This window comes from Gordonibacter sp. An230 (genome assembly GCF_002159915.1).
GTDB lineage: Bacteria > Actinomycetota > Coriobacteriia > Coriobacteriales > Eggerthellaceae > Rubneribacter.
Genome location: NZ_NFJP01000030.1, coordinates 1 through 43,357, shown reverse-complemented (window position 1 = coordinate 43,357; position 43,357 = coordinate 1). Strand labels below are relative to the sequence as shown.

The window sequence follows — 43,357 nt, the reverse complement described above, 5'->3', positions numbered from 1 at the left end:
CCACCTCGGCGGCGAGCGCCGTCATGTCCTCGCGGCGGCGCCGATACACCACCGACACCTCTTCCGCCCCCGCGCGCCCCGCCGTGCGGGCGCAGTCCCTGGCCACGTTGCCGCCGCCCCCCACAGCCCCGCGACAGCCCCCTCACGGTTCGGAGCGCAGTGCTCGCGCCGCACGAAGGTGCGCTACCATTGCAATTCCCTGCGAAGCCTCTGCGAGAAAGGATCGTCCATGCGCGACCAAAGCGTTGAAGCCCTTGCCGGTTCCCCGTTCGATGAGGCCCCGGCCACCGGATTCGCACCGACCGACGCCTCGCCGGAAGAGCCCAAACCTTCCAATGCGGACGACTTGCACACGATTTACCTGGCCGGAGGCTGCTTCTGGGGACTCGAGGCGTTCCTCAAGCGCCTGCCGGGCGTTCGCGCCACGACAGCCGGCTACGCGAACGGCTCCACCGACCGCCCCAGCTACGAGGACGTATGCCGAAGAGGCACAGGGCATGCCGAAACGGTGGCCGTCGCTTACGACCGCCGCGTGCTGCCCACGCGCACGCTGCTCGAGGCTTTCTTCGAGGCCATCGACCCAACGAGCGAAAACCGCCAGGGAAACGACGTAGGTACGCAGTACCGCACGGGCATCTACTGGACCGACGATGCCGACCGTCCCGTCGCGCAGGCAGCGCTCTTTCGCGAGCAGGCGCGACACGACAAGCCGATCGCCGTAGAAGCGGGACCCCTCGAGGGCTTTTGGCCCGCCGAGGACTACCACCAGGACTACCTGGCGAAGAACCCAGGCGGGTACTGCCATGTCAACCTGCGCAAGGCTGACGAATTCGTCCGCAGCAAGGGTCTTTCGGAGGATCGCGCGCACGATGGCGAGGACGGTCCGCGCGCGCCGACCTCGCCGTCGTGCGGACCCCGCGCCAAAACCCTCGCACCCGGCAACACGCGCGAAGAGGCCGCCGCGCGCATTCGCGCAGTCGGCTACTCCGCGCCCTCCGACGAGGCCCTGCGCCGCGCGCTCACCGACGAGCAGTACTGCGTTGTGCGTGAAAACGCCACCGAAGCCCCTTTCCGCAACGCCTACGACAAAATGTTCGAACCGGGCGTGTACGTGGACGTGACGAGCGGCGAGCCTTTGTTCGCAAGCACCGACAAGTTCGACTCGGGCTGCGGATGGCCGGCGTTCTCGCGCCCCATCGTCCCCGACGTCGTTACCTGGCGTCCCGACCGCAGCCACGGCATGCGCCGCACCGAGGTGCGCAGCCGCGCGGGCGACGCCCATCTCGGCCACGTGTTCGACGACGGCCCTGCCGAGGCGGGCGGGATGCGCTACTGCATCAACAGCGCGGCGTTGCGCTTCGTCCCGCTCGAGCGCATGGAAGAGGAGGGCTACGGCTACCTCACGCCGCTCGTACGGGCGTGAAAGGCAAGCGCCGAGGGCCTCAAGGGGTCGAAGAATCCAGGGAGGTCGGAAGGCATGCGGCCCCGTCGCCCCCTGCGCGCCCCGTGCATCATGGCGGCCCCGCGCACCTCGTCCGCTAACCCGCCGAGCCTGCGCGCTTCGACAGCTTGGCCGATCCTGCGTTCGCCGCCAGCACCGCTCCGCGCGAAACCCGGACTCGCTAGCAGACCCCGTCTCCCACCGCCGCCCGCGCAGGCCCTTCCGCGCGCCTGGCGCGGCGACGACGGCGCAAAAGCGCCCCTGCGCACACGGAGAGGATAGCCTGCACCACGGTCACCGACAGCCAGATGCCGTCGACTCCGGCAAGGCGCGCGGCCCCGAACACCACGGCCACCACGAGCAACGCCTCCCCGTACACGATGGCACTCGAGGCCCGCGCGTCGTCCACCGCGTAAAAGTACGAGGTGGACGCATGGGTGAACCCGTAGAACACGTAGGCCGTGGAGAACAACGGCAAAGCCCACGCGATCACTCCCGCCGTCTCCTCGGACGCGCCGAACAGAAGTGGTATCCGATCGCGCAAAAGAAGCATCGCGACAAGGCCAAGCGCGCCCAAGCTGATGGTGATGAGATAGTTCGTGTTGCGTATGCGGCGCACGCCGTCGACGTCGCCCGCCCCGTAGCGCTTCGAGACGAGCGGCTGCGATCCGTCGCCGACCCCCTGGATGAGCATCTGGATGACGCAGGCCGTGTAGGACACCACGGCGTACGCCGCAAGCGCTGTCTCGCCACCGCACGCCGCCAGGTTCACGTTGATGGCCACCACCGTGGCCTCGGGCAGAAGCGTCAGACCAAACGGCGCCATGCCCAGTTTGAGCGCATGGAGCGCGATATGGCCGTCAATGCGCAGATCGCCGCGCGCGATGCGGTTGTCCTTGCGCAGGAAGAACGCACCCACGAGCAGGAACGAGGATGCCTGCGCCGTCGCCGTGGCCAAAGCCGCGCCCGCCGTTCCCCACCCCATGAGGATGACGAACACGAAGTCGAGCGCAACGTTCATAAGGCCTGCGAGCACCTGCACGCCCATGGCGTAAGCCACCTTGCCCTGGTTGCGGATGAGCGGCATGGAGCCGGTGACGAGGATCTGGAACGGCACGCCCCACGCGATGACCGACAGGTACGCCGCCGCCTGCGAGAGTGTCTCACCGCGGCCGCCGAGCAGCTGGCAGATGGGTTCGGCGAACAGCAGCAACGTCACCATGATGGGCGCGGACGCCAACACGAGCATGAGAAACGTCGTGCCCACGGCACGATGCGCCTTCGCCTCGTCGCCCGCCCCCTTCGCGATGGACGAGATGACGCCGCCACCCATGCCGATGCCCGTGCCCACCGCCATGATGAGGGCCACGAGCGGAAAGGCCACGTTGATGCCGGCCAGCCCCGCATCGCCCACGGCATGCCCCACGAACACGCCGTCAACGATGCTGTAGACGCTCGCGAGCGTGAACGTGATCATGGTGGGAACGATGTACTTGAGGTATTCGCGCACCATGTCCTTCGTGATCATAGCTACTCCACCTTGCCTTGCTTGCTTTGTCGTTTTCCAGATGGTATTCTCAACCTTAAAGCGGCTTTAAGGTAAAGGAAAACGCCAAAGGTTTCGCGGAATCTTCAAATCCCCCGGCAGTTCAGCGGGGCGAATGGGTGCGCAACATCGAAAGCGACACGACACGGACGGCATTGACGAGCCTGAAGCGCTGCCCGAAGAGGTCGAATGAAGACGGCGAGTCCGCCCGTGCCGCCCGGCGGCGCTCAAGGCTCTCGTGGAACGGCACAAGCCGCTCAACAGCGTGCGCGCTCCCGACGCGGACAGCGCGCGCAAGACCGGAGGCGAGGAGCCGTCGCGCGACGCGAGTAGCCGATGCCGCCCGCCAGCAGCGCCGCGACGGCTCCCCGACCGCGCGCCAAAGCGCGCGAACGACGCCCCCCCAACGCAGACGGCTGCCAAGAGAGGAACCAACCATGGACGAACCGAGGCTCTACGACATCAAAGACGCTGCACGCTATCTGGAAGTGGCTCCGTCCACGCTTCGCTACTGGGAGAGCCAAGGGCTCGTGCGCGCGCGGCGCAACCGCGGCAACGACTACCGGCAGTACTCGCTGCACGACCTCATCGAAGCGAGCGAGATCGCCTTCTATCGAAAGCTCGGCGTGCCGGTTAAGGAGCTCGAGGGCTACCGCGCGCTCTCGGCCCGCGGTTTGGACGAGGCGCTCGCACGAACCGAAAGCGACATCGAGCACCGCATCGCCCAGCTCGAAGGCACCCGCGCCCGTCTCTCTCGTCAGCGGGCCCTCAACGCCGAGGCGGCGCGCCTCGCCCGCCAGGGAATGCGCGCCAAAGCGCCCGCCATCGTCCGGCTCGAGGCCATCGACTACAACGACGCAGGCCCGTGGCGACTGCTGGTGGAGGAGCCTTGGCGCTACGGGGTGCTTGTGGACGCCGCGCATCCGGACGAGGTGCTCGAAGCAGTGGCCGACGAGGAGAACGGAGATCGAGCCGGGACGCGCGCAAGGGACGGCGAGGCGGAAGCGCTATGGCTCCGCTCTCCCGCCCATACGGCGCGCACCTGTCGCGAATGCCTGCTCAAAGTAGCTCCCGCCTCGGGAGAGAGCAACGTGCGCGAGCTGCTCTCCGAAGCACGCGAAGAGGGCATCGACCCCGTCCTCGTCGTGGGCAGCTATCTGCTCACCGCCACGGACGACGCAGGCCGCTGGGACCTCCACCGCGCCTGGGTCGTTGGAGACCCTTCGGCATGAAGCGGACAGCGCGGCGGAGGGGACCGTCGGCAGATCGCCGACGAAAGGATGCCCGTCGGCCGGATGCGCGGGGAGCTGCGCCATCCAAGCCCTCGCCGCCCTGGCCGACGGCTCGCCAAGGCCGCTCGCGCCTGAGCGCGCAGCCTCGCAAAAGACGCCTCAGCCCGCAACTCCAACCAGCCGCCTCGCCATCTCGCGTCGCCCACTCGAACGCACCGCGCCCTCTTCAGGCGCAGGGGTTTGACGCTGCCAGAGGAAGCTCCGTCGAACCGGCCTCGACGACGTCGTCGAGACGGCGCTCGAGCGCCCGGGAGTCGCCAAACCGCGACCGGAAGCTTCCAAACCCCGAAGGCACTCAAGTCGTCGCCCATTCCACCGGCCTGGACCCCTGTGCGATAACCCGAGCCCTAAGGGACCGAACTTCGCCCCAGAGCTCGGTCTCGAAACGGCAGTTCAACACGCACGACGGCCGTTCGAGGCCCGGCCTCGTCGGCAAGAGCCCCGCGGCGCCATCCGACAAGACGCGAGGAGGGCGACTCGACGGAAACGCCGCCGATACGCGAAAGGCCCCCGACCGGATCGGTCAGGGGCCTTGGCGCGGCGCGATGCGACAAGCGAACGCGCTTCTCTCGCAATGGCTAGTCGAGCATCGAGAGGATGGCGTGCTTGGGCTGCACGCCCACGGCCTGATTCTTAACCTGGCCGTTCTCGAACACCATGAGCGTAGGCACGCTCATGACCCCGTAGCGTTGGGCGATGTCGGGGCTTTGGTCGATGTCGAGCTTGCATACGACGGCCTTGCCGGCCGTTTCTTCCGCCACTTCGTCGAGCGTCGGCGCGAGCATCTTGCACGGCCCGCACCATGTGGCGAAAAAGTCCACGAGCACAGGGCCCTGCGCATCGAGCACCTTGGACTGGAAATCGGAAGACGATACGATCTCGCTCATAAGAGCCTCCTTTTTTTCTCGGTTCGCGACCGCATGCGCGGCCGATCCGCGGCGGCCTGACGGCCGCCGCCCTCCGCCGCGCAGCCGACGCGCGGCATTTCCGGGTTCCTCTGCATTGTACACGCAGAGCACGCATCGCGCACTCAAATGTCACCATACGGGATATGATTGTTGAGCCTCGCGGCGTTTTCGACCGGCGAACGGCCCGAAGGATGGTCATCCTCCACCGACGCTCCACAAACCCCGCCACGCGCGCTGAGCTATAATGGCCGGGAACCATCGAAAGGAAGCTCAATGAGCACATCGTCCGACCGCCAGCGAATCTTCCGCACCTCTCCCGCGTCCCTTCACGAGCCCGCATGGCGTGGGCACGCCGCCACGGATGCAAACCTCGTTCTGGAAGGCGGCGCGATGCGCGGGCAGTTCACCGCCGGCGTGCTCGACTTCTTCATGGATCAGAAGCTGTTCTGCAAGCGCGTCATCGGCGTGAGCGCGGGGGCGCTTTGCGGCTACAACTACGTGGCAGGCGAGGACGGCCGCACATGCTACCTCAACACGAAATACTGCACCGACTGGCGCTACTTGTCCCTTAAAAGCTTCGTGCGCACGGGCAACGCCTGCGGTCGCGAGTTCGCTTTCGACGAGATTCCCAATCGCCTCGAGCCGTTCAACTACGCGGCGTTCGACGAGTCGCCCATGAGGCTGATCACCGTGTCGAGCAACCTCATCACCGGAGAAGCCGACTACCACGAGCTCTCCGACGCGCGGGCCGACCTGCCCTACCTCATCGCATCGTCATCCATGCCGCTCGTCAGCCAGATCGTCGACGTGGACGGCAAGCTTCTGCTCGACGGCGGCACCTGCGACAGCGTGCCCATCGTGCACTCGCTGCTCACAGGCGCGAAAAAGCACGTTGTCGTGCTCACCCAGGCAGCCGACTATGTAAAGGGCCCTGACAAGATGCTCGCGCTCGAACGGCAGCGCTACGGACTCTACCCGTACTATCTCGAAAGGCTCCAACACCGTCACTACGAATACAACCGCACCTACCGCATGCTCGCGCGGATGCACGAAGCAGGCGAGGCATTCGTCATCCGCCCGCCCGAACCCGTCACCGTCTCGAGCATGGAGCGCGACTCCGAGAAGCTGTTCGCGCTCTACGAGCAGGGGTATGCCGAAGCCGCGCGCACCTGGTCAGCCCTCTGCTCCTACCTCGAGCGTTAGGCAGCACAGTAGGGGATGCTTGCGCCCGCGTTGGCTCGACGCAACGCAGGCGCAAGGCGCATGCGCGCTTGCCCGCGATGACGGGACAGAGCGCGACCGTCCGACTCCTTACGCCTGCTCGAGCGCAACGGCGGTTCCGGAGGCGGTGACCATGAGCATATTGCCCTGACCGAGCACTTCGTAGTCCAAGTCCACGCCCACCACGGCGTGCGCGCCCATGGCGGCGGCGCGCTGCTCGAGCTCGGCGAGCGCCTCGGTGCGCGCCTGCATGAGCTCCTCCTCGTACCCCTGACTGCGGCCGCCCACGATGTTGCGGATGCCCGCGCCGAAATCGCGCAGGAAATTGATGCCGGTGATCACTTCGCCGAACACGATGCCGTAATAGCCGCTTATGCGGTAGCCGTCGACGAAGTTCGTGGTGGTGACAATCATAGAACCGCTCCTTCCCAAGAAAATGCCCTCCCAAAAGCATACCATGGCCGCCCGCCGAACCACGCCGTCCAAGGGAAATCACCTCACAGAAGCCCCATTCCAGACGAAGCCCTCCGCAGCGCGATTCGCGGCTGCGCGACCCGTCGGCCACCCCCCCTGCGAAACGTCGATGCCCCTCCGTCTGGATCGCGCAGCAGCGCAAAACCCCTCCGAATAGCACGTTTTTTCGCTTTTGGGAACAATGAGCGAAGCAAGGGTGTCGCCATCTGGGGCTCTCTCGTTAAAGCATCGGAGAAGACCGGGGATGGTGGGGAATCGCGCGCAAAATCGAAAAAAGATGCGCGTCCGGCGCGCGTCCCCACGCTCGAAAGGAACGGTCGGGCGCGAGGGCATGATCCCAGACGGGATGGCCATCCGACCCGAACCCGCGCGGTCGGAAGGACGGAGCAGCGACCCCCCCCCCCAAGAACGCCCGAGGCGACACCGTGCCATCGCCTCCTGCGAAGCAGCGCAGGCAGGATCGTCCTCGGCAGGCTTTCGAGCACCAGGCGCAGGAAGCGCAATTCCGAGGAACGCGGACCGCCCGGGCAGAAGGGCGCCCGGACGCACAGCAGCCCGGACGGTCCCCGCCATTCCCGACGAAGCCCTCTCGGCACCACAGCCTCGCAGCCCCCTCGTTCACGCCTTTCCCGAAGCCCTTCCCTCGCAACCCACATCGGCTCCGCAAGCTCGTCGCCTCCCGCATGCGGGAACGCATCCCTTTCCCCACGTGCGAAAACTGTGGGACGCGCTTTGCGCAAACGACGAAGGTGTAGAATAGGGCACCGCCCATCAGCACGAACGTACAAACAGCATCGAAAGGCGCAGACTTCCATGACCGTCGACCTCGTCTCGCTCGCCATCATCGCGCTCATCGCGGCGGCAAGCCCCATCGTCGCGAAGATCGTCCCCAACAAGCTCGTTCCCGAGACGGTGTTCCTGCTCATCGCCGGCGCGCTGCTCGGCCCGAACGTGCTCGGCCTCATCGAGGTCACCGATGCGGTGGCTCTTCTGTCCGATCTGGGTCTGGGATTCTTGTTCCTGCTGGCCGGTTACGAGATCAACCCGAAAAGCCTCACAGGCGGCCAAGGCAAGCGCGGTCTTGTTACCTGGATCGCGTCCATCGCGCTGGCCTTCGGCGTCGTCATCGCAGCCGGACTCATGAAGACAAACGAGCTGGAGGCCATGGCCGTGGCCATCGCGCTCACCACAACGGCTCTCGGCACGCTCATGCCCATCATGAAGGAGCGGGGGCTCATGGGAACCCGCGTGGGCGAGTCCATCCTCGCATACGGCACCTGGGGAGAGCTGTGCCCGGTGCTCGCCATGGCGCTTCTGCTGTCGACGCGCGCCGAGTGGCAGACCGCGCTCATCCTTTTGGCGTTCGTCGCCATCGCCGTGATCGCCGCCGTCGTGCCTGCCAAGGCGAAGAAGGCGGGGCACCGGCTGTTTCGCTTTCTCTCGGAGAACGCCGACGGCACATCGCAGACCATGATGCGCATGGTGGTGCTTTTGCTCGTGGGCCTCGTTGCCGTGTCGGCCGTCTTCGACCTCGACATCGTGCTGGGCGCCTTCGCCGCGGGCTTCGTGCTGCGCTACATCATCCCCGAAGGCGACCGCTCTCTCGAGCACAAGCTTGAAGGAACGGCCTACGGATTTCTCATTCCCGTGTTCTTCGCAGTCTCCGGAGCGAAGATCGACCTTTCGGCCGTGTTCGCCCAACCGGCGCTGCTTGTCGGGTTCATCGTGCTTCTGCTAATCATCCGCGCAGCTCCCATCTTCGTCGCTCTGTCCACCGCGAAGGGTACGCGCGACATATCCACGCACAATCGTCTGACCGTGGCGCTGTACTGCACGACGGCGCTGCCCATCATCGTGGCAGTGACCTCGGTTGCCGTGGGAGCGGACGCCATGCTGCAGGAGACGGCGAGCGTGCTCGTGGCGGCGGGCGCAATCACCGTGTTCCTCATGCCGCTTCTGGGCATGCTCACCTACCGCGTTGCCGACGCGAAGCCCATCGAGGCGGTGCGCGAGATCGCGCACAACCCGCGCGACATCGGCGACATCCTGCGCGAGCACTGGGAGCTGGAGCGCATGCTCGCGCGCGAAGAGGAGCTCGAACGACGCTTGCGGAAAGGCGCTGGATGCGACCACCCGGATGCGGAAGGGGGCGTCGGCGGTTCAAGCTGGCAAGACCGCGCCGCGCTGCTGCAGCGCCGCGGCGCCCGCAGGCGCGCCATCGACGAAGCGCTCGACTTGGCCGCGCAGGAGATGGCCCGCCACGATCTCGCCGTTGATGCCGATCCGGACGGCGACGGCCCGCGACATGCGGTCGGCTCCCCATCGCTCGATGAGCGCCGGCGGCGCATCGCGCGGCTTGTCGCGCACGAGCATCGGCGACGCCTGATCGAGCGAGGACGCCTCATCGAGCAGGCGCTCCTGGTGCAAAGGGACGAAGACGCCCGCGATGGTGAAAAGACCGACGAACGCGACTGAGGCGGACGAAGCTTCGACCTGGTCGATCCTCATGCGCCACCACCGCACTTGCGAAGGGGGCGAAAACCGACGAGCTTCGGAAGGGACGACCGCCCATAACTCGTCGACAGCCGCAACGATTTCGCAAGCGTTCACGCGCCGGAAGGCCCGAACCCCTTTTCGACCGCGCAAAGGCAGCCCGGAACGGCGCAGATCGCGTCCTGTGCGTAGGTTTGTCCGCATTTTCTGCTCGCGAGACCGAGCAACGAAGCGTAATCCCAGGTCTTGCTCGTTCTCCTGCGCTTTGCGCTGCGAAAATCCATACATAAAACGAGATCTGCGCCACTTTAGCCTCCCGCTCGCGTCAAATCGCCGTCGCACGGTCAGCTCATCTTCGCAAGGCCCTGATCGCCCTCCCGCATGACCCTGCCCTTGCTTCGAAGGGACAGGGTCATCTCCCCGCCCCTTCAAGCTAAACGGAGAAAGCTCCTTCCTGAACGATACGGAAATGGGATGGCCGCGCGACCTTTCCTCGATGCGAACGAGGACCTCTCTTTTTCGAACCGAGCTGGCACAGACCGGCTCGCCGACGCCACAACGGACCTCCTCGCCTTCCCCAAGTCCGCTCAGGAGAGCACCTTGTCGAGAAGATCCTGCTTGCCACGAACGCCCATCTTGGCGTAGATGCGACGCACGTGGCTCTTCACCGTGTTGAGGGACACTGTCAACTCGTCGGCGGCCTCGGCGAACGTGCGGCCCTCCATGAGCAGGCGCAGCACGTCCTCCTCGCGGCGCGTCAGGTCGTAGGCGCGCGCGAGGCGGGCGCACGTGGCATCGGGGCCGGTGCCCCACTCCTGCGCGGCAGGGGGCTCGACGGGACGGGCGGCCGGGCGGTGAAGCTGCAGGTAGGCCACCGCGGCGGCCATGTCGCGGTTGCGCCAGCGGCGTTCGAGCAGCGCGCACAGCGGGAACGTGAGAAGGCACGCCGCTGCCGCGAACGCCGCTGCCGCCCACGTGCCCTGGGCATCGCGCGCCGCGAGCGACCCGACGACGGTGACGCCGAAGGAGGCCGCCCATACGCCCGCGGCCCGGTACGCCGCCCGGTCGGCCCGCACGCGAAAGAACGCGCGGACGATCGCCGCGCAGAACGCAGCGAACTCGACGCAGACCAGCGCCAGCACCGCAACCGTCGACCAGGACACCATCGCGCTCCCCCTTCCCGCATCGCTGCGCCTCGCTTTCGCGTACAGCATAGCGCAACCCGCCCGCCGAGCCGCAGCAGAACCGGTGATGAAAAACTTCATCATTGCCGACGAACGGCAGGTCATGCTAGGTTGGACGCGGAAAGTCACGGCGAAGGAGCACCCCCATGAGCGCAGCACGCAGCAGAATCGCACGGACCCTCGTCGGCGTCGCCTGCATCGCGGCGGCGGCCTGCGCCCTCGTCTGGTTCGGCTTCCAGTTCGCCCCCGGCGAGCCCCGCGTGCGGACGGCGAAACCGGACTCGCTGCACTCGTCGATCAGCGCCGCCGGCAACCCCGCCTACGAAGCCGAGCGCATCGTGGACGTCCCGTTCGGGCAAGCCTATCGAACCGAAAGCCTGACCCGAGGGAAATGGTTCAGCACGAGCGAGGAGGAACGCGCGACGTGGAGCGACGAGGAGCGCGAGCGCCGTTTGAGCGAATTCAACTACATCGAAGATTCGGACGGGGTCGAGGTCGTCCCCGTCGGCATGAAGGCCGTGACCTTGGACGCGTTCGCCGAATGGTATCCGCACTACGCTCTGACGACCGGGTACGCGCAGGCTCGCGAGCACGAATGCAAGATCGTGCTCGTCGACGTCACCGTGACGAACACCATGGACTACGCGCAGAACCTTCCCGTGATGCTGCTGTGGAGCGAAGACTTCAACGGGGCGAACGACATGCTCGACAACGGCGGAGGCGGCGATTCGGGCGGTTACCTGCTGGGAGAGCTGTACGGCGTCCCTTCCGATCGCGGGCTCGTCCAGAACACCCTCCCCGACGATTGGAACGTGCTCCAGCCAGGCGAGACGCACGCCTTCACACTGCCGTTCCTCGTGTACGCGAGCACGTTTCGCGATCGGTCGGCCTACGACGACATCGACCCGTCCCGCTTCTGCCTCGCGCTGGCCGACTACGACCCGCCGACCATCTACCGCCTCTGGCTGGGGTGACCACTCGCGCACCGCGCGCTCGCGCTCCAGGCGGCCCGTCTTACGCGCGATGCGGACGATACCGAACCCCACGAGCGCGACGAACGCGAGCCACACGAAAGCGAACGGCAGCATGTCCTGCAGGTACTCGCGCATATGGAACAGAGCCTCCAAGCCCGCAAGCTGCAGGACGAGCGCGGAGAGCAACAGCGCGTCGATGCGCCTGAGGCGCTTGATCTTGGAGTCGATGTCGGAGAACAGGTCGAACGGCGCGCCGTCGCAGCGTCGGCGCAGGTAGGCCTAGCGGCCGAACATGCCGACGCACTCGATGCCCATTTCCTCCAGGAAGCCCAGGTAGCGGCGGCTCTCCGCAGCGCACGCCATGTTCTCGAGCAGCTCGAGCCGGTACTCGTAGGCTCCCGGTTCGCACTCCTCGAACACATAGCGGATCGACGGCGTCCACGAGCGCAAGACCGTGCGCGGCCTGCTCGTTCAGCCACGCCTCCTCCTTGTCGAAGTTCCACGTCTAGAACGGCCGGCACCTCGCGTGCCTCATCGCGACCACTCCCCTGCTACCTGCTCGCCGTTGCCCACCAGCTCGCACAAGCGCGCCAGCTCGCTGCGCACCGCGTCGCGACCGGCATCCGTCAGCCGATACCCCTTCTTCCTCCCTGCTCCCCCGCCGGGCGTCGGCCCGATCCAGCGCCTCTTCTGCAACGTGTCGAGCACGCCGCACAGCGTGCTGACCGCCAGGCGCACGCGGCCTCCGCTCAGCCGCTCCACGCATCGCATGATGCCGTAGCCGTGCAGCAGCTCGTCGAGCGAGAGCGGGATGTAGAACACCGCCTCGGTCAGCGCGATCGATTCCGTTCCCATGCGTGCCCTCCTGTATACCGATCTCCGTTATATCGTCTTCCGATATAACGGAGATCGAAAGACGATATAACATGCAAGCGCGAAAAAGCCCCGGCGAGCGCGCCGGGGCTTCGTGGAATCGTACGGATATTTCACGTGAAACATCGCATCGGACGCGTTCGTCGCGCGGCCGCCGTCCTACAGCGCCGCTTCGCGCAGCTTCTCCTCCAGCTGCTCGACCGGCCACGCGCCGAGGTCGCCTTCGTGGCGCTCGCGCACGCTGACGGTGCCGCCGGCGATCTCCTTGTCGCCGATCACGGCCATGTACGGGATCTTCTGGCTTTGCGCCTTCGCGATCTTCACGCGCATGGGCTCGTTCTGGTCGTACACCTCGACGCGGCCGCCCGCTGCCTTGAGCCGCTTCGCCAGCTCGGCCGCCGCGTCGTTGTGGCGGTCGGCCAGCGGCAGCACGGCAACCTGCACGGGGGCCAGCCACAGCGGCAGCGCGCCGGCGTAGTGCTCGATCAGAATCCCCAAGAAGCGCTCGATGGAGCCGAAGATGGCACGATGGAGCATCCAGGGGCGCTCCTCGGTGTTGTCCTCGGTGCGGTAGGTCAGCTCGAAGCGCTCGGGCATGTTGAAGTCCACCTGCACGGTGGAGCACTGCCAGGTGCGGCCGATGGCGTCCTTCACCTTGATGTCGATCTTCGGGCCGTAGAACGCGCCGTCGCCCTCGTTGATCTCGTAGGCGAGGCCATGGCGCTCGCAAGCCTCCTCGAGGGAGCTCGTGGCATGCTCCCACATCTCGTCGGTGCCGATGGACTTCTCGGGGCGCGTGGATATCTCGGCCTCGTATTCGAACCCGAACGTGGTCATGATGTGGTCCACGAGGTCGAGGATGGCCACCACCTCGTCGACGACCTGGTCTTTCGTGCAAAACACGTGCGCGTCGTCCTGGGTGAAGCCGCGGGCGCGCAGAAGGCCGTGCACCACGCCCGACATCTCGTGGCGGTACACGGTGCCGAACTCGAAGTAGCGCAGCGGCAGGTCGCGGTAGGAATGCAGCTCGTTCTTGTACAGCATGACGTGGCCCGGGCAGTTCATGGGCTTCACGCCGTACTCGCTCATGCGCGGGTTCTCGTCGTCTCCCTCGTTGATCTCGAAGAAGTACATGTTCTCCTTGTAGAAGCCGTAGTGCCCCGAGGTCTTCCACACGTCGGCGTTGTAGATGTGCGGGGTGATGACCTCCTCGTAGCCGCGCTCGTACAAATCGCGGCGCAGCCACTCCTGCAGGGTGCGGATGACGCGCGCGCCCTTCGGCAGGTACATGGGCAGGCCCACGCCCGCCATGGGATCCATCATGTAGATGCCCAGCTCGCGGCCGAGCTTGCGGTGGTCGCGCTTCTCGGCCTCGGCCAGGTTGTGCAGGTGCTCCTCGAGCTCGGCCTTCTTGAAGAACGCGGTGCCGTAGATGCGGGTGAGCATCTCGCGCTCGGCGTCGCCGCGCCAGTACGCGCCGGCCAGCTTGGTCAGCTTGTACGCGCCCAGCTTGCCGGTGGAGGGCAGGTGCGGCCCGCGGCACAGGTCGGTGAACTTGCCGATGCGATACGTGGTGATGATCGCGTCCTCGGGAAGCTCGGCGATGAGCTCCAGCTTGAACGGCTGGTTCGCGAAGATCTCCTCGGCCTCGGCGCGCGTGACCACGCGACGCTCGAAGGGCTCGTCGGCCTTCGCGATCTCGGCCATGCGGGCCTCGATGGCGGCGAAGTCGTCGGGCGAGAGCGCGCGATCCAGCTTCACGTCGTAGTAGAAGCCGTCCTCGATGGCGGGGCCCACGCCGAACTGCACGTCGCCGTAGAGGTCGACGAGCGCGGCTGCCATGACGTGCGCGGTTGAGTGGCGCAGAAGCTCCAGGCCCTCGGGGCTCTTGGCGGTGACGATGGCCACGGAGTCGCCCTCGGCCACGGGCGCGGAGAGGTCGACCGGCCGGTCGTTCACGATGCCCGCGAGCGCGGCCTTCGCCAGGCCCGCGCCGATGGCGGCCGCCACGTCGGCGACAGTGGCGTTCTCGGGCACGTCCTTGGTCGAGCCGTCGGGAAGTACGATGTTCATGATGGTTCCTTTCTATGCCGGGTGCGCACAAAGCACCTGCATCGGACTATCTCGGGAGCATATCGCCTTCCGGGATCCGGAAGCTTTCGAGACGGCTTCAAGAACGCCAAGCTGAAGCTTCCGGAACCTTCAGCCGACCCTTTCCCTCGAAAACAGCCCTGGACCGGTACGACCAAGCCCCCGAACGCGCGGCCTTGGCTTAGTATGCCACGAACGACCGGAAGGTCCCTCGGGCACACGGTTTCAACAGACGCCGCAGAAAGCGCGCATGAAAAACCGCCCCGGAAAACGAGGCGGCTTCTTCGACAGCACAGGTTACTGGGCGGAAGGCTCTCCTTGCGAGGAGCGATTCCGGGCCTGCCTTTGCTGGGAAGCCGCTTGCTGCGGCTGCTTCGTTCGGGCGCGCGGAGTGTTGCGGCGTGCAGGAGCAGCACCGCCTACGGGCGTTGCGCAATAGGGGCACACGGTCCAAGTGGGATCAAGCGCATGGTTGCAGGTGCCGCAGAGATTCTTCAGACGTTGATGGCAATTCGGACAGAGCACGAAATCGGCTTCCACAGGATAGCCGCAGTTCGCGCACTCGCCGTATTTCATGAGCTCGCGCTGCTTGAGTGCGATCTCCAACTCCTGCTCGTCGCGGTCGATCTGCAACAGCGGCGGACGCAGCAGGCAATACGCGATCACGCCGAGCAACGGGACAAGCGCGACGACGGCCCATACATACCAGTAGGAACCGCGCAGATAGGCATCGCGGACCACCCAGACGATGGACAGCACGTACAGAATGACGAGCAGCACCACCACCACGGTGAACGCGGCTTGCAGCTCGGGCGTCCACAGCTGGGACAGCAGTTCAGTCATTTCAACCTCGTTTTCCTCGGTCGGCTCGAAGCCGGCGATCCCGCCATCCCGCGAAGGGCTCTGAAACCGCCGCCGTGCAGCATCGAAAACATCTGTAGCATGCACGCGATCAGTCATTATAGCAAAGAAGCCGCAACCTGCGCCCTTGTTCAGCCAATTTCCGCAACCGGTCGGAACGGCGGGAGGGCCGCTGCGGTCCCGCACGCCACCGCTTACGCTCATCCAAGACAATGATCATACCCGCACGGCATCGAGTCAAAGGTTCTTCATCGATTTTTGCCGCAGCATACACAGAAAGCCGTCCTAAAGACCGAGACCCATCGCGATCTGCGCCAGAGCGCGCAAAACAGCGAGGCATCGAAGCAAGCAGCCGGGTTCGCCACCGAATAGCCTCGCATAGCGGCCATCGTTATAGAGCATCTGCGGAAAGCAGCGTTTCCATCATCGCAACGCACCTGCGCGCCCGAAGGGAAACATCGGGCGCAGAAGGTCGATCACCGTGAGGAAAAGGCACCGCAGCTCGATCGGCGCGCAAAGCGAAGGATGTTGCGAGGCAACCGCGAAAAGCAGACGAAACCCCGTTGCAGCCAACGCGCGGAGCGAAGTGCGCTCCGCGCTGTTCAACGCAACCGCTACCCCAATTCCGCCAGCTGGGCCTCCACGCGGGCGAGCTTGTCGGCGAGCTCGGCGTGCTTGGCGCGGTCCTTCTCCACGATCTCGGGCGCGGCCTTGGCGAGGAAGCCGGGGTTGGAGAGCTTCTTCTCCAGCTTGCCCGCATCGGCGGCGAGCTTGGCCTGTTCCTTCGCAAGGCGCTCGCGCTCGGCGTCGAGGTCCACGAGGCCCGACAGCACCAGGTACACCTCCAGCCCCGCGCCCAGCACGGCGCTGGATTCGGCCGGCTTCTCCACCTGCGCGCCGATGACGAGCGACGCCGTGTTGCCCATGCCCTCGATGAGTCCCCGCTGGGCCTCGAGCAGTGCCGCGTCCGCCTCGTCGGCCTTCACGACCACGGCCAGCTCGGACTTCGGCGAGATGCCGTAGCGGGCGCGCGTGCTGCGGATGGCCGACACCGTCTCGCACACCATCTCGATGGCGCGCTCGGCCTCCGCATCCGCGTACTTCGCCAGCTCCTGCGCGTCCGGCCACGCGGCGCCGATGAGATACGGCGCGCCCTCGCGGTCGATGGGCAGCTGCTGGTAGATCTCCTCGGTCACGAACGGCATGATGGGATGCAAGAGGCGCAGCGCCTGGTCGAGCACGAACACGAGGTTGCGCTGGCACGCGGCGCGATCCTCCGGCGAGCCGGCGAGGCGCGCCTTCGAGAACTCGATGTACCAGTCGCAGAACTCGTTCCAGAAGAACGCGTAGAGCTCTCGGGTGACCTCGCCGAACTCGAACTTGGCGAACGCCTCGTCCACGCGCGCAACCAGCCCGGCCAGACGCGAGAAGATCCAACGGTCCACCGGCGTGACGGGCTCGGGCGCGCCCGGCTCGTAGTCGTCGAGGTTCATCAACACGAAGCGCGCGGCGTTGCGGATCTTGTTCGCGAAGTTGCGCGAGCTTTCCAGCTTCGCCTCGTTGAACTTGAGATCCTGCGCGCCCGTCACCTGCATGAGCAGGCCGAAGCGCATGCCGTCGGCGCCGTAGTCCTCCATGAGGCGCAGCGGGTCCACGCCGTTGCCGCGGCTCTTCGACATGGGCTTGCCGTCGGCCGCCATCACCGTGGGATGGATGATGACGTGCTCGAACGGGATGGTGTCGGTGCAGTACATGGACGCCATCACCATGCGCGCCACCCACAGCCCCATGATGTCGCGGGCCGTGGACAGCACCTGCGTGGGATACGCCTGCTTCATCTGCGGCGCGTCCATGCCCTCCTCGGTCCAGCCCATCGTGGCGAACGGCCACAGCTGCGACGAGAACCACGTGTCGAGCACGTCCTCGTCCTGGCGCACGGGCTTTCCGCACACGGGGCAGACCTCGACGTCCTCCACCGACGCGTCTTCCCAGCCGCATTCGTCGCAGTAGAACATGGGGATGCGATGGCCCCACCACAGCTGGCGCGAGATGCACCAGTCCTTGAGGTTTGCCAGCCAGTCGAGGTAGACCTGCTTCCAGCGCTCGGGATGGAACTGGATGGAGCCGTCCTCCACCACGCGCGACGCGTCCTGCTTGAGGCCGTCCACCGCCACGAACCACTGCTCGCTCTCCCAGGGCTCGAGCTTCGTGTGGCAGCGGTAGCACGTCATCACGCTGTGGTCGTGGTCTTCCACCTTGTCGAGCAGTCCCAGCTCGTCGAACGCGGCCACCACGGCCTCGCGCGCCTCGTCGCGGTCCATGCCGCTGAAACGCCCGTAGCCGTCCACCACGTGCGCCGTCTCGTCGAAGATGTTGATGCGCTCAAGGCCGTTACGCTCGCCCATGGCCCAGTCGTTCGGATCGTGCGCGGGCGTGGTCTTCACGCAGCCGGTGCCGAACTCCATGTCCACGTGCCAGTCGGCGAAGATGGGGATCTCGCGGTCCACGAGCGGCAGCTTGACCGTCTTGCCCACGAGGTGCTTGAAGCGCTCGTCCTTCGGGTTCACGGCAACGCCCGTGTCGCCGAGCATCGTCTCGGGACGGGTGGTGGCCACCACGAGGCACTCCAAGCCGTCCTCAGGCTCGGTGAGCGGGTAGCGCAGGTACCACAAGTGACCCTTCTCGTCCACGTACTCGGCCTCGTCGTCGGAGATGGACGTGGTGCAATGCGGGCACCAGTTCACGATGCGCTTGCCCTTGTAGATGAGGTCGTCGTGGTACCAGTCCACGAACAGCTTCCGCACGGCCTTCACGTACGCCGGCTCCAGCGTGAAGTGCTCGTCGGCGTAGTCGCACGAGCAGCCCATGCCCTTGATCTGGTTCACGATGGTGGCGCCGTACTCCTTGTACCAGTCGTAGCACGCCTCGATGAACGCCTCGCGTCCGATCTCCAAGCGGCTGATGCCCTGATCGGCCAGCTTCTTGTCCACCTTCGTCTGTGTGGAGATGCCGGCATGGTCGGTGCCGAGGATCCAGCGCGTGGGACGGCCCTGCATGCGGGCGCGGCGGATGCACGTGTCCTGGATGGTGTCGTTGAGGGCATGGCCCATGTGCAGCACGCCGGTGATGTTCGGCGGCGGGATGACGATGGTGTACGGCTGATCTTTGCACGCACCCCGGCCCGCGCCCAGCTCGGGCGTGCGCTGGAAGTAGCCCGCGTCCATCCACGCCTGGAAAAGCGGGCGCTCGTGGGCGGCGAAGTCGTAGTCGATCTTCTTGCCGCCGCTCTTGTCATTCGTGTTGTCGGCCATGGTCTGCTCTTTCGTCTCGATCCCTCGCGTCTCCCAAACCGAAAAGCGGGCGCGCCGCCCAGCGTGCCGCCCGCCCGTTCATCGCCTTTCGCGCTCGCGCCGTGCGCTACGCGCTTTGCAAGCCCGCCTCGTCGTCCGCGTCCAGGGCCTCGACGCCCCCTGCGGCCACGATCTCCGGCCTCGTCTCGCCGGTGATGTCGCTCGCTCGGACGACCACGGCAGACGGCCCGGTCTGCTCGGGCAGGTCGTACATCACATCCTGCAGCACGCGCTCGCAGATGGAGCGCAAGCCGCGCGCGCCCGTGCCGTGCTCCACGGCCTCGTGCGCGATGGCGCGCAAAGCCTCGGGCTCGAACGTGAGCTCAGCCTCCTCGAACTCGAACATCTTCGTGTACTGCTTCACGAGCGCGTTCTTCGGCTCGGTGAGGATGCGCACCAAGTCCTCCTCGGAAAGCTCGGAAAGCGAGGTGATCACCGGGATGCGTCCCACGAACTCGGGGATCATGCCGTATTTGTTCAGATCCTCCGGCAGCACCTGGGCCAAAAGCTCGGCCTCGGCGTGCTTCTTGCTCTCCGGCAGCTCGGCGGCGAACCCGAGCCCGCTTTTGCCCACGCGCTCGGCGACGATGTCGGCTAGCCCCACGAACGCCCCGCCCAAGATGAACAGGATGTTCGTGGTGTCGATGTGGATGAGCTCCTGCTGGGGGTGCTTGCGCCCGCCCTGCGGCGGCACGCTGGCCTCGGTGCCCTCCACGATCTTGAGCAGCGCCTGCTGCACGCCCTCGCCCGACACGTCGCGCGTGATGGAAAGGTTCTCGGCCTTGCGCGCGATCTTGTCGATCTCGTCGATGTAGATGATGCCGATCCCAGCGCGGTCGGTGTCGAAGTCGGCCGCCGTGATGAGCTTCAGAAGGATGTTCTCCACGTCCTCGCCCACATACCCCGCCTCGGTGAGCGTCGTGGCGTCCGCGATGGCGAACGGCACGCGCAGCGTGCGGGCGAGCGTCTGGGCCAGAAGCGTCTTTCCCGACCCCGTGGGGCCGAGGAGCATGATGTTGCTCTTGGCCAGCTCCACATCGCCGTCCTCGGCGTCCGCCCCCAGGCTGATGCGCTTGTAGTGGTTGTACACCGCCACGGACAGCGCCTTCTTCGCGCCCTCCTGCCCCACCACGTGCTCGGAGAGCTCCGCGTACAGCTCATGGGGCGTGGGAAGGTCGGCCAGCACCTCGGCGGGCGCGGGATCGGCGACGGACGCGACGTGCGCCTCGCCCTCCGTCCGCGCATGGCGGCCCCCCTCGGCGCGCGAAGGACGCTCGAACGCCCCGGCGGTGTCGAGCGCGGGCACGTCCAGCCCGAGGTCGCGCATCATGGCGTCGGCGCACACCGAGATGCATTCGTCGCAGATGTAGATGCCGTTCGGCCCCGATATCATCGCAGCCACCTGGTGAGGCCGCTTGCCGCAGAAGGCGCAGGCGATGTCGTCGGGGCTCTGTCCTTCGAAATGCTCGTCGCGTCTGTCGTTCATGTATCCTGTCTCGCCCGTCTACTCGTCTTTGCTCGGCGCGATGGCGCGCGACGTGGTGATGCGGTCGACCAGGCCGTACGCCACGGCCTCCTCCGCAGTCATGTAGTTGTCGCGCTCCGTGTCGTTCTGGATGGTCTCGAGGGTCTGACCCGTGTTGTCCGCAAGGATCTTGTTCAGGCGCTGGCGCGTCTTCAGCATGAAGTCGGCCACGATGGCGATCTCGGTCTGCTGGCCCTGCGCGCCGCCGGAAGGCTGGTGGATGAGCACGAGCGAGTTGGGCAGGCACAGCCTCTTGCCCTTCGCGCCGTTGGAAAGGAGCACCGCCGCCATGGAGGCGCACTCGCCCAGGCAGATGGTGGACACGTCGCACTTGATGAAGTCCATCGTGTCGAGGATGGCCAGACCGGCGGTCACCGAGCCGCCCGGGGAGTTGATGTACAGCGAGATGTCCTTGTCGGGATCGGCGCTCTCGAGGTGCAGCATCTGCGCCACCACCGAGTTGGCCACGTTGTCGTCGATGGCCTCGCCCAAGAAGATGATGCGCTCGTTGAGCAGGCGAGAATAGATGTCGTAGCTGCGCTCGCCGCGCGGCGACTGCTCGATGACGTAGGGGATCAAAGCTGACTTCGTTTCAAAGCTCATAGGTATGCCTCGCTTGTCTCTAGCGGCCGCGGCGCGCGCGGCCCGGTTGGCGTCTCTGTCATAGTGCGGCCTCCCGCACCGCCGCGCAAGGCCCGGCTACCGTATCGTTACCTCGGCCCGCCCTGCGCGCCGATGCGCGGCAGGACGGGCCGAGGCACAGTCGTTCTATTCGGCGCCGTCGGCCGCGGCGTCGTCTTTCTTGGCGACCTTTTTGGCCGGCTTCTTTTCGGCGGCCTCGTCGGCGCCCTCGGAGGCGTCCTTCTTCGAGGACTTCTTGGCGGCGGCCTTCTTGGCCGGCTTCTTGGCCTCGCCGTCCTTCTTCGCCGGATCGGCCTCGCTCACGACGGCCTTCTCCATGAGGTCGTACACGGCCTTCGTGCGCATGATGCCCTGGCGCACCATGTGCAGCTGGCCGTTCGCGCGCCATTCCTTCTCGAGCGCCGCGGGATCCTCCACGCCGCTCTTCTGGAACTCGGCGGTCACGTCCTCGTCGGTGGCCTCCATGCCGAAGTGGCGCGCCCACGCGTCGAGCGCGAGATCCTGCTTCGCCACGTCGGCGGCCTGCTTCTTGACATCCTCCTTGAACTGATCGGGAGTGATGCCCTGCTGCATGAGGTAGCGGTCGAACGTCATGCCTTGGCTCTGAAGCTGCTGGAAGAAGTCCTGGATAAGGGTGGCTTCGGCGCTCTCGCGCATGGCCTCGGGCGCCTCGCCCTCAAGGCGTTCGGCAAGGGCCTCGAGGCAGGCGTTCTCCTTGAGGCGCGGCAGGACGATGGCCTTTTGCTGAGAGATGGACTCGGCGATGCGGGAGCGCAGGTCCTCGGCGCTCTCGAACCCGAGCGTGTCCTTGGCCCACTCGTCGGTGACCTCGGGCAGGATCTTCTTCTTGACGGCCTTCACCTCGACCTCGAAAGCGATCTTGTCGGTCTTGCCCGAAAGCGCGGACAGCATGATGGGCGGATCGGCCGGCATGTCGAGCGTGAACGTGGCGCTCTGGCCCTTCTTGAGGCCCACGAGCTGCTCGTCGAACTCGGCGGGGAACAGGTTCGCGCCCAAGCCGTAGGGGCGGCTCTCCGTCGTGAGGGACGGGATCTCCTCGCCCTTGTCGTCGGTGGCCTTCATGGCCAGGTCGATGTAGCTGTCGGTCTTCACCTTCGTGGCGGCCGACGCGTCCTCGAACGTGTGGTAGTGCTCGCGCAGGGCCTCGATCTGCTCGTCGACCTCGGCGTCGGTCGCGCCCTCGGCGGGCAGCTCGATGGACACCGCATCGTAGCTTGACAGCTCGAGCTCGGGCTTGACGGCCACGGTGAACGAGAACGCGTAGGGCTTGCCGCCCTCGACGAGGCCGGACTCGTCGAACTCGGGCTTGGAGACGGGGTACAGGCCGCAATCGTCGATGGCGAGAGGATAGCTGCCGTTCACGACGTCGTCGGTGACCGTCGCCAGGACGGCCTCCTTGCCAAGCGCGTTGTCGATGATCGGGCGCGGGGCCTTGCCCTTGCGGAACCCGGGGAAATTGTACTTGTTGGCGAAGTCCTTGTAGGTCTTCTTGATGCGGGCATCGATGTCCGCGGCATCGACGGTAACGGTCACTTTCGTGCGGTTATCTTCCAATGCCTCAACTTTTGTTTCCACGTAGCTGTCCTCCATCATTTCATGTATCGCCTTGCGGCATCGAGCGGCGCCCCGGACGACCGTCCCCTGTTGCGGACGCCGCGAACGCGCGTCGCGCTCCGAGCGCACCGAAACGGAATTATCGCACATATGGCCCGCGCGAGAAAGGGAGGTTGCGCCACGTTCACGAAGAACCGACGAAACACGAGCGAGGCGCGAAGCGTTTAATCAGAAAGGTCGGCGTTTTCGGGCCGCACGGCGAAAGGGCATGGTTACGATTGCGTTTGGCGCTACCAATCAGAGCCGCACAACGCTATCATGGGTTGAAACGAAAACGAAACGCAGCAGCGGAGGTGCCATGACTCTTGAACTCAACCTTTTGCAGGAGCGCGAGTTAGGACGACTCATCGATTACGAACGTGCCACTTGCACGGTGAAAGGCGAACTGGTCTACCGCTGCGCCTTCCCCTATCGTCCCGACGACGACCTGCAGTGCGAACTCATCGAACGCGGCGCACTCGCGCGCAGACCGGACGAGCGCCGCGGCAGCGTGGTGTCGATCACCTCCGATGGCTACTCTTACTTCCCTGCCAAAGAGCGCGAGGAGGCCGAGTCGCGCAGGCGCTCGCTGCGGGAGGTTCGGCTTGTCGGCCTGGCAGCCCTGTTTTCCGCCGCATGCGTGGTGATCGGGTTTTTGCTCGGACGCTTCTTGGCGTGAACGGCGATGCTGGACAGCGATCTTTGCGCAGCGTCCTTCTCACCGAAGGCTCAAGCCTGACGGCGCGCGAGACGCTCACTGTGCTCGGCTCGTACAACCTGCAAGTAGACGTCCTCGTCTCGCAGCGGGCCCCCATGGCCGCCTTCAGCGGGATGCGCCGTCGCATCGTCCAGGCTCCGCGACCGGGCGACGACCCCCTCGGATACCTGGGCTTCCTCGACCGTCTCGTCGCAGAGGAAAGCTACGACGCGGTGCTGCCCACGCACGAGCAGGCGTGGCTGCTCGCGGAAGCGAGCTCCCTGCTCTCGCCCGGATTCCCTGCGGCCCTCGCGTCCGCGAAGGCCTTCAGGCAGCTGCAGGGCAAAGTTGGCTTCGCGCGCTTGCTCGACAAGCTGGGCATACCCCAGCCCCCTTGGGTCCCACTTGGAGAACCGTCCTCGTGCGAGCCGCCCTTTCCCTTCCCCTTCTGGGTGAAAGCATCCTACGGCACGGCGGGGCGCTCGGTGCGCAAGGTGCATGACCGACACGGCCTCGAACGGGCTCTGGCCGACCTTTCGGGGGCGCAGAGCGGGGGGCTCATGGCTCAATCTGACGCCGAAGGCCAGTACGGCCAAGTGCAGGCGCTGTTCGATCACGGCAGGATGGTCGCCGTGCACACGTCGGTGGCCACCGGCACCGGGGCGGGCCCCTCCGCAGCGGCCCGGATGAGCGTCGACTTTCCCGCCGCGCGGGAGCACGCGCGCGTCCTGGGCGCGCATCTGGGCTGGCACGGGCCCTTCACTCTCGATTTTCTCCACACGGACGGGAACCCACGCTACCTGGAATGCAACCCCCGCATGATAGAGCCGGGCAACGCTTGGAAAGCGGGCGTCAACCTGCCGCTCCTGCTCGCCAAGCTGTCCGCCGGTTGCGATCTCGGCACGAAGCTTCGCATCGGAGCTGCCGGCGCAAGGACCTGCAGCCTGCAGGCTCTTCTGCTGGGCGCCGCCGAGTCGCGGGGCACACGCCGCGCAGTACTCGACGCCCTCCTCCGTCGAGGCAGGCCGCACGACGAGACCGAGGTGCTGACGCCCGTGCAGGACGACCCGCCAAGCGCAATCCCGCTCGCAGCCGTGGCCGTTCGCCTGCTGGCAAATCCGGCAAGTGTTTCCGCCATCGCGCGGAAGGCTATCGACGCTTACAGCGTGGGTCCTGCCGCCATCGCCGAGCTAAAAGCTTACGCCCCGCCCATCGCCTAAGCGGCTTCGAACCCATCTTGCCGCTTCCAAACGGACGTCTTTTTGCTATCATGGTCGCTGCGTGCTTCCGGGCGCGAAAAACCACGTGCGGGCGTGGCGGAATTGGCAGACGCGCCAGATTTAGGTTCTGGTGAGGAAACTCGTGAAGGTTCAAGTCCTTTCGCCCGCACCATCTGCGCATAATCTGGGGAGGGTGCCGCCGTGCACCTTCCCAGCCATCTGGGGCCGTCCCCGAGCGGCCGACGTTCGAGGGGAAGCAAGGAGCGCCGCCATGGACATCAAGAAGATCGCCCGAACCTGGAACTCGGTGAGCTTGGTCAAACGCATCGTCGTCGGTTTGGCGGCGGGCGCGCTGCTGGGCTGCACCTTGCCCGGCCTTGAGGTGGTCGCGCTTTTGGGCACCCTGTTCGTCTCGGCGCTCAAGGGCATCGCGCCCATACTCGTGTTCTTCCTCGTCATCAGCGCGCTCGCGAACGCGAAGGCCGCAGGCTCCATGGGAACAGTCATCGCCCTCTACCTGGTCAGCACGTTCGTCGCCGCGCTCGTGGCCGTGACGGCGAGCTTCCTGTTCCCCATCGACCTCACGCTCGCGTCCTCACCGACCGAGCAAAGCTCGCCGTCGGGCATCGGGGAGGTGCTGTCCTCGCTCGTCTCGGACATCGTGGCGAACCCCGTGGACGCCCTCATGAACGGCAACTACATTGGCATCCTCGCTTGGGCTGTGGTGCTGGGAATCGCGCTGCGCGCCGCATCGCAAACCACCAAAGACGTGCTCTCGAACGTCTCCGACGCCGTGTCGCAGGTGGTGCGCTGGGTGATCGCGCTCGCGCCGTTCGGCATCCTGGGGCTCGTGTACCAAACCGTAGGCGAGAACGGCCTCGAGATATTCACCGAGTACGGGAGGCTGCTGCTCGTGCTCGTAGGCTGCATGCTCTTCATCGCGCTCGTCACGAACCCCCTGCTCGTGTTCTGGGGCATCCGGAAGAACCCCTACCCGCTCGTGCTGCGCTGCCTGAAGGACAGCGGCATCACGGCGTTCTTCACGCGTTCTTCTGCGGCGAACATCCCGGTGAACATGGAGCTGTGCCGCAAGCTCGGCCTCGACAAGGACAACTACTCGGTGTCCATCCCGCTGGGGGCCACCATCAACATGGCCGGCGCGGCCGTCACCATCTCGGTAATGGCCATGATGGCTGCCCATACGATGGGCATCGCCGTCGACCTGCCCACGGCCGTCGTCCTAAGCGCCCTTGCGGCCGTGTCCGCATGCGGCGCGTCGGGCGTGGCGGGAGGCTCCCTTCTGCTCATCCCGCTCGCATGCTCGCTGTTCGGCATCGGAGGCGACGTGGCCATGCAGGTGGTGGGCATCGGCTTCATCATCGGCGTCGTGCAAGACTCGTGCGAGACGGCGCTCAACTCCTCCTCCGACGTGCTGTTCACCGCGACGGCGGAGTACCGACAATGGCGCAAAGAAGGTCGCGAGATCGCACTCGGTCCCGATGCCTTCAGCGAAGACGAGTTGGCCTGATCAGGTTCGAACAGATACAAGGGCAAGCTCGAGAGCAGGACGCGAGAAGTCGACGACGATCGCCTGTTCGCACAAGGGCCCATTGCATGGCTGGACCCGGACGAGAACCGTCCGGGTCCCGTTGCGTCCGAACGCGAAAACGGCCGAGAGGGCAGGGTCACGAAAGCCGCGCCCGGGCACTGCGGAGCGCGCCCCAACGCCTCGCTCGCCCTATTCGCCGAGACGGGCGTAAAAGTCCCGACCGCGCTTCTCTATCTCCACGTCGTCGAGATCGGCCACGTAGGCGCGCAGCTGGGTGTAGCCGAGCTCGCGCAGCTTGAACGTGCGGAACCGGGTGCGCACGCGCTTGCCCACCTCCGAAAGCGCCACGCCCTCGGCGCCGGCCTCGCGAACGAGGCGGCGGATGAACTGCTCGGGCGTTTCTGACGCCTCGGCGGCCTCTGCGGGACGTTTGGCCCTTGAGGCCGAATGAGGAGCGATGGATGGCGAGGCGTCGGACGCGGGACGACGTTTCGAGGTGCGCACGGCGGCCCTTCCCTTTCGCTCCCGAGCGTCCTCGGACTCAGACTGCGCCTCGGTCGCCGCGGTCCTCCGAGAGGCTTCGGTCGACGCGCCCCGCGCGGCCTCCTTCGCTTTCCGAGCAGAGGACCGCCTCGAAGGCTCGCCCTGCTCGGCCCTGTCGGCCTGCTCGTCGTCGCCAGCCACCTTAGCCTGAGCGCCCTTCGCCTCAGCCTCCGCGCGCTTCGCGGCGCGGGCGGCGCGGGCAGAACGACCACGCCGGGGCTTCGCAGCTTTCGCGTCTTCAGACGCGGCCGCCTCGCGATGCTTCTCCTGCAAAGCGGCCTTCCCGCCCTCGCCAGAGGAAGCACCGTCCGAACGCTCCGCCTGAAGAGCCGGGGCCGAAGCCTCATCTGCCCGGCCGACCGCCGCGGCAGCCCCGTCCTCCGAACCCTCGCCCGTAGCCTCGGGTGCAGCCTCCGGCGTCGGCCCGCCCTCCGGGGCCGCCGCCTGGTCGCGCCGACGACGCGACGAGCGGCGCGAGCGCTGCCTCGGCTCCGCCGCCACGGCAGGCGCGGCCCCGGACGACGCGGCTCCGTCCTCCGAAGAGCGCCCGATCACCGCGCCCTCGACGCCTTGCACGTCCTCGGAAGGCGCGTCTGCCCGCGCGTCCTCTGACGCGGCGGCAGACGCCTTCTCCTCGGCCAGTTCCACGGTCACCGAGTTGCCGTCCTTCGTGACGACGACGCTTTCGAACTCGTCGAGCAGCTTCTTGAGCTGGTTCGTGCCGTAGCTGCGCACGTCGAAGTCGGGGTGGCGCTTCAGAAGGCGGCTGCCCACCTCGCCAAGTCCCGTCGACTTGCCGTTGTTCTGGTTGTCGGTGACGATGCTCACCACCGCCTGCTCGATCTCCTCGATCGAGGGCCCGGTGCCGTTCTGGCCGTCAGAGACCTGCCCCGCCCGTTCGGAGCGCCCCTTGCCGCGACCGTTCGCCTTGCCGCCCGAAGCGGGCAGCAAAAGCTCGAGCGTCGTGAAGATGTCGCACGCTTTGCGGAAGGGAACGGGCGTCTTCTTCTCCCCCATGCCCACGACCGTGAGGCCGCTTTCGCGGATGCGGCTGGCCAGGCGCGTGAAGTCGCTGTCACTCGACACGATGCAGAAACCTTCGACCGATCGCGTGTACAGGATGTCCATCGCGTCGATGATCATGGCCGAATCGGTGGCGTTCTTGCCCTGGGTGTAGCCGAACTGCTGGATGGGAGTGATGGAGTTCTCCAGTAGCGCGTCCTTCCACTTCGCATGGAGCGCGAGCGTCCAGTCTCCGTAGATGCGCTTGTAGGTGACGGTGCCGTACTTCGACAGCTCGTCGATGATGGGCTTTATGTACTTCGCCGACACGTTGTCGGCATCGATCAAGAGCGCGAACCGCTTTTCGGACGATTGTTTGGTATCCACGTTTTCGCTCCTTGGTTGCAGGGGAAACGGAGCCGCGCGCCCCGCCCTCACGAACCGTGCCGACGGCATCGAAACGACGCGTCGTCCGGCGGGCATCGAGCACATACTACCCGATAGGAGGTCGAACGCGGGCTTTTGGAAAAGGGCTGATACAATTTGTCCACATTCCCCTTGCGCTTGTCGCCGAAAATCCCTATACTTCCACCTTGCGCCTTGGTGGGTGTAGTTCAGTTGGCTAGAACGCCAGATTGTGGCTCTGGAGGTCGTGGGTTCGAGTCCCATCATCCACCCCAGCGCGCCTTTTGAAAAAGGGGCTTGCGCGTTTGAGCGGAATGATCTAGAATCTCATTTCGCTTCGTAAGCGAAGCAAGCACACGCTCCGTTAGCTTAGTTGGTAGAGCAGGGGACTCTTAATCCCAAGGTCGAAGGTTCGAGTCCTTCACGGAGCACCAGAAATCGATGAACCGTCTGGCATAGCCGGACGGTTTTTTTATCATACGAACCAGGCACGATGCCTGCAGTCCTTGCCGCGCCCTTCGGCGCGCGGCGCGCAGCGCCCGTCGCCCGCCCTCGGGAGGGACACTGCGCCCCGCCTTGGCCGCGCGCAAGCCGCCGCCCTCCCGTAGCGCTCGCAGAGAACGCCCCGCACGTCACGCGCCGCCCGCGAACGCGGGGACGGCGCGGGCGGCCTCGTAACCCTTCTCATACAAGCGCTCGAGGCACGCCGGATCCCTCGTGAGAGTGTCCGCGCCGCAGCAGTCGTCGGGAGCGACCACGAGCACAAGCCCTTGCCGCTCGAGCTCCAAAGCGCGGGCCACTCCGAGGTTGTAGCGCGCCGCGCGGCCGCGCAGGGCCTCGGCGGCGCGCGGGAAGCGCCGGCGCAGCATCCGATAGGCGAAGCGGTCGCGCTTGAACGAGCGCACGTAGGAACGCGGGCGCGTGAGCACGACCACCACGCGCGCGCATCCCTCGGCGAAGGCGCGCGCGAGGGGCACAGGGTCGGCGATGCCGCCGTCGAAGTATGTGCCGCCCTCCCACCGGCAGGGACGGCACACCACGGGAATGCCGCTCGAAGCCTTGAGGATACCGAAGTCGTCGCGCTTGAGGTCGGCCTTGCGGAAGTACACGGCCTCCCCCGCCAAAGCGTCGGTGGCCACCACGACGAGGGCGGCGGGGTTCGCGAGCAGCGCATCGTAGTCGAGCGGGTACTCACCGTCGGAGTTCGACAGCACCGAGTACACGTAGTCAAGGTCGAGGTAGGATCCCTTCGTCACGAGATTGCGCACGCTCATGTACTCCTTGCGCTGCGGGTACTCCGTGTAGAACAGCCGGTTGCGCCCGCGTTGGCCGGCCAGATACGCCACCATGTTGCCGCTGCCGGCCGACACGCCCAGGCACACGTCGAACGAAACGCCCTCGTCGAGGCAGCGGTCGAGCACGCCGGCGCCGAACGCGCCGCGCAAACCACCGCCCACGTCGATGACGCCGATTCGCGCAGGTCGCGAACGATCTTTTAGTATCGATGCATCCATAACGAAGTCCCAACGGTCGAAGGAGGGTCGGCGCAAGAGCTGACGCTCGGCACCGAGACGATGCCACGCCGTCAAAGGAGCGGCGCACTGGACATGGTAGCCTCGTCGGAGGGCGCACCGGCAATCCGAACGGAAGCGGTTGCCGCCGCGTTCCCCGGACGTTTCCAAACCGCTCGGCGGCGCGGCCCGCGAATTCCGGGGGAAGTGCAACAAATTCCCCTGCGAAACCGTGTTGGGCGCGAAAGGAGAGAAGCCATGGATCCAGCTTGCGGAACGTTCGTCCGGACGGCAGCGCGCGGCCCCGCGCTCTCCCCGCGCGCCGCCTCGGGCGCGCCGCGTCCGGCACCGCCCGGACCGACGGCCGCCCCGACCCGCTTTCCGCACCCCGCACACGCCGAAAGGGCGGCCTGCGCCGCTTCGGAGAAGCCCGACGGCGAAGCGGCGGGACCGAAGGATGCGGAAAGCCTCTCGACCGCCGAGGTGGAGGCCGCCGTCAGCCGCTGGGGAGATGCGGTGCTGCGTCTGGCGAGGAGTCGCATGGGCAACGCCGCCGACGCGGAGGACGTGCTCCAGGCACCTACGACGTCGCCGTCGGCGGCTACGACCTCGATTTCACGGCCAGCGGCGACGTCTCGGCCTTGGAGGGCCATCCCCAAACCGTCGTGCTGGCCCCGGGCGGCGAGGCGCGCATCTCCCTTTTGCGCATAGCGCCCGCAAACGCCTTGGCCGACGAGGGGCTGTGCCTCGTCCCGAGCCGTACGTCCAACTCCGATCAGGCCGCCTTCAGGCTTGCGGTTCAAGAACAGCCCGCAAGAGAAGGCGGGACGAGGAAACCCCGTCCCGCCTTCTTCCCGAGAACGAGACGATCTCCGAACGTTCGCGACGGACGGTCGAACCCGAAACACCCCCGTGCAGCGGAGCGCCCGCAGGTCCGCCCTGCGGGCGCTCCGCCCGTCGAACGCCTGGCGCCCCGCTCCCGGCGCGCGTCACTCACTCGCAAAGGCGAGCTTGCGGGCGCCGAAGAACGTCACGGCGAAGTACGCGCCGTACACGACGAGGAAGCACGCGGCGCACATGAGGGCCGTCTCGGCGATGTCGAGATGGCCGAACACCGCCACCACGTCGGTGACCACCGTCAGCGCGCAGCACGAATGCGCCACGGCCAAGGCAAGCGGGAACAGGAAGTACACGAGCACCTGCATGAAGATCGAACCTGACACCATGCCTTCGGGGGCGCCGAGTTTGCGCAGAAGCCCGTAGCGCGGCGCACTGTCGGACGCTTCCGAGAGCTGCTGGATGGCCAGTATCGCCGCGCACGCAACCACCAGCACGAACCCCAGATAGATGGCCAGATACGCCACCACCGTGGACAACCCGATGCTCTGCTCGAGCACGTCTGCGCGCGTGAACGACATGGTGATGGGCCAGGTGTCCGGCTCGCTCGTATCAGCCACGACCTCCATCATCTCGCCAAACGCCGCCTCGTCGGCATCTGTTGCGCACTGCACGTTCAGCATGGTCTGGACGATGGCCGCATTCTCGGGAACGACATCGTCGGACACTACGATCGCACCCGTGTTCATGGGAACCGGCGTGGTCTGCAGCGTATCGCCGTGGAAGGACGCCAGCTTGAGCGCATGGCCGTTCACGTCGAGAGTTGTTCCCAGCTCCACGGCCCGCTCGTAGAACCCGCGCGTGATGTCGGAGTCGCTGAACACGGCGCACTCGCCCTCCTCCAGCGAAATAGAGGGTTTGCCAGCCAGCTCGAGCGCAGCGTTCACCTGCGAGAGCCGCATCATGTACACGGGATACACCCCGTAACCGTCGTTCACAGACGAGCCGGCGAAGTCCGTCAAGACAAGGCCGCTCGCATCCTCCACATCGCCCATCGTCAGACCGTCGTCGGGATCCACGAGCAAATCCACCTGCGCCGCACCCTCTACGAGCGCGTCGAAGTCGCCCGCGCCGAGCGCGCGGACGCTCGCACGCAGGCCGGCTGCGGCGTCATAGCCCTGCTCCTCGGCAAACGCCCCGAACTCGCCCAGATCAACGGGCACGTAGCCCGTCTCGGAGGTGTACGCGCCGAAGTTCGTCGACACGGTGGCGCTGTAGGCCGTGCTCGCCTCGATCGACCCGACGAGCGCGTTTCGTATTCCGATGCCGCCGCACACGCTCGTGATGGCCAGGAACAGCACGAGGCACACGATCGACAGCGACGCGAACGTCGTGTTCACCTTCGAGCCCAGCTGCCGCAGCGTGAACATGTTGAGCCCGCGCAGGTACAGGGGCCGCACCGCCTGCACAAGCCTCAGCAGAAAGCCCGACAACGCGTAGAAGAACAGCACCGTGCCCACGAACACAAGGACCGTGGCAGCCGCGAACTGAGGCGAAGGCTCCGTAAGCCCGTTGTCCACGAGCAGTTTGTACGACACGCCGATGATGGCGAGGGACGCCGCGAACAGCATGATCGAAAGCGGCAGGCTCCTCAGCCTCATGTCCTCGCCCACGCGATCAGCATGCAGCAGTTCGATGAGCTTCGCCTTCGCCACAGTGCGCGCGTTCAGCACGGCCGCTATCGCGAAGACAGCGACGAACACGGCCGCAGTCTGCGCGAGAGCGTCGGCCGAGAACACGAACGAGAATCCCGCCGCCTCGGCGACATCGGCTTGGAACAGGGCCGATGTCACATACAGAAGAAGCTGCGACAGAGCGAAGCCCAAGACGAGGCCCGCGGCAAGCGATGCCGCGCCCACGATGAGCGACTCGAGCGCGACGATCTTCACCACGTCGGATACGCGCATGCCCATCATGAGGTACAGGCCGAACTCCTTCTTACGCCGCCGGATAAGAAAGCGGTTCGCGTACACCACCAAGAAAACGAGCACGAGCGCGACGAACGCCGACACGCCGCCAATGACCATGCCCAGAAGGTCGAACATCTTCTCCTGCGTCTCCGAGAACGCGAGCACCCCCTGCTGCGCCGTCATGGAGTTGAACGCGTAGAACACCGCCACGCCCAGCATGACGGTGAGGAAGTACACTCCGAAGTCCGAGACGGACTTGCGGACGTTGCCGAAAGCGATCTTAGCGAGCATGGAGCATCACCGCCTCGCCCTGCACGGCATGCGCGGCCGCACCCAGCCCTCCTTCTTCCTCCGCATCGTTCATGCTGGCCACCACCTCCACGATGCGATGCCGGAACGCCGATCGGTCGGCCCCGCGGCGACGAAGCTCCCCGAAGAGGCGGCCGTCCTTGATGAAGATGACCCGTCCGCAGTAGCTCGCCGACACCGCGTCGTGCGTGACCATGAGGATGGTGGCTCCGCGCGCGTTCAACCCTTCGAGCGATTCGAGCAGCGCGGCCGCCGATCGAGAATCGAGCGCGCCCGTCGGCTCGTCGGCCAGCACGAGGTGCGGGCGCGTCACCGTGGCGCGCGCGGCCGCCACGCGCTGCCGTTGGCCCCCCGACATCTGGAAGGGACGCTTTTCCAGCACATCCTCGATACCGAGGGCACGCGCCGCCTCGCGCACGCGGCCGTCGATCTCGTGCGAGGAAACGCGCTGGATGGTGAGCGCGAGCGCGATGTTCTCGTAGGCCGTCAGCGTGTCGAGCAGGTTCGCATCCTGGAAGATGAACCCGAGGTCGTCGCGCCTAAAGTCGCTAAGCTGCCGTCCGCGCAGGTCTGTGACCGTCCGACCGCCGATGACGATCTGGCCGCTTGAAGGCGCGTCGATGGTGGCGAGACAGTTCAAAAGCGTCGACTTTCCCGAGCCCGACGGTCCCATGATGGCCACGAACTCGCCCTTCGCCACCGCGAAGCTCACCCGATCAAGCGCCTGCGTGACGCTCGCCTCCGACCCTTTGCGCCCGCTCGCGCCGTAGCGCTTGCTCACATTGCGCACCTCCACCACCGTCGTCGCGCCATGCGCCGCGTTTCCCATGCGTGTCTCCTTCCGTTTCGTTCTTGGCAAAAGGGCGAGGGCTTCCTTTGCGTTCAACGAGAAGCATGCCGAGCCCCGCGTTCTCTTGCGAGCATGGCGCGGCCCCGCCCCTTCGCCGCGCGCTCCCTGTCGCATGCTCCAGTCTAGAGAGCCGACCTTACGCCCCCAGCGCACCTTCCTTGCGATTGCCTTACGAAACGGCAAGGCGCTAAGAGAAGCGAAGGGGCGGCGCTCGGAAAGCCAACGTGCTCCCACCGCGGGCTCCGAAAGAGCTCGACTAGGCGGAAGAACGCCGCAATGCTGGGACGACCGCCTCCTCGCATCCCCTCTCCGCAACGCACGGCGTCGAGCACGTCGGGCGGATCTGAGCCCCGAGACCCCGAAGCGCGCCCCGGCGTTTGCCCGAACCCCCTCCGACCGCGATTTCCCGGCTCGCAAAGGTCGTCGGTCCTCGGCCGACGGACGCTTCCCGGAACCCGCAGCGGAGCTAAAGAGGATGCCGGAAGCTCCCCGGCCCACCCGACAACCGCCAAGAGGCAGGCAGACGTTTCCAAGAAGGCTGAACCATTTCCCGACCAAGGCTTTCGCCGCGAGCAGCCCCCTCCCCGCCCAAGCGTGGCGAACCCCACCTTGCATCCTCCTTACGTCCGCGGGCGCCGAGCGAAAAGCGCCATGAAGATGTGGCATAATGCATCACGAAACGAGAGAAGGAGGCTGCGAATGGCGATGAGCGGGTTCGGCATGGCGGACGAGCATCTGCGCGACAAGCGCATCCTCGTCGTGGACGACGAGCGCGACTTGGCGGACATGGTGGCCGCCATCCTGCACGGTGCGGGGTTCGCCCGCGTCGATGTCGCACATTCGGGCGAGGAGGCGCTCGCGGTCCTCGACAGGAGCCCCGTCGAGCCTCGTCAGGGACGCGGGGCATCCGGCCGAACGTCCCCGACCGCCCCGCACGCCACCGAAGAGATCTACCAGCTGTTCGTGCTCGACGTCATGATGCCCGGCATGGACGGCTTCGAGCTGCTCGCGCGCCTGCGCGAGCACCCTGCGCACGCGCAGGCGCCCGTCGTGTTCCTCACCGCGAAGGACGAGCCCTTCGACCGCGTGAGCGGCCTTTCGCTCGGTGCTGACGACTACATCGCCAAGCCCTTTCTCCCCCAGGAGCTCGTCCTGCGCGTGACCGCGGTTCTGCGCCGCTGCTACGCCGAGGAGAGCCCTCTGCTCGATCTTGACGCATGCCGCGTGAACTTCGCCACCGCGGAGGTGCTGCGCGCGGACGGCGAGACGGCGGTGCTCACCGCCAAGGAGCACGAGATCCTGGGCGTGCTCGCGCGCAACGCGGGGCGCATCGTCACCATCGACTCCTTGTGCGAGGCGTGCTGGGGAACCTCGTTCGGCTACGAGAACTCGCTCATGGCGCACATCAGGCGTCTGCGCGAGAAGATCGAAGCGGATCCGTCGAAGCCCGTCTCACTCGTCACGGCGCGCGGCCTGGGCTACAAGCTCGTGAAACGCGGCTAGCCATGGCGCGGAGGACAAGGGCGAGAAGACGCGCGAGCACGCCGAGCTTCGCGCGGTTCTTTACGAAACAGCTGCTCGTGTTCGCATCGCTCACGCTCCTTGTCGTGGCGGTAGACCTCTTCCTATACGTCGTCGTCGCCTACCACGAGTCGGACGCGCACTTCAGCGAGGGCTCGCCTTCCGCCGTGGTGCGCACCGTGGACGCCGCGCTCTCGCGCGGGGAGGACGGGACATGGACGCTCGCCGAAGACGGCGCGAAGATCCTCGACGAACGCAGCGCCTGGGCGCTTCTCGTGGACGGAAGCGGCTCCGTTTCCTGGTCGCAACGCGTTCCCGACGAGGTGCCACGCGCCTTCTCCCCCAACGATGTCGCCATGGCCGCCCACTACGCAGAGGTGGCCGACTATCCGGCGTTTTTCTGGGATCGTGACGACGGGCTGCTCGTCGTGGGATTCCCCAAAGGCGAGTTCTGGCACGAAAGCTTCACCTACCCCGCCTCCTTCATCGTCAACCTGCCGCTGTACGTGCTCCTCGTGCTCGCAGTCGACCTCGGCATCCTGTTCGTCATCTACGCGGTCGCGCGCCGACGCACGCAAAACGCAGTAGGGCCCATCGTCGAGGCGCTCGACGCCCTGTCCGAGGGTCGCGCGGCCGAACTGAGCCTGAAAGGCGATCTGCGCGAGATCGGCCAGCGAATCACCGAAGCGAGCGGCATCATCGAGCAGAAGGACGCCGCTCGCGCAAACTGGATCCGCGGCGTGTCCCACGACATTCGCACGCCGCTGTCGATGATACTCGGCTACGCCGACGCCATCGCAGCGGACGAGGACGCGAGCGGGAGCGCACGGTCGAGCGCCCAGGTGATCCGCGCGCAAGGGCTCAGGATCAAGGACCTGGTCACCGATCTCAACACCGCCTCAAAGCTCGATTACGACATGCAGCCGCTCGACCTCGAGCGCATCCACCTGCCGCGCCTTCTGCGCAGCGTGGTGGCCGCCCATGCGAACAGCGGCCTCGACGAGCTTCACCCCCTCGAGCTCGACTTGAACGAAAACGCGCTAGACGCCGTCGTGCTGGCCGACGAGCGCCTGCTCGAGCGCGCGGTCGAGAACGCCATCGCGAACGCGCGGCTGCACAACGAGGAAGGCTGCTGCGTGCGGGTGACGCTGCGTACGCAAGGCGAGCGCGCGATCATCGGCGTGGCCGACGACGGCGCGGGCGCGTCCGCCGAGGAGCTGACCGAACTCAGGGCCCGGCTCGCCCGCGCACGAACCGCGCGCAGCGCAGCGGGATCGTACGGCGAGGAGCACGGTCTTGGCCTTGTGCTCGTGGACCGCATCGCCCGAGCGCACGGCGGCGAGCTCTCGCTCGACAGCGAGCAGGGCCAGGGGTTCTCCGTGGAGCTGTCGCTGCCGATCGCCTAGCGCCGGGGCGCTCTCCCTATGCCGTCGCGCCCGTCTCTGGAAGAGCGAGACGGGCGCGACGGCGAGGCGGGTCGCCCTCCTCTTCTCGCCGCGCCCGCAGGCGACGCTGCGCGAGCCCCCCGCATCAGCAGCGGAAAAGGCGCCGTGTTGCGCTTCGCCGCGCCAGCAGGCCCGCTCCCCCATCGCCTTTGGACGGTCCATGAACGAAAAGAGGGCCGAGCGAACCTTCGCTCTCTCGTCCAAGCGGGAAACGCCCTCCCGACATCCTTCGCATGCGCCTCGAACCAGCCCGAGGGATCGGATACAATAAAGGTCGCCAACCGCACCCGAAAGGAGAACGATCTTTGGAAGCGCTTATGCTCGCCTTGCTCTTGTTGGCCGCCGTCTTGCTTTCCTCGGTCATCGACCAGCTCGTTCCCAAGGTGTCCTCTCCGCTCATCCAGATCGTCCTCGGCTTGGGCATCGCGCTTCTCGCGCAGCGCCAGATCAGCATCCAGCTCGACCCGGAGCTGTTCCTCGTGCTGTTCATCGCGCCGCTTCTTTTCGACGAGGCGAAGAACGTCGACAAGGCGGCCCTGTGGAGGAACCGCAGACCGGTGCTCTCGCTCGCGGTCGTGTTCGTCGTCGTCGCAGCGTTCATCATCGGATTCGCCGTGAACTGGGTGATCCCCGCCATCGGCCTGGCCACCGCCATCGCCTTGGGCGCGGCGCTCGGCCCCACCGACGCCGTCGCCGTGGCTTCGCTGTCAAAGGAAACCGACCTCTCGCCCCGCGCGAAGAGCATCCTTGAGGGCGAATCCCTCATCAACGACGCCTCGGGCATCGTCGCGTTCCAATTCGCGCTCGCTGCGGCCATCACCAGCTCGTTCTCCCTCGCCGATGCGGCCGCAGACTTCCTGTTCAGCTTCTTCGGGGGCATCCTCATAGGGCTTGCCCTGGGCTACCTGGGCAACTTCCTCGTGCGCAGGGTCCGTTCGTGGGGGTTGGAGAACACGACGTTCCACGTGCTGTTCGAGTTGTTCACGCCCTTCATCGTGTACCTCGCCGCGAACGCGGCTGGCTCGAGCGGCATCCTCGCCGTCGTAGCCGCCGGTCTGGTGAACGTCATCTCGCCCCGCGCCGTCGGTCCGTCCATCTCGCGCATGAACATCGTGTCGGCAAGCGTATGGCGCGTCGTGTCATTCGCGCTCAACGGCGTGGTGTTCGTGCTGCTCGGCACGCAACTGCCTCGCGCCATGCAGCACACGTGGGAGGACGCGAGCTTCGACAACGGCTTCCTCATCGGGGTCATCCTTCTAATCACGGCCATCTACCTGGCCGTGCGCTTCCTGTGGCTGCTCGGGGTCGAGCGGGTCCATGGACGTTCGAGCGCAGACGGCGCGCGGCCGAGCTGGTCGGCGGACGCGCGTTCCGCGCTGACGATGGCCCTCGCCGGCCCGAAGGGGACCATCACCCTCGCCGTCATGCTCACCATTCCACTGTATCTGCCCACCGATACGGGCATGGTGAGCCCCTTCCCCCAACGCGACCTCGTCATCTTCCTCGCATGCGGCGTCATCGTGGTCACGCTGCTTCTGGCAACGTTCGTCGTGCCCCTCCTGGCCCCGAAAAGAGGGGCCACCGACGAGGACATACGCTGCGACGAGACGGCCGTGAGCCTGGAGATCCTGCGCACGGTCATCGGAGAGCTCTCTTCGAGGCAAACGCCCGAGACGCGCGCGGCCACGCAGCTTGTGCTGCGCTCCTACAACCAGCGCATAGCGCGCATCAAGAGCACCAACGACATCGAAGACGAGCCGAACACGGCGCTTCGCGTGCAGGCCCTGCACTGGGAGCAAGACTTCGTCGCAAAGCTCATCGAGAACGAAGACGTCCACCCCATCGTGGGCTACCGCCATCTCAGCCGGCTCGACCATATCGAGAACATGCTGCTGCACCACCACGGCCGCTGGTCGCTACAGAACCTCCTGTTAAGGCTGCGCGCGCTCGTGCGCGCAGGATTGCACCGCCTCGCGCCTGGATTGCCCGGCAAAGGCGTGACCGAGCGCAGGCAAGCCTCCCGCGATCTGCAGATCCGCTGCGCCGACCACGTCTCCGAATGGCTGAGCGCGCTTTTGGCCTCTTCGGAGACCAGCTTCCCCACCGAGGACGTGAGCGCGCTCCTCCTGGAGTACCAACGCACAGCCCGCAACCTCCGTAGATCGAACCCCTCCATCACCGCGATCACCACCACGGTCGACAAGGCGGTGGACATCGAACGGCTCGGATTGCGCCTCGAACTCGAGCAGATACAGGCACGCTACGAAGAGGGCGATCTGTGCCGCTCGTCGTACAAACGCCTCCGCGAGAACGTCTTCCTCATGCAAGTCGACCTCGAGGACAACGTGTAGGCGCGCCGGAGGATAGAACGCAGCCGCCGCCATCTCACGCGCAACGCCCTCGAGCGGCCCGTCCTTTCGCAGCTTTCCCTCACCCCCCAGGCAGCGCGTATTGAGCGAAGAGGCTAGGAGGCCCTCGAAAACGGGTCTTCTGAAAGAAAACGCCTCCTGCAACGGAACAGAGCCGGACCCTTTGGCAAGAGTCACGGCTCTGCAACGATCCATACGCTCTTATCTTGGAAGGCGCTACATCTTCGCAGGCGCGCTCACGCCCAAAAGGCCCAGCGTCGTGGCCAGCACGATGCGGGCGGCATCCACGAGCGCCAGGCGCGCATCGCGCAGCGCCGGCTCCTCGCCGATGACGTGGCAGTTCGTGTAGAACGAATGGAACAGCGCCGCAAGATCCTGCGCGTAGTGCGTGAGACGGAACGCGGCGCGGTCGCGTGCGGCCTGGGCCACGAGCGGTCCGAAGTCGTCCATCTTGCGCATGAGCGCGAGCTCGGACTCGTGCGTGAGGGGCGAGAGGTCCACGCCCTCCGGGATCACCTTGGCGGCCAGCTCGTCCATGCTCATCTCGCCGGCCTCGGCGGCCGCGGCGTCGGCGGGGTCGGCTGCCTTGCGCAGGATCGAGCAGATGCGCGCGTGCGCGTACTGCACGTAGTACACCGGGTTCGACGCGTCCTTCTTCTTCGCCACCTCGATGTCGAAGTCGATGGGCTGGTCGGAGGACTTCGCCAGCATGAGGTAGCGGGTCGCGTCCACGCCCACCTCGTCGATGAGCTCCTCGAACGTGATCATCTCGCCCGTGCGCTTTGACATGCGCACGGCCTCGCCATCGCGGAACAGGTTCACCAGCTGGCCGAGCATGATCTCAAGCGCGCCGGGCCAACCCCAGGCGGCGAGCATGGCCTCGCAGCGGGCGATGTAGCCGTGGTGGTCGGCGCCCCAGATGTTGATGAGGTGGTCGAAACCGCGCTCCATCTTGTTGTAGTGATACGCCACGTCGCTCATGAAGTACGTCATCTCGCCGTTGGCCTTGATGAGCACGCGGTCCTTCTCGTCGCCGAACGCGCTCGACTTGAACCAGGTGGCGCCGTCCTCGACGTAGATGTAGCCCTTCTCGTCCATGGCCGCAAGGCTGCGGTCGACGGCGCTCTCGCCGTTCTCGTCGGGCTCGTAGAGGCTGCGCTCGCTGAACCAGCAGTCGAACGTCGTGCCGAAGCGCTCGGTCACGCGGTGCTGCTCGGCCAGTTCGTAGGCGTAGGCGCGCTCGCGGAAGTTCTCCATGCGCTCGGTCGGGTCGGCATCGAGCCACTTGTCGCCGTCTTCGTCGATGATGGCCTGAGCGATGTCCTTCACGTACGCGCCGGCATAGCAGGCTTCGGGCATCTCCACATCGCGGCCGAGCAGCTGCTGGTAGCGCACGGCCACCGACTCGCCGAAGTTGTCCATCTGGGTGCCGTGATCGTTGATGTAGAACTCCTCGTACACGTCGTAGCCGGCATGGCGCATGACGCGCGCCGTGGCGTCGCCGAGCGCGGCCCAGCGGCCATGGCCCACGTGCATGGGGCCGGTGGGGTTGGCCGAGATGTACTCGAGGTTGATCTTGCGCTCGCCCTCGGGAATGGTTCCGCGACCGAAGTCGCCCTTCTCGGTGCGGACGGCGGCAACCACGCTTTGGAGCGCGGCTGGATTCAGGCGTATGTTGATGAAGCCGGGGCCAGCGATCTCGACCGACTGAATAAGATCGTTCTCGGGCAGATGGTCGACGATGGCCTGGGCGATCTCGCGCGGGTTCTTCTTGGCGAGCCTGGCCGAGCGCATCGCAACGGTGGACGCCCAGTCGCCGTTGCCCTCGTCGCGCGGACGTTCGAGCGCCGCTTGCGGTGCTTCGTCGAGCGAAAGCGTCCCGTCCTCGCGCGCAGCCGCCACGGCCGCATCGATCAGCTGTTCAAGTTGTTCGCGAATTTGCATTGCGCATCTTCCTATCCGGCAAACCTCGTGCGATTCCCTACAGATTATATGATTCTACCATTTTTTCGGCCGTGCGGAACGAAGGTGCGGCCCAAACGGGTCGCACGCGGACCCGTTATGCAGAAAACGTCCACACGACCTCGCGAAAGAAGATGACCGTTGCGCGTTTTCATGATATCGTGGCCCCTTAGGCAAAGACGATAAGGAAAGGTGGCGGGCCATGGCTGTGCGCATCGAATGCGACGACTTCGAGGGCGCGCGGCTCGTGCGCGAGCGCGTGTTCGTGGAGGAGCAAGGGTTCGAATACGAGTTCGACGAAACCGATGCCGACCCCTCCACTATCCATCTGACGCTGTATGCGGAGGACCGTCTCGCAGGCTGCGCACGGACGTTCCCCGATCCTGACGATCCCGACGCGAAGGCGAACGGACGCTGGGTGTTCGGTCGCTTGGCCGTGCTGCCCGAGGCGCGTCGTAGCGGCTTCGGCGCGCTCCTTCTGGCCGAAGCCGAGCGCATCGCCCGCGAAAGGGGCGCCGTCGCTATGCGCTTGCACGCCCAATGCCGCGCCGCAAGCTTCTACGAGCGAGCCGGCTACGAGCAGTACGGCCCCGTGGAGCTCGACGAGCACGTCGAGCACGTGTGGATGCGCAAGCGTCTCTGACGACAAGGAAACACCGCGCGATTCGCCGCATCCGCGCCGACGAGACAAGAGAGAGGGGGCCGCCGCAAGACAGCCCCCCCCCTTTTTTTCAAGCGTATCCTCGTGCGTGCGCGCCGCTACCCCGACCCGCGCGCACGAAAGCCCCGGCTATCCGGCGGCTCCCGGAACGAGGATCATCGCCGCCGTCAAGACGACCACGCATACGACGCCCAAGATGACGAACAGCTTCGCGCCGAACTTCAGCCAGGTGGAGTACTCAACCTTCGCAAGCGCCAGTCCGCCCATGATGGCTCCGCTCGTCGGAGTGAACAGGTTCACCAGACCGCTGCCGGCGCTGAACACCATGATCATGACGTCAGGCGAGAAGCCAAGCGAGTCGGCAAGGGGTCCCATGATGGGCATCGACACCGTGGCCATGCCGGACGATGACGGGATGAGGAACGACAGCACGATGTAGAGCAAAAACGACAGCGGCGCGAACACGACCGCGGACAAACCCTTCAGCGCGTTCGCGGCGTTCTCAAGGATCCACAGGTCAAGACCCGTCTCCCCCATGAGCACCGTGATGGAACGCGCCATGGCGATGATCAGCACGACGCTCATCATGTCGGCGGCGCCGTTGACGAACGCCTTGACGAAGCGGCTCTCTGACACGCCCCCGATGAGCCCGATGACGATGGCCATCAACAAGAACCACGTGGAGGCCTCGTCGAAGTACCACGATCCGAGCGGAACGTCAGTCAGAAACGCCGACCATCCGCCGGACACCTGCTCCTCGGCGGTCACGGTGCCGGACGCTTCGCCGTCGAAGGCCAGGTCGCTGCCCTCGGCATCGGCCCACACCGCCGAGATGTCCTCGCCAGAAACCTCTTCGGTGACCTCTTCGGTGACTGCGCCCGCGTCGAACACGCTCACGCCGAAGTCGTTCCATGGAATGAACCCGACGATCATGACCACGAACGTAAGGGCGAACACCGAGAGCGCCGCTTTCTGACGTCCCGACATGAGCCTCTCGTTCGGGCGAGCCTCGGCGGCTTCGGTCTCCTGGCGCCCCTCGCCGAACTCGGCTTCCATAGCTTGGCGCTCCTGCAGCGACAGGATGGTCGACCCTTTGTCCGCCTTGACCTTCTTCGCGTAGCGCATGACATAGACGATGGAGATAGCCAGCGACACGAGCCACAAAATGACCCCGAGCATGATGATGACGCCTTGGTTGACCTCGATGCCCGACGAGCTCAACGAGTCAACGGCCGCTCCGACGGCGAACGGGTTCACCGTCGAGCCGAGCACTCCGCAACCGGCGCCTAGCAGCACGACCGAAGCGCCAACGACGCTGTCGAAACCCGCTGCCACCATCGTCGCGGCAAGCAGCAGGTAGAACGGAACCGTCTCCTCGAGCATGCCGTAGGTTGTGCCGCCGATGGAGAAGATGAACATCAAGATGGGGATGAGCACGAGCTCGTTTCCCTTGAGCTTCCTCACCAGCGCGGCGATGCCGGCGTCGAGCGCGCCCGTCTCGGCGACGATGCCCAAAAACCCGCCCAGAATCAGGACGAACAGGCATACGGGCAATGCGTCGGTGAAGCCCTTGACGGGAGCCGTCGCCACGTCGGCCACCGTCGCGCCCGTGACGCCTTCGACTCCGGCCGCAGACATCGCAACCGTCACCAAAGCCAACACGATCAAGATGGCCAACAGAATGGTGAAAGACGATACGGATCGCCTTTTCTTGCTTTTTTGCTTTGCATTCTCGGTCATACGAACCTCCCCCTTTCAGGGAGTCGAGGCGAATATGATTGGCGAACGAGAATTTGCAACACGGATCGACGGAAGCATAACCGAGCGACCCGCGATAACCTTGAGAGCGGCGACGCCTGCCGACGCAGGCGCCGCCGCGAGATCAACGACTTCAAATGACGGCTTTGCAGCGACCGGCATCCGAAGCCGCAAAAACAGCCTACCTCGTGATGACCGTGCCGGTCTCGCCGCGCAGGCCCGCCGCGGCGCACTCGAGGCTGGTGATGAGCGCCCTGCC

General features: G+C 66.0%; 30 protein-coding genes and 3 tRNA genes. 15 read left to right on the top strand and 18 right to left on the bottom strand.

Annotated features, from left to right (window positions below; translation table 11 throughout):
* Positions 1-229 precede the first annotated feature (229 nt).
* Positions 230-1,423 carry a peptide-methionine (R)-S-oxide reductase MsrB gene (msrB, locus tag B5F40_RS13350; RefSeq protein ID WP_087194774.1) on the top strand — a complete coding sequence of 398 codons (1,194 nt, stop codon included), beginning with the start codon at positions 230-232 and terminating at the stop codon, positions 1,421-1,423.
* Between the two features lie 199 nt (positions 1,424-1,622).
* On the opposite strand, the gene B5F40_RS13345 is transcribed toward msrB, so the two are convergent.
* The gene (locus tag B5F40_RS13345; protein ID WP_087194773.1) at positions 1,623-2,969 is read right to left on the bottom strand and encodes an MATE family efflux transporter; all 1,347 of its coding nucleotides are present in this window, start codon (positions 2,967-2,969) and stop codon (positions 1,623-1,625) included.
* 455 nt (positions 2,970-3,424) lie between these two features.
* Here B5F40_RS13345 and B5F40_RS13340 point away from each other — a divergent pair, with 455 nt between their 5' ends.
* Complete coding sequence (locus B5F40_RS13340; protein WP_087194772.1) at positions 3,425-4,219, top strand: MerR family transcriptional regulator; 795 nt, start codon at positions 3,425-3,427, stop codon at positions 4,217-4,219.
* A gap of 638 nt (positions 4,220-4,857) precedes the next feature.
* On the opposite strand, the gene trxA is transcribed toward B5F40_RS13340, so the two are convergent.
* Complete coding sequence (gene trxA, locus B5F40_RS13335; RefSeq protein ID WP_087194771.1) at positions 4,858-5,166, bottom strand: thioredoxin; 309 nt, start codon at positions 5,164-5,166, stop codon at positions 4,858-4,860.
* Between the two features lie 294 nt (positions 5,167-5,460).
* Between trxA and B5F40_RS13330 the strand changes: the two genes are divergently transcribed.
* Positions 5,461-6,390: a patatin-like phospholipase family protein gene (locus tag B5F40_RS13330; protein ID WP_087194770.1), complete on the top strand. Its 930-nt coding sequence runs from the start codon at positions 5,461-5,463 to the stop codon at positions 6,388-6,390.
* A gap of 108 nt (positions 6,391-6,498) precedes the next feature.
* Here B5F40_RS13330 and B5F40_RS13325 read toward each other — a convergent pair whose 3' ends face one another.
* Positions 6,499-6,822 (bottom strand): heavy metal-binding domain-containing protein, encoded by a 324-nt coding sequence (locus B5F40_RS13325; protein ID WP_087194769.1) that lies wholly within the window; start codon positions 6,820-6,822, stop codon positions 6,499-6,501.
* Positions 6,823-7,695: 873 nt separating this feature from the next.
* Between B5F40_RS13325 and B5F40_RS13320 the strand changes: the two genes are divergently transcribed.
* Positions 7,696-9,357 (top strand): cation:proton antiporter, encoded by a 1,662-nt coding sequence (locus B5F40_RS13320; protein ID WP_087194768.1) that lies wholly within the window; start codon positions 7,696-7,698, stop codon positions 9,355-9,357.
* A 605-nt stretch (positions 9,358-9,962) separates the two neighbouring features.
* Here the strand turns inward: B5F40_RS13320 and B5F40_RS13315 are convergent.
* Positions 9,963-10,541 carry a helix-turn-helix transcriptional regulator gene (locus B5F40_RS13315; protein ID WP_087194767.1) on the bottom strand — a complete coding sequence of 193 codons (579 nt, stop codon included), beginning with the start codon at positions 10,539-10,541 and terminating at the stop codon, positions 9,963-9,965.
* A gap of 164 nt (positions 10,542-10,705) precedes the next feature.
* Between B5F40_RS13315 and B5F40_RS13310 the strand changes: the two genes are divergently transcribed.
* On the top strand, positions 10,706-11,533 hold the full coding sequence (locus tag B5F40_RS13310; RefSeq protein ID WP_239443061.1) for a hypothetical protein: 828 nt from the start codon (positions 10,706-10,708) through the stop codon (positions 11,531-11,533).
* 279 nt (positions 11,534-11,812) lie between these two features.
* Here B5F40_RS13310 and B5F40_RS16730 read toward each other — a convergent pair whose 3' ends face one another.
* The 8 genes from B5F40_RS16730 to tig all read right to left on the bottom strand — a co-directional run bounded on the left by B5F40_RS16730 (position 11,813) and on the right by tig (position 22,489).
* Positions 11,813-11,983 (bottom strand): DUF2812 domain-containing protein, encoded by a 171-nt coding sequence (locus B5F40_RS16730; protein ID WP_239443060.1) that lies wholly within the window; start codon positions 11,981-11,983, stop codon positions 11,813-11,815.
* Between the two features lie 81 nt (positions 11,984-12,064).
* Positions 12,065-12,388 carry a PadR family transcriptional regulator gene (locus B5F40_RS13300; protein ID WP_087194766.1) on the bottom strand — a complete coding sequence of 108 codons (324 nt, stop codon included), beginning with the start codon at positions 12,386-12,388 and terminating at the stop codon, positions 12,065-12,067.
* Between the two features lie 177 nt (positions 12,389-12,565).
* A complete protein-coding gene (thrS, locus tag B5F40_RS13295) occupies positions 12,566-14,479 on the bottom strand; it encodes a threonine--tRNA ligase (RefSeq protein WP_087194765.1) in 1,914 nt (637 codons plus the stop codon).
* A gap of 315 nt (positions 14,480-14,794) precedes the next feature.
* Entirely contained in the window at positions 14,795-15,340 is a 546-nt protein-coding gene (locus tag B5F40_RS13290) for a zinc ribbon domain-containing protein (protein ID WP_087194764.1), read from the bottom strand.
* Between the two features lie 632 nt (positions 15,341-15,972).
* Positions 15,973-18,669: a valine--tRNA ligase gene (locus B5F40_RS13280; protein WP_087194762.1), complete on the bottom strand. Its 2,697-nt coding sequence runs from the start codon at positions 18,667-18,669 to the stop codon at positions 15,973-15,975.
* A 106-nt stretch (positions 18,670-18,775) separates the two neighbouring features.
* Complete coding sequence (clpX, locus tag B5F40_RS13275) at positions 18,776-20,194, bottom strand: ATP-dependent Clp protease ATP-binding subunit ClpX (RefSeq protein WP_087194761.1); 1,419 nt, start codon at positions 20,192-20,194, stop codon at positions 18,776-18,778.
* An 18-nt stretch (positions 20,195-20,212) separates the two neighbouring features.
* Entirely contained in the window at positions 20,213-20,836 is a 624-nt protein-coding gene (locus tag B5F40_RS13270; protein ID WP_087194760.1) for an ATP-dependent Clp protease proteolytic subunit, read from the bottom strand.
* A 165-nt stretch (positions 20,837-21,001) separates the two neighbouring features.
* Positions 21,002-22,489: a trigger factor gene (gene tig / locus B5F40_RS13265; protein ID WP_087194759.1), complete on the bottom strand. Its 1,488-nt coding sequence runs from the start codon at positions 22,487-22,489 to the stop codon at positions 21,002-21,004.
* A gap of 319 nt (positions 22,490-22,808) precedes the next feature.
* On the opposite strand from tig, the gene B5F40_RS13260 reads away from it, so the two are divergent.
* From B5F40_RS13260 to sstT, 4 genes are all read left to right on the top strand, one after another.
* Positions 22,809-23,168 carry a hypothetical protein gene (locus B5F40_RS13260; RefSeq protein ID WP_087194758.1) on the top strand — a complete coding sequence of 120 codons (360 nt, stop codon included), beginning with the start codon at positions 22,809-22,811 and terminating at the stop codon, positions 23,166-23,168.
* Positions 23,165-24,406 carry a hypothetical protein gene (locus B5F40_RS13255; protein ID WP_204217419.1) on the top strand — a complete coding sequence of 414 codons (1,242 nt, stop codon included), beginning with the start codon at positions 23,165-23,167 and terminating at the stop codon, positions 24,404-24,406. Before B5F40_RS13260 ends, B5F40_RS13255 begins: the two co-directional genes overlap by 4 nt.
* Before the next feature lie 87 nt (positions 24,407-24,493).
* Positions 24,494-24,578: transfer RNA gene (locus tag B5F40_RS13250), tRNA-Leu, on the top strand.
* Positions 24,579-24,677: 99 nt separating this feature from the next.
* Positions 24,678-25,934: a serine/threonine transporter SstT gene (gene sstT / locus B5F40_RS13245; RefSeq protein ID WP_087194757.1), complete on the top strand. Its 1,257-nt coding sequence runs from the start codon at positions 24,678-24,680 to the stop codon at positions 25,932-25,934.
* Positions 25,935-26,144: 210 nt separating this feature from the next.
* On the opposite strand, the gene B5F40_RS13240 is transcribed toward sstT, so the two are convergent.
* Complete coding sequence (locus tag B5F40_RS13240) at positions 26,145-27,887, bottom strand: NYN domain-containing protein (protein WP_204217417.1); 1,743 nt, start codon at positions 27,885-27,887, stop codon at positions 26,145-26,147.
* 216 nt (positions 27,888-28,103) lie between these two features.
* Here B5F40_RS13240 and B5F40_RS13235 point away from each other — a divergent pair.
* Both B5F40_RS13235 and B5F40_RS13230 read left to right on the top strand, forming a co-directional pair.
* Positions 28,104-28,180: transfer RNA gene (locus B5F40_RS13235), tRNA-His, on the top strand.
* 83 nt (positions 28,181-28,263) lie between these two features.
* Positions 28,264-28,339, top strand: a tRNA-Lys gene (locus B5F40_RS13230).
* Between the two features lie 198 nt (positions 28,340-28,537).
* Here B5F40_RS13230 and B5F40_RS13225 read toward each other — a convergent pair.
* From B5F40_RS13225 to B5F40_RS13210, 3 genes are all read right to left on the bottom strand, one after another.
* Positions 28,538-29,419, bottom strand: a complete 882-nt coding sequence (locus tag B5F40_RS13225; protein WP_087194776.1) for a patatin-like phospholipase family protein — start codon at positions 29,417-29,419, stop codon at positions 28,538-28,540.
* 986 nt (positions 29,420-30,405) lie between these two features.
* Positions 30,406-32,514, bottom strand: coding sequence for an ABC transporter permease (locus B5F40_RS13215; RefSeq protein WP_087194755.1), 2,109 nt, complete (start codon positions 32,512-32,514; stop codon positions 30,406-30,408).
* Positions 32,504-33,361: an ABC transporter ATP-binding protein gene (locus tag B5F40_RS13210; protein WP_087194754.1), complete on the bottom strand. Its 858-nt coding sequence runs from the start codon at positions 33,359-33,361 to the stop codon at positions 32,504-32,506. Before B5F40_RS13210 ends, B5F40_RS13215 begins: the two co-directional genes overlap by 11 nt.
* A 720-nt stretch (positions 33,362-34,081) precedes the next feature.
* Between B5F40_RS13210 and B5F40_RS13205 the strand changes: the two genes are divergently transcribed.
* The 3 genes from B5F40_RS13205 to B5F40_RS13195 all read left to right on the top strand — a co-directional run bounded on the left by B5F40_RS13205 (position 34,082) and on the right by B5F40_RS13195 (position 38,699).
* Positions 34,082-34,885: a response regulator transcription factor gene (locus tag B5F40_RS13205; RefSeq protein WP_342395021.1), complete on the top strand. Its 804-nt coding sequence runs from the start codon at positions 34,082-34,084 to the stop codon at positions 34,883-34,885.
* A 2-nt stretch (positions 34,886-34,887) separates the two neighbouring features.
* Positions 34,888-36,309: a sensor histidine kinase gene (locus B5F40_RS13200; RefSeq protein ID WP_087194753.1), complete on the top strand. Its 1,422-nt coding sequence runs from the start codon at positions 34,888-34,890 to the stop codon at positions 36,307-36,309.
* A 344-nt stretch (positions 36,310-36,653) separates the two neighbouring features.
* A complete protein-coding gene (locus B5F40_RS13195) occupies positions 36,654-38,699 on the top strand; it encodes a cation:proton antiporter (protein WP_087194752.1) in 2,046 nt (681 codons plus the stop codon).
* 234 nt (positions 38,700-38,933) lie between these two features.
* Here the strand turns inward: B5F40_RS13195 and argS are convergent, their stop codons facing one another.
* A complete protein-coding gene (argS, locus tag B5F40_RS13190) occupies positions 38,934-40,661 on the bottom strand; it encodes an arginine--tRNA ligase (RefSeq protein ID WP_087194751.1) in 1,728 nt (575 codons plus the stop codon).
* Between the two features lie 220 nt (positions 40,662-40,881).
* Between argS and B5F40_RS13185 the strand changes: the two genes are divergently transcribed.
* A complete protein-coding gene (locus tag B5F40_RS13185; RefSeq protein WP_087194750.1) occupies positions 40,882-41,322 on the top strand; it encodes a GNAT family N-acetyltransferase in 441 nt (146 codons plus the stop codon).
* A 147-nt stretch (positions 41,323-41,469) separates the two neighbouring features.
* Here B5F40_RS13185 and B5F40_RS13180 read toward each other — a convergent pair whose 3' ends face one another.
* Entirely contained in the window at positions 41,470-43,080 is a 1,611-nt protein-coding gene (locus tag B5F40_RS13180; protein ID WP_087194749.1) for a YfcC family protein, read from the bottom strand.
* Positions 43,081-43,357: the final 277 nt, after the last annotated feature.

Bases quoted from the DNA above. Each gene is read 5' to 3' on its own strand.
- msrB (WP_087194774.1), top strand. From the start codon at position 230: ATGCGCGACCAAAGCGTTGAAGCCCTTGCCGGTTCCCCGTTCGATGAG.
- B5F40_RS13345 (WP_087194773.1), bottom strand. From the start codon at position 2,969: ATGATCACGAAGGACATGGTGCGCGAATACCTCAAGTACATCGTTCCC.
- B5F40_RS13340 (WP_087194772.1), top strand. From the start codon at position 3,425: ATGGACGAACCGAGGCTCTACGACATCAAAGACGCTGCACGCTATCTG.
- trxA (WP_087194771.1), bottom strand. From the start codon at position 5,166: ATGAGCGAGATCGTATCGTCTTCCGATTTCCAGTCCAAGGTGCTCGAT.
- B5F40_RS13330 (WP_087194770.1), top strand. From the start codon at position 5,461: ATGAGCACATCGTCCGACCGCCAGCGAATCTTCCGCACCTCTCCCGCG.
- B5F40_RS13325 (WP_087194769.1), bottom strand. From the start codon at position 6,822: ATGATTGTCACCACCACGAACTTCGTCGACGGCTACCGCATAAGCGGC.
- B5F40_RS13320 (WP_087194768.1), top strand. From the start codon at position 7,696: ATGACCGTCGACCTCGTCTCGCTCGCCATCATCGCGCTCATCGCGGCG.
- B5F40_RS13315 (WP_087194767.1), bottom strand. From the start codon at position 10,541: ATGGTGTCCTGGTCGACGGTTGCGGTGCTGGCGCTGGTCTGCGTCGAG.
- B5F40_RS13310 (WP_239443061.1), top strand. From the start codon at position 10,706: ATGAGCGCAGCACGCAGCAGAATCGCACGGACCCTCGTCGGCGTCGCC.
- B5F40_RS13300 (WP_087194766.1), bottom strand. From the start codon at position 12,388: ATGGGAACGGAATCGATCGCGCTGACCGAGGCGGTGTTCTACATCCCG.
- thrS (WP_087194765.1), bottom strand. From the start codon at position 14,479: ATGAACATCGTACTTCCCGACGGCTCGACCAAGGACGTGCCCGAGAAC.
- B5F40_RS13290 (WP_087194764.1), bottom strand. From the start codon at position 15,340: ATGACTGAACTGCTGTCCCAGCTGTGGACGCCCGAGCTGCAAGCCGCG.
- B5F40_RS13280 (WP_087194762.1), bottom strand. From the start codon at position 18,669: ATGGCCGACAACACGAATGACAAGAGCGGCGGCAAGAAGATCGACTAC.
- clpX (WP_087194761.1), bottom strand. From the start codon at position 20,194: ATGAACGACAGACGCGACGAGCATTTCGAAGGACAGAGCCCCGACGAC.
- B5F40_RS13270 (WP_087194760.1), bottom strand. From the start codon at position 20,836: ATGAGCTTTGAAACGAAGTCAGCTTTGATCCCCTACGTCATCGAGCAG.
- tig (WP_087194759.1), bottom strand. From the start codon at position 22,489: ATGATGGAGGACAGCTACGTGGAAACAAAAGTTGAGGCATTGGAAGAT.
- B5F40_RS13260 (WP_087194758.1), top strand. From the start codon at position 22,809: ATGACTCTTGAACTCAACCTTTTGCAGGAGCGCGAGTTAGGACGACTC.
- sstT (WP_087194757.1), top strand. From the start codon at position 24,678: ATGGACATCAAGAAGATCGCCCGAACCTGGAACTCGGTGAGCTTGGTC.
- B5F40_RS13225 (WP_087194776.1), bottom strand. From the start codon at position 29,419: ATGGATGCATCGATACTAAAAGATCGTTCGCGACCTGCGCGAATCGGC.
- B5F40_RS13215 (WP_087194755.1), bottom strand. From the start codon at position 32,514: ATGCTCGCTAAGATCGCTTTCGGCAACGTCCGCAAGTCCGTCTCGGAC.
- B5F40_RS13210 (WP_087194754.1), bottom strand. From the start codon at position 33,361: ATGGGAAACGCGGCGCATGGCGCGACGACGGTGGTGGAGGTGCGCAAT.
- B5F40_RS13205 (WP_342395021.1), top strand. From the start codon at position 34,082: ATGGCGATGAGCGGGTTCGGCATGGCGGACGAGCATCTGCGCGACAAG.
- B5F40_RS13200 (WP_087194753.1), top strand. From the start codon at position 34,888: ATGGCGCGGAGGACAAGGGCGAGAAGACGCGCGAGCACGCCGAGCTTC.
- argS (WP_087194751.1), bottom strand. From the start codon at position 40,661: ATGCAAATTCGCGAACAACTTGAACAGCTGATCGATGCGGCCGTGGCG.
- B5F40_RS13185 (WP_087194750.1), top strand. From the start codon at position 40,882: ATGGCTGTGCGCATCGAATGCGACGACTTCGAGGGCGCGCGGCTCGTG.
- B5F40_RS13180 (WP_087194749.1), bottom strand. From the start codon at position 43,080: ATGACCGAGAATGCAAAGCAAAAAAGCAAGAAAAGGCGATCCGTATCG.